Raw genomic sequence first — 54,504 nt, forward strand, 5'->3', positions numbered from 1 at the left:
GGGCAAAGATGTGGTCCGCCTCGTGCAGCGCGGCCACGCCCGCGTCGGTGAGCACCAGGTTGCGGCCCTCGGAGCGCAGCAGGCTCACGCCCAAGGCCTTTTCCAGCTCGCGCACCTGGGCGCTGATGGTCTGCACGGCCATGTCCAGCCGCTCGGCGGCGCGCGCGATGCCGCCCTCCTTGGCCACCACCCAGAAGTAGAAAAGATGGCGGTAGTTGAAGCTCTGGCTCATGGGGTTTCCTGGGAGAAATCGCAAAGGTTCGTAAAAACCGAACCAATGGTATCAATATGACAGGTTTTTAAGAATCTCTCGCGTCCCTACAGTGCGGGCTGTTGTCGGGTGGGGCGCCCGGCAGACGAACCAATTCCCTTCGGAGCAAAGATTCATGGAAACAATAGGAACCTGGTGGATGTGGGCGGGATTCGCCGTCTTCGTGGTCGTCGCCATCGGCGTCGACCTTCTGGTGATGGAGCGCCAGGGGGCGCACAAGGTCACGATGAAAGAGGCGCTGCGCTGGAGCCTGCTGTGGTTCTCGCTGGCCTTCGTGTTCGTGGCCATCCTGTGGTGGTACCTCGACAGCAGCCAGGGGCGGGAGGTGGCCAACACGGTGTCGATGCAGTTCATCACCGGCTACCTGGTGGAAAAGAGCTTGTCGATCGACAACATCTTCGTCTTCCTGATGCTGTTCAGCTACTTCGCCGTGCCGCCGCAGTACCAAAAGCGCGCGCTCATCATCGGCATCATCGGCGCCATCGTGCTGCGCACGCTGCTGATCCTGGCGGGCGCCTGGCTGCTGGCCACCTTCCACTGGCTGCTGTACGTGTTCGGCGCGTTCCTCGTCGTCACCGGTGCCAAGATGTGGTTCGCTGCAGGCCAGGAGCCTGACATCGCGACCAACCCGGTGCTCAAGTTCCTGAAGAAGCGCATCCGCATCACCGACCAGTTCGACGGCGAGAAGCTCTCCACGCTGGTCAACGGCGTGAAGCACTACACCCCGCTGTTCGTGGTGCTGGTGCTCATCGGCACCACCGACATCATCTTCGCGGTCGACAGCATCCCTGCCATCTTCGCGATCACCAACGACCCGTTCATCGTGCTCACGGCCAACATCTTCGCCATCCTGGGCCTGCGTGCGCTGTACTTCTTGCTGGCCGACCTGGCGGACCGCTTCCACCTGCTGGCCTATGGACTGGCGCTGGTGCTGATCTTCATCGGTGGCAAGATGCTGCTCATCGACCTGGTCAAGATCCCGATCGGCTACGCCCTACTGGTGACGGCCGGCCTGATCGCAGGCTCCATCTTCCTGTCGCTGCGCAGCTCGGGTGGCAGCACCCAGCAGCCTGCGCCAGCCCTGCCACCCAAGGACTGACCGCAAGGAAGCACACACCATGGAACTGCTGGACTCTGTACTGTTGTTTCTCCTGGGCGGCCTCGTCGCCGCCACCGTCATCGCCCACCGGGCGGGCAACGAGAAGCGCGATGTGCGCCTGCTGATGGGGCTGTCGGCCCTGTGCGGCGCGGGCACGGCAGCGGCCTTCGCCTGGAACTGACCGCGCGATGATGTCCATGCTGTGCTCCCTGCGCCGCTGGCTGCGCGGCCTGGAACCGCGGGCCCGCACCCACCTGGACCGCAGCTGGCTGGCCAGCCTGCGGCCCTGGCTGGAGCAGCGCGCGCTGTTCCGCTTTCAGCGCGAGCCGCTGGCGCGCGGTGTGGCAGCGGGCATGTTCTGCGGGCTCATCCCCGGGCCCCTGCAGATCCCGGGCACGCTGGTGGTGTGCGCCGGGATTCGCGGCAACGTGGTGGCCGGGTCTGTGGCCACCTTCTATACCAACCCGTTCACCACCGTGCCGCTGTATGCGCTGGCGTTCTACCTGGGGTCGCTGGTGATGCCCGGCACGCAAACCCTGCCGCCGTGGAGCAGCGTCGCACCGGGCGGCGATTTCTCGGTGCAGGCGATGGCGGCGTGGATCCAGGCCCTGGGCACGCCGCTGCTCGTCGGCCTGCCCACACTGGGACTGCTGCTCGCGGCGCTGGGTTATGCCGCGGTGCAACTGATGTGGCTGGCCCCTGCTTTGCAGCGCAAGCGCCGGCTGGCACGCTGCCGATCAGCCGCTGCGTAACGGGCGAATCGGCGCTGCCCACTTTCCGAAGCGCGAGGCTCCGCAGATCCTAAAGTCCACAGGCTGCGAAACCGGCGCGCCGCCATCGCCAGTGCCACCGCGGAACCGGCTTCGCCGGGCCGCTGGAGGCGTCCCCTTGAGGGGGAAGCGGCGCAGCCGCTCAGGGGGCTCAATCAGTGGGGTTAGTCAAGCTTTACGCCGACCTTGGTGATGACCCGGCCCCACTTCTCCCGCTCGGCACGCGCAAAGCTGCCCATCTGCGCCGCGGTACCAGGCATCGGCTCCACGCCCAGGGCCTGCAGCCGCGCCTTGGTGCGCGTGTCGGCCAGCGCGGCCTGCAAGGCCTTGCTGAAGTTCGCCACCACCTCGGGCGGCGTGCCGGTGGGGGCGACCACACCTTGCCAGGCATAGCCCTCGAAACCCTGCAGTCCCTGCTCTGCGATGGTGGCCACGTCGGGCATGGTGCCCACGCGCTGCGGGCTGGCCACGCCGATGGCCCGGACCTTGCCGGTCGCGAGGAAGGGGTACACCGTGGCGCTGTCGATCCACATCGCGGGCACCTGGCCGCCGATCACGTCCTGGATGGCCGGGGCGGCGCCGCGGTAGGGCACGTGCGTGAGCTTGAGGCCGCTTTGTTCGCGGAACAATTCACCCACCAGGTGGTGCGGGCTGCCCGGCCCGGCGGACGCCCAGTTCACGCCGTCGGGCAGGCCCTTGGCCCAGGCCATGAACTCCTTCAAGTTCTTGGCGGGCACGTTGTTGGACACCACGAGGAACATGGGGAAGCGCACCAGCAGCCCCACGGGCTGGAAGTCCTTCTCGGCGTTGTAGCTGAGCTTGCTGAACAGGAACGGGTTGGCCGCCAGCGTGGCGAAGTCGGCCGAGAAGATGAGGTTGCCGTAGTCCTTGTGGCGCGCACTGTATTCGGCCGCGATGTTGGTGCCCGCGCCGGGTTTGTTGTTGATGATGATGGGGCGGCCCAGCGTGGCCGACATCGACTCGGCAATCGTGCGCGCCACGATGTCGGAGCCGCCGCCGGCCGCATAGCCCACCACCCATTCGAGCGGCTTGGTGTCTTGGGCCGTGGCGGGCAGGGCCAGCGTGGTGAGTGCCAGGGCACCGAGGGTGGCGAGGAAGTGTTTGCGCAGCATGGTTTTGTCTCCGGGTTGTTGTGGTGCGGTCGGGTCAGAGGCCGCAGTGCACCGTCTTTGCGATGCTGCTGCGGCCGGGGGAAACGGTGCGGATGTGTCGCTGTACGGGGCGGGCCGGCGTTCAGGCCATGGCGTGCGTAGGCAGGACCGGTGTGATGGCCTGGTGGTCTGCCTCGGTGGGTGTTGCGGTGGGCGTTGCGGTGGCCGTGGCCGTCTTCAGGCCTGCCGCGCCGCGTGCCAGCCGCAGCGCGTCGCACAGCGTGGCGTGGTCGCCGATGTGGTTGGCCAGCAGCAGCACCAGGCGTGCGTTCATGGCGTGGCTCTCGGGGGTGGACAGGCCCTGGTGGGCATTGATCAGCGCTTCGTAGAAATCGTCGCAGGCCTGCAGGTGGGGCTGGGTGTTGAGCATGGTCGGGGGCTCCGTGGTGTCAGGCGTGGGCTGCCGTGGCGCGGGCCAGGGCAGCGCGCACGGCGGCTTCAGTGGGTGCACGCCAGCGCGCGCACACGTGCTGGTCGGGGCGCACCAGGTAGGCTGTGTGGGGCAGGGCGTCCAGGCGCTGCGCGGCCAGGCCCTCGCTGTCCTGCACCTCCACGCCGATCTGCAGCACCTGCACCTGCGGTACTTCGAGCGCCCAGCCAGGCGCCGCGCCAAAGACGATGAGCGTGAACTGCGGCCCCAGCGCGCGCAGCAGCCAGGTGGGCTGGCCCTGCCGCGTCAACGGCGCGTCCAGCAGCACGGCGCCCGGCACCTGCGGGCCCGCGAAGGCGTCGGTGTCGGGCGTGTTCAAGGGCGACGCATGCAGCGTGGCCGGCACCGACAGGCGCCCGCTGTTGACGATGCGCCGTGCAAACGCATGGTCGCGGGCCAGGTGCAGTGCGGCGTCGCGGAACACCCGGCTGATCTCGCTCTTGGGCGTGATGAAGTCGGTGGCACGCGTGGAGTTGGCGATGTTCTCGTCGGCCGCGTATTCGCGCTCGAGGCCGTAGGTGGCCACCAGCGCGGCGCTGGCCCGGCCCTGCAGCACCCAGTCGAGCTTCCAGGCCAGGTTCTCCGCGTCCTGCACGCCGCTGTTGGCGCCGCGTGCGCCGAAGGGCGAGACACCGTGCGCGCTGTCGCCCACAAAAATCACGCGGTCGTGCACGAAGCGGTCCATGCGCAGGCAGGCAAAGGTGTAGACGCTGGCCCAGTCCAGCTCGAACTGCGCGTGGGGACCCAGCAGCGCCTGCACGCGGGGCAGGATGTTCTCGGGCTTCTTTTCTTCCTCGGGGTCGGCGTCCCACCCCAACTGGAAGTCGATGCGCCACACGTTGTCGGGCTGGCGGTGCAGCAGCACGCTCTGGCCGGGGTGGAACGGCGGGTCGAACCAGAACCAGCGCTCGGTCGGAAACTCCGCACCGCCTGCGAGCTTCACGTCGGCGATGAGAAAGCGGTCCTTGAAGATGCGGCCCTTGGCTTCCAGGCCCAGGGCCTGCCGCAGGGGCGAACGCGAGCCGTCGCACGCGGCCACCCACTGCGCGCCGATGCGGTAGTCGCCCTCGGGCGTGTCGACGGTCAGCAGCGCGCCGTCGCCGTGCTGCGCCACGGCGGTGACCCGGTTGTGCCAGCGGATGTCGATGCCCGGCAGCTGCAGCGCCCGCTCCACCAGGTAGGCCTCAGCGTAGTACTGCTGCAGGTTGATGAAGGCCGGGCGCTCGTGGCCGGCCTCGGGCAGCAGGTTGAACTCGTACAGCTGCTCGTCCTGCAGGAAGACCTTGCCCACGTTCCACGACACGCCCTTGTCCACCATGCGCTGGCCCACGCCCAGGCGGTCCCAGATCTCCAGCGTGCGCTTGGCAAAGCAGATGGCGCGCGAGCCGGTGGACAGCTTGTGGTCGTTGTCCAGCACCACCACGCGCTGCCCGCGCTGCGCCAAGTCGATGGCGAGCGACAGGCCCACGGGGCCCGCACCCACGATGACCACGGGGTGCTGCGCGGGCGTGGCGCTGTCCTGGTCGGGCGAGCGCACGTAGCCGAATTCGAGGGCCTGCACCTCGGCGCCGCTGGCGTGGAAGGCCTCGGGAGGGATGTCTCTGGGGTTCATGGCGTCATGACCTTTGTGTCTTGGATCGAACCGGGCGCTGCTCTGGGAACGGACCTGTGCAACTGGCGCAGCCCCCCAGCGAGCGACGCCAAGCCAGGGCTGGCCCGCAGCGAGGGCGTCGTCCCCCGTCCCACAGCGCGCAGCGGTGCGAGAGAAGGGGGAAGGCGCGCAGCGCCTCAGGGTGTTGTTCTCTATTCAACCTTCCAGGGACTTCCACATCTGCACATCCCGCTCGGCCGTCCAGATGCGCGGGTCCGGGTACTGCGTGGCTTCGTCGTACGCGCGGGTCACGTCGAACGGCATGCAGTGGTTGAAGATCACCCAGTGGCCGTACTTTGGTTGCAGTTTCGCGAACGTGGCCTCGTACACCTTGCGCAGGTCTTCGCCCTGGGCGGCGCTGGCTTTCACGCTCTCGTACAGGTCGCTGATGAAGGCGCGCGTGCCGGCCAGCCCGGCCTGCACCTGCTCGGGCGTCTGCAGCGCGGCGCCGCGGCCCGGCACGAGCTTTTCGGGCTTCAGGGCCGCGATGTTGTCGAGCGTCTGCGGCCAGTCCTGGAAGTACGCGTCGCCCGCATACGGGGTGGCGTCGAACTCCACCAGGTCGCCGCTGAAGAGGATCTTTTCCTGCGGCAGCCAGGCCACGGTGTCGCCCTTGGTGTGGCCGCGGCCCAGCTGCAAGATCTGCACCTCCAGCGTGCCCAGCCACAGCGTCATCTTCTTGTTGAAGGTCATCGTGGGCCAGGTCAGGCCGTCCGGCACGCTCTCCACGTTCTGGAACAGGCGCGGGAAGCGGCCGATCTCGCTGTCCTTGTCGAACTGGCCGCGCTCGACGATCAAATCGCGCGTGTCCTCGCTGGCAATGATGTGCTCCGCCCCATAGGCACTCGCGCCCAGCACGCGCACCGCGTGGTAGTGGGACAGCAGCACGTACTTGATGGGTTTGTCGGTCACCTCGCGGATGCGGCGGATCACGTCCTGCGCCATCACGGGCGTGGCCTGGGTGTCGATCACCATCACGGCGTCGTCGCCAATGATGATGCCGGTGTTGGGGTCGCCCTCGGCCGTATAGGCGTACGCATGGTCGGAAAGCTTGTCGAAGCTCACCTTCTTGACGTCCAGGTCGGCGGCGGAGGCAAAGGTCTTGGTGGTCATGGTGTGAAATTCGTTATGGGTGAATGCGTTTATCTAAACGGAATGTTTTGATGTTAGGCAATAAATTCGCCAATGTCTAACGCATTTGCTTGGGTGAAAACCCTGAGATCCAGACACCAGCGCTTGCCGTGGACAATCGCAGCCATGCCTTCCGCCCCCATCGACCCGCCCCGCCCCGACGACGAAGACGACACCAGCCCGCGCACGCCGCGTGGCATACAGAGCGTGGAAGTGGGTGGGCAACTGCTCAAGGTGCTGGCCCGCACCGGCCGCCGCATGGCGCTCAAGGACCTGGCCCGCGCCGCCGAGATGACGCCCGCCAAGGCGCACCCGTACCTGGTGAGCTTCGGCAAGCTGGGCCTCATCGAGCAGGACGCCGTGAGCGGCCACTACGGCCTGGGCCCGCTGGCCATGCAGCTGGGCCTGATCAGCCTGCAGCAGGTAGACCCGGTGCGCCTGGCGATCGCCGAGCTGCCCGCGCTGGCCCAGCGCATCGGCTACACCGTGTCGGCCTCGGTCTGGGGCGACAACGGCCCCACCATCATCCGCGTGGAAGAAGGCCCCACCGCGGTGTACGTGGCCATGCGCCACGGCACCACCGCGTCGGTGCGCCACACGGCCACGGGCAAGGTGTTCGCGGCTTTCGGCCCGCGCGAGCGTGCCGCTGCTGCGTTGGCGGCCGAGGGGTTTGCAGGGGCGCTGGACGAACCGGCGTTTGCCGCCGAGCTGGAGTTGGTGCGCACGCACCAGGTGGCGCAGGTGACCGATCAGTTGCTGCCCGGCATCAGCGCGCTGGCAACGCCGGTGTTCGACGGGTTCGGCCAGTTGGTGCTGTGCCTGGCGGTGATCGGACCCAGTGCCACGCTGCAGACGGGGCCAAGCAGCGCGGCGGCGCAGCATTTGCGCGAGGCGGCGCGGAGTTTGTCGCAGAGGCTGGGGGCTGCTGTAACTGGCTAAAAAATATTATTCTCTTTGAATTTAAATTGCCACATCAACCGAGCGGAGGACTGGCGTAAGAAGGCAGTCATTGGCGGATGGCCGTAACTGTGTAAATGTTGGCGGAATGGGCAGTGCATTCTGTTTGACCTGTGCCTAAACTCTGGCCCTCAAATCTCGAGGGTAAGCATGGTGCCACCAAAGAAGAATCCCAGTAAGGTTTCAAAAACAATCAAAGTCAATTTATCGCTCCAGACCGTTGAGGCGATGGAGGGCTTGAAAAGGGTCTTTGTTTTTGACTGCGTGACTGGAGACGAAAGTCATCCGACCGACCGTGGGACTTTTAAAATATACGAGAAAAGCAAAATTTATAGAAGCCGCACTTACAACGTGCAAATGAACTACGCCATGTTCTTTACCAGTGATAAGAAAGCATTTCATCAATACCACGGTGCAGTGCCGCTATCCGTGGTTCGCGCAGCAAGGGGCAAGTTGGGTGAATGGTTTGGCTCGCATGGGTGCGTAAGATTGTCAGAAAACGATGCCAGGTCTCTGTTTGACTGGGCTCCAAAAGGCACCATGGTGCATGTTTTCTAATGAAAAAAGCCTTTGTCTATTCAGCTTTGCTTTTTTTTGGCTTTGCCTTTGGGGCGGGTTCCATGGTCTTCTATTCTGCAATGTGGCCGGGCGGATATCCCGGGGTTGGCGACATGGAAGTTTTGAATTTCGAAAGATCTCCCGGGCTGGTGTACTACTTCAAAAGTGATCGCATTTCACTGGTGGCGCACCGAGCCAACAACGATGATCCCTTTTATCTGCATGTAGTTGCCAATGGTAAGTCCAAACATTGCCTCGGCAGCCCGGATCTGGGCGGCTTCATTGAGCAAATGTCCTCCCTCAAGCCCAAAAAATTGGTCGAGGCCAAGGACATGACGACCCTATTCCCTATATTCCTGGGTCGAATAGAAATGCTGGACGGCACAGTCAATATCAGCAACGAGCCCGTCTTGTTCTTTTCGTCAAAAGATGGCGAGCGGATCGCCGCTCAGTACATGGACGTGAGAGGCGAAGTGGAAACGTCCAAAGACCTGTTCAAAGCACTGGAGGCGGGGTGCTCGAAGCTGGCCATGCATTGATGAATCCAGCTTGGACTCTGAAGCCTGTCGATCCGGGCGGCGCCTAAGACTTGTACTTGATGCTGCACCCATACGGCTGCGTCGTCGCCGCTGAAATGGGTTTGCCCGCCAGCGCCTCCGACAGCCCCACCTTCACATAGTTGGTGGCCTTCTCGATGTCGGCCGGGCGGGCCGAGGGGATGCTGTCAATGCCGCCCGCGTACACCAGCACGCCCTGCGGGTTGACGATGTACATGTGCGGTGTGGTGCGTGCGCCGTAGCTCTTGCCCACGGTGCCTTCCTCGTCCATGAGCACCGCGGTGGGCTGGGCCTTGCGTTCGGTGAGCCAGGCCGTGAGCCGGGCCGGCTCCAGGTAGTCGCTGCTGGCCTTCTCGGTGGAGTTGACCGCCAGCCACACCACGTTCTTACCCGTGGCGTCCTTTTGCGTGGCGGGCATGTTGCCGCTGTCGTAGTGCTTGCGCACGAAGGGGCAGCCCGGGTTGGTCCACTCCAGCACCACATGCTTGCCCTTGAAGTCCGACAGCTTCACGGTCTTGCCGGTGGCGTCCTTGAGCGTGAAGTCGGGGGCGGGCTGGCCCACGGTGGTGGCGGCCTGCGCGGCGCCGGTGGCGAACAGCGCGGCGGCAGAGGCAATCAGCGTACGGCGAAGCAACTTCATGGCGGAATCTCCTTCGGTAGATGGCTAAGGTGAACAACGACAACACGACGAACGACGCGCCGCACGGAACCCAGCGCAGCCTCGTGGCCGCGCTCTTCATTGCCTTTACAGCTGAGCGATGGTGGCGCGCACCTCCTGCACGCTCAGCACTTCGGTCAGCACCACGGGCGGCTTGCCGGCCCGGTAGAACACGTACACCGGCACGCCGTTGCGCCCCAGCTGGGCCAGCGCGGCGGTGATGGCCGGGTCGCGGCGCGTCCAGTCGGCGCGCAGCAGGGCCACGTCCTTGGCGGCCAGGTCGGCCAGCAAGTTGCTATCGGCCAGCGTCGTCTTCTTGTTGTACTGGCAGGTCACGCACCAGGCCGCGGTGAAGTCCACGAACACGGGGCGGCCGCTGGCCACGATCTGCTCGGCCGCGCCCGGCGCCCAGGCCTGCCACTGGGGCCCGCCAGCGCTGGTGGACTGCGAAGTGGGAGCGGCCGACACGTTGGTGATGTGCGGCCCGAACGACCAGGCCAGCAGCGCGAACGCGGCGACCGACACCGTGGCCATCCAGCGGCGTGCGCGGCCCGCCAGCGACAGCGACCAGGCCACCAGGCCCACGCCCACCAGCAGGATCAGCAGCGCGCCCGCGCCGTCGATGCCGCTTTGCTGCCCCAGCACCCACACCAACCACACCACGGTGGCAAACATGGGGAAGGCCATGAACTTGCGGAAGGTGTCCATCCATGCGCCGGGGCGGGGCAGGGCGCGCGCCACGGCGGGGATGAAGCTCGCGGCCAGATACGGCAGCGCCAGGCCCAGGCCCAGCACCGCGAACACCGCGAGCGCCTGGGGCACCGGCAGCGTGGCCGTGAGACCCATCGACGCACCCATGAACGGCGCGGTGCAGGGCGATGCCACGGCCACGGCCAGCACGCCCGTCAGAAAGCTGTCGGCCACCGGGTGGCGCGCCTGCAGGCTGGCCACGGACGACGGCAGAAAGTGGCCGAACTCGAACACTCCTGCCAGGTTCAGCCCGATCACCGTGAACAGCGCGGCCAGTCCCGCCACCACGGCCGGCGACTGCAGCTGAAAGCCCCAGCCCACGGCCTCGCCGGCAGCGCGCAGGCCCAGCATGAGCGCGCCCAGCAGCAGGAACGACAGCACCACGCCGGCCGTGTAGGCCAGACCGCTCAGGCGGTGCGCGCGGCGGTCCTGCGCGTGCTGGGTAAAGCCCACGACCTTGATCGCCAGCACCGGAAACACGCAGGGCATGAGGTTCAGGATGAGCCCGCCCAGCAAGGCCCCCAGCAGCGCGGCCGACAGGGTGAGGGTGGAGGCGCCGGAGCCCGCCAGCGGCGCTCCTCCCGCGCCGCCTGCGGCCTGGGCTGCCTGCGCCGCATTGGCCTTGAGCGCGGCGTCCAGCGCGGGTGAGACGCTGGCCACCGCCGCGCCCTGCGGCCAGGTGCCCAGCACCTTGAGTTCTGCGCGGTAGCCGGTGCGGGTGTCGGGGCCCGTGCCGTGGGCGGCTGCGCCTTGCTCCGCAGCCCGTTCGGCCAGCACGACGGGCATCAGGCTGGGGCTGCTGCTGCGCTGGGCGGCCAGCGGAATTTTTGCCGTCCACACGCTGCCGTTCCAGGCCTGCGGCCACTGCGCTGCGTTCTCGATGACTTCGCTGGTTTCCGGGAACAAATCCAGGGTCTTGCCGCGCAGCGCCACCGGCAGGCCGTGCACGCTGACCTGCAGCGCGTTGCCGTCGGCGATCTGCGCCTGGCTGTCCGGCACGATGCCGTTGGTGCCCGCCAGCACCGGCTGGGGCTGCGCCTTGGCCGCCGCCTCGAACGCGGCGCCGTTGAGCGCCGTGGTGCTGCGCAGGGGCAATTGCAGGGTGAACTCGCCCTCTTCGGGAATGCACTCCTTGCGGCACACCAGCCAGGAGGCGCGCAGCTGGATGATGGCGTCCTTGGCGAGCGGGCCGGCGGCAAAGGTGCTGGCCACCGTGACGGGCACGGGCAGCAGCACCGTGCCTTCATAACCGTAGTTGGCCAGCGTGCCGATGGGGATCTTCCTGGGCAGCGGCCAGGCGATCTCGCCCGCGTCCAGCCCGGCGGGCAGCGTCCAGGCCAGGTCGGTGGGCAGGCCGGAATCGCCCGGGTTCTTCCAGTAGGTGTGCCACTCGGGCTGGTGGGTGATCTGCAGCCCCAGCCACAGCGGCTGCCCCGGCGCCACGCCCTGGGGCGCATGGGCCATCAGCTCGGCCCGGACGTACGGCGTGGTGACCACGCTGGTCCCCTGGCCTGTCGTTTTGGGGCTGAATTGGGCGTTGGCGCTTGTCCAGAAAGCGCTGGCAGCTATCAAAAGCAGAGTAACTGCAAGGCGGTTGAGCAGGCGTGAAGGCATGGTTGCAGTGTGGGAGCGGGCGCGGCGCCGTTGGTTCCGGCCCGCTCCGTCGATTCCGGTGGTCCGCCATTGTGCGCGGGGCAGCCCGGCCGTTGAAAATCGGCGCGCCACGGCCCCGATGTGCTGGGGGGATGTAATCCCCGGTCATCCCCCTTCCAACCGGCGCTGGGCCACCGCCAGTGCACCCGTGGATCTGGCTGCGCCGGTCCACCGGGTGCGTCCCCTTGGGGGGAAGCCGCGCAGCGGTTCAGCGGACTACCGAGCCTCGAGGCTCAGATCCGCCCGCGGCGTCCACTTGTCGGGCTGGTTGCCCGACTTGGGCGCCGCCACGAAGAGCCGCTCGGCCGGCAGCTTCTGCGCCACCAGATAGCTGCGGATCGCCTGGCCGCGGTCGTGGGCCAGGTCGGCCGCCATGGCCTCGGTGGCGCTCTGGTTGGCCAGCAGCAGGGCTTCCATCTCGGGCACGGTGAGCTCCTTGGCCAGGCCGACCAGGTTGCGCGGCTTGGCCATGTCGGCGCGGCGGTACACCTCCTTGAGCAGGGCGGGGTATTCGGCGGCCGACACCGGGCTGCTGTCGGCAGGGTTGGCGCGGCGCTTTTCGGCCAGCACCTGTTGCTGCAGGCGCTCGCGCTGCAGGCCTTCGCGCTCGTCCTTCAGGCTGGCCATGCCGGTCACGGTGATCTTGAGCGCTGGCCGGTCGACCAGGGCCTTCACCACCTTGTCCAGGTTCTGCTTCGCATCCGCCGAGAGCGCAGCGCTGCCGGGCGCAAAAGCCACGTGGCTCATCTCGCTGCCGCCGCCGAAGGCATTGGCCAGCAGGCTGAAGGGCGCGGTCAGCGCCTTGCCGATGAGGTTGACGATGACCCGGCCGATGACCGGCCCCAGGCGGAACTGCGGGTCGTTCAGCGAGCCGCTGATGGGCAGGTCCAGGTCGATCACGCCGTCGCGGTCGGCCAGCAGCGCCACGGCCAGCTTCACCGGCAGGCTGTTGGGGGCGCCCTGCACCGGCTCGCCAAAGGTCAGCTGGTTGAGCACCAGCCGGTTGCTGGCCGTGAGCTGGCCGCTGGGCAGCACCTTGTAGTTCACGTCCATGCTGAGCTTGCCGCGCTCGATGCCGTGGCCGGCGTACTTCACGGCGTAGGGCGTGAGCGGCGGCAGCTCCAGGTCGCGCACCTTGCCCACGATGTCGAGCGCCAGCGGCTTGGCCAGCGGGTTGAGCTTGCCGGTGATCTCCAGCGACGCCGAGCCTTCCGCCCGGCCGCGCAGTTCGAGGTCCGCCAGCACGGGCTCGCCGCCGGGCGTCTCGGACGAGAAGGCGCTCAGCTTGCCGGTCAGCTCCGACAGGTCGGCGGAGTAGTTGGGCTTGATGAAAAAGTCCGAGAACAGCACCTTGCCGTTGACCAGGCTCACCGGCCCGAACTGCACCACAGGTGCCAGCGGGTCGGCCTTGGCGACGGCAGCGCTGGCGGGTGTGCTGGCGGCGGCTGCCGACGCGGCGGCAGGCCCGCTGGCCGAGGCTGCGGCGGTGGCCGCATTCGCTGCACTGGCCGCGTTGGCTGCCTGCGCCTCGGCGGGCGTCTTGGCGATGTCGGTCAGGTTGATGCGGCCCGCCTCGTTCACCGTGATGCGCGCGAAGAAGTCCACCAGGCTGGTTTCCTTGACCTCCACGCGCGGCGCGGTGCCTGGCGCGGTGGCCACGGACAGGCCGCGCAGGTTCAGGCTCTTCCAGGCCAGCAGCTCCTCGCCCACCTGGGCTTCGGTCTTGGGCGTGGAGGCGGCGGTGCTGTTGGCCGTGAGCTCATCGATGGCGGCATCGCCCGCCAGGCGCAGGCTGGGGCCCTTGTCGCCCAGTGCCAGTGCAACCTGGCCCTTGAAGCCCACATCGGCCCGCAGCAGCTCCACCGACAGCTGGCTGGCCAGGTAGCCATCCAGCGCATGCAGCGGCACCCGCGCCAGGTCGAGCTTGCCCTGTGCTGCCAGCGGCTGCAGGGCCAGCGTGCCCTGGTAGTCGATCTTGCCGGCCTCGGGTTTGCCGTTGCCTTTGCGGGGTGCGGCAGCGCGTGCGGACAGTTGGAACGCCTCGGGCTTGCTGCCGTCGCTGGCCAGGTTCTTGGCGGTGATGTTCAGTGCCGACAGGTCCAGCGCCACAGGGCGGGCCTGGGCGTTGTCGGCGAACGTGACGGTGCCGCCTTCCACCGCGAGGTCGGCCACGCGCAGCTTCCAGGGCGCAGGGGTGGAGGTGCTGGCGCTGGTGGCGTTCGTGGTGGCGGTACTCGTGCTGGTGCTGCCACTGCTACTGCCACTGCTGTCGACGGCCGGTGTCGGCGCGGGGCTGGCGGCCTTCGTCCAGCGCTCGAACATCCACCGCCCGTCCGTGCCGCGCTCCACCGCCGCCAGGGGTTGGGACAGGGTCAGCCTGGCCAGCGTGGCCGTGCGCGCATCCAGCGGCACCTGCACGCCTTCGACCGCCAGCTTGGTCAGGCCCGCCACCGTGGTGCGGCCCTGCTTCACGGCCAGTTGCTCCAGCGCCAGCGGGCCGGCGGTCAGCGTCACGCCCGTGGCACCGGCCTGCGCCGCCTTGGCGCCGGGCGCCTCCCACGCCACGCCCAGGTCGCCGGTGATCAGGCCTGCCACGGTGGGCTCCAGCACCTGCGCCAGGTAAGGCGCGGCCAGTTGCAGCGACAGCGCCTGCGCCGACGCGTTCACCTGCGCCTTCTGGTCGGTGGCCTCGCCGGTGAACTGCAAGCCGCCGTCCTGCAGCTTGAGCCCGCCCTTGAAGCTGAAGGGCTTGACGAGCGGGAGCGACAGGTCCGCCATGTCGAGCGTGAAGTCCGTGGCCTGCAGCGTGGCGGCGGGCCGGGTGCCTTGGTCCGACCACCGCACGGTGCCGCCGCGCACCGCGGCGCGGTCCACGCGCACGGCCCAGGCGGGTCGTGCGGCGGCTGGCTTGCTGACAGCCTTGCTGGCACCAGCGCGAGGCGCAGAGGCCGCCTGGCTTGCACTGGGGGATGGCGCAGAAGCTGCGGCGCTGGCGGTGGTCTCGGATGCCGACGCCGTCGATGCCGACGGCTCTGCTGCCGATGTGGGGCCGGTGGTCGTCGATGCTGTCTGCGCGCTGGTGGCTGCCGGGCTCGGCGCCAGCTGCGCCCAATTGATCCGGCCCGACGCATCGCGCGCCGCCGTCACCACGGGTGCGGTCAGCTCCACCTGGCTCAGGTGCACCACCTGCTCCAGCGGGCGCACATCGGCCATGTCCACCTTCAGTCGCTCGTACGACAGCAGGTCGCCGCCCTGGCGGTCGGTCAGCCGCACATCGCGCGCCTGCACGGTGCCGGTCAGCTTCACGGACATGCGCGGCGCCTGCTCGAAGGCCACCTTCACGTCCACATCCAGCGTGGCGTCCTGCACCTTGACCGGCAGGCTGGCGGGCAGGTAGCCCAGGTAGGGGGGCAACCGCAGGCCGTCCAGGCGAATGCTCGCATCACCCCGGCCCGTCTGCGCAAACGGCGTGCCCGCTGCCGACGAGTCGAAGCGGCTGCCGTTGAGTGCAAAGGAGAGGTGGGGCTCGACCTTGACCTCGTGCTGCGTGGACAGAGTGCTGATGAACGGCACCTTCAGCGCCAGGTCCCGCACCTCGTGCGTCTTGCCCACGCTCTGGTCGTTGAAGTCGATGCTGCCGCCCGTCAACGCCAGGTTGTAGAGCGCCAGCCGCGCCGGGCCGCTGTCGGGCTCGCTTGTGGGCGCTGTGACCTTGGCGATGATGTCGTCCACGTCGTACCGGCCGTCGCTCAGGTGCGTGACACGCAGCACCGGGTTCTCGACGGTGAAGGCGTCCACCACCGGCGCGAAGCGCAGCAGCGACTGCAGCTCGCCATCCACATACACGCGGCCGATGGTGAGCTGCGGCGGCGCGCCAGCAGCGCCCGCCACGGCGATATCGCGCAGCGCGAGTTCCAGCGTCCAGGGTTTGAAATCGATGGCGCCCACGGTGACCGCACGGCCCAGTTGCGCGGTGGCCGCACGCTCCAGCGGGCCCTTGAGCAGCGGCGGCACGGCCAGCCAGGCCACCGCCCACACGCCGATCAACCCCGCCAGCGTGCAGGCCGCAGGGCGGAACCAGCGGTGCTGGCGGATGGAAGCGAGAGAGGCGGGGCGCAGGGCAGGCGGCATGGCGGCAGATTCAGGGGGCGCCGCGGCCCAGGCAGAGGCCTGGAAGGCAAGACAGACAACAGGCAATACAGCCGCGCGCGTGGGTCGCTATTGTCCCTGTTGTGCAAAAGCCTGGGTAAGCCATTGCAACGAAGGCGCGGGCCCGGTTCACGATTGTTGACGTTGGGCCTTCTCGCGCTTCGAAGCCCTCTGCACCGCGCAGCGGGGGCAACGGGTGCTGTGCTTCTGGAGCAGCCTCACCGGGCGTGCTTCTGGCGTGGCCTCACTGGGCGAAGCCCAGCACCACCCTGCGGGTGGTGGCGCTCTTCTTCTCGATCTTGGTGACCACGATGGCGCCGATCTCTGCCGTGTTGGCCACGTGCGTGCCGCCGCAGGGCTGCAGGTCGATCAGCGGTGTGCCGCCGTCACCGCCGTCACCCCCGATGCGGATGGTGCGGATGCGCCCCGTGCCGCGCGGGGGCTGCACGCTCATGCTCTTGACCAGCGTGGGGTTGGCGTCCAGCTCCTCGTCGCTGATCGAGGCCACGGTCAGCGGGTGCGCGGCAGCCACGAGCGTCGCGATGGCGGCGGTCAGTTGGTCCTTGTCCAGCGGGTCGGTCATCGCAAAGTCCAGCCGCGCATAGTCAGGCGTGATCGAGCAGCCGTTGACCAACTGCGGCACCACATGGCACAGCAGGTGCGACGTGGTGTGCAGCCGCATCATGCGGTGCCGGCGCTCCCAGTCGATGCGGGCGGTGACCGCAGTGCCAGCCGCCAGCTTCGCCAGGCGGTCTTCCTGCCCGGGGGCTGGAACATGCACGATGTCGCTGGTGGGCTTGCCCTCGGCGTCCTTGCCCTTGCGGGTGTCGGCAATCGCGATCTCGGTGCCATCCGCCAGCACCAGCACGCCGCTGTCCCCGGCCTGGCCGCCGCCCAGGGGGTAGAACACGGTCTGGTCCAGCACGATGCCAGCATCGGTGATGGCGGTGATGTGGGCGCTGCATTCGCGCAGGTAGGCGTCTTGTCGGAAGAGGTCGTGGGTCATGCGTGCAATGGTAGCGCCGGGGCCCCGCCACGGCCCCCGCGCGGCTACCATGGCGGGCATGACTGCCGCTGCCGCTCCCCTATCCGCCATGCCGCCACTGCCCTCGCGTTTCTGGGCCGACCTTTCGACACGCGACTTCGCGCAGCTGAAAGCCTCCGGCCAGGCCGCGCACACCGTGGCCGTGCTGCCCGTGGCCGCCATCGAGCAGCACGGGCCGCACCTGCCGCTGTCGGTGGATGCCACCCTGCTGCAGGGCGTGATCGACGCCGCGCTGCCGCAGCTGCCCGCCGACCTGCCGGTGCTGTTTTTGCCGCCGCAGAACGTGGGCCTGAGTCCGGAGCACATCCGCTTTCCCGGGACTCTCACGCTGTCACCCGCTACCGTGATCGCGCTGTGGACGGAGATCGGCGAATGCGTGGCGCGCGCCGGCATCCGGAAGCTGCTGCTCTTCAACGGCCACGGCGGCCAGGTCAGCGTGATGGACATCGTGGCGCGCGAGCTGCGCACCCGCTGCGACCTCATCGTCTACAGCGCCAGCTGGTTCAGCCTGCCGCTGCCCGATGCTGTGGCCGGGCAGTTCAGCGCGCAGGAGCACCGCTTCGGCATCCATGCGGGCGAGATCGAGACGTCGATGATGCTGCACCTGGCGCCCGACACGGTGCACATGGAGCACGCGCGGGACTTCCGCTCCACCTCGCAGGACCGGTCGGAACAGTACGCCATTCTGGGCAACGGCAAGAGCGCCAAGCTGGGCTGGCAGATGCAGGACTACCACCCCGCCGGCGCGGTGGGCAATGCTGCGGCCGCCTCTGCGGACAAGGGACAGGCCGTGGTGGCGGCTGCGGCGCAGCAGCTCGTGGCGCTGCTGCAGGAGCTGGCACAGCTGCCCCTGCAGACGGTGCGCCCGGACACGGAGTGATGCGCCCTCGCGGCCAACGATCAGAGCCCTCAGCCCGAGCCCACATCCTTTCATGACCACCATCCGGCCCGCGAGCTTCCCTGAAGACCTCGCCGCAGTCACCGCCATCTTTCGCGAGTACGTTATGAGCCCGAAGGTCGACCTGGGGTTTCAGGACTACGAACAGGAATTTGCACAGTTGCCCGGCAAGTACGCGCGGCCCGACGGGTGCATCCTGCTGGCTACCATCGAAGGCCAGGTCGTTGGGTGCGCAGCGCTTCGCAGGGTGGACGAGGTCACGTGTGAACTCAAGCGTGTATACATACGACCCGTGGCGCGTGGCCAGGACCTGGGCCGCAGGATGGTGCAGCACATGCTGCACCAGGCCACGTCAGTCGGCTATCGGCGCATGTGCCTGGACGTGCTGCCTGAGTTCGTGGCAGCGCAGAGGCTGTATCAATCCTTGGGTTTTATGCCAGCAGAACCCGTGAGTTTCAACCCTGTGCCGGGAACGAGGTTTCTGGCGCTGGAGTTGGCATCGCCCACAACGTAGAGCCGCTTGTGCCGGCCCCCCGCGGGGCGGCTGCGGGCGAACCTGTCTACTTCTAGACCAACTCCCGCAGCACCATCGTCACCACCCGCTCCTGTCCGCTGGCACCGCGCAGGCGCAGCACGACGGACGTGCCCGGCTCGCCCGCCAGCTGGGTGCGCAGCCAGATCGCATTGGTGGCTGCGAGTTCACGCCCCTGCACGGCCAGCAGTGATTCGCCCCGGCGCACGCCCGCTTGCTCGGCCGGGCTGCCGCCCACCACGTCCAGCACATCGAACCGCTCGCCCGTCCACCGTGCCACCAGGCCGCTGCGGGGTCCGGCAAAGGGTTCGGCCAGTGCGGCCTGCGGCTCCAGATACAGCGCACCGCCCGCCGCATCGATGGTGACGGCGAAGCGCCGCCACAGCTCTCCACCCAGGTTGCCCATCCAGGCATCGCTGCCGAACAGCCCGCCCGTGGCCAAAGACAGGTGCACCGGCACGCGCGACAGTTGCCAGGGCCCGATGTCGAACGTGGAAGGCGCGCCACATCCGCGCAGGTGGTGCCGCCCACGCTCACGCCGGTGAGCATGCGCACCGAGGGCTGCAGCGCGGCGCGCAGGCACAGCCGCTCCACCACCGGGCGGAACAGCGTCACGGCCCCGGCATCGCCTGTGTCGACCGAGAACCAGCCTGCATGCCCGGCTGCGGTGGCCTGCACCAGCATCTTGCCGCCCGGCAGCACCCGCAGCGGGAGCCCCGCGGCCGCGGGCGATGGGGCAAGACGGCCGGGTGCTGCCAGCGTGACCTGCGCTCCGCCGTAGTCCAGGCGTACCGCGAAAGCGCGCCAGAACGTGGCGCCCAGGATGCCGTCGTAGTCGAATTCGACCGGCATGGGCACCACGAACGCGATCTCGCGCTTGAGGTGCAGCGCGTCTCCCACGGCAAGGTCATCCACCACAGTCCAGGGAACGGGCTCGTCGGAGGCTTCGGCGCCCGAGCTGGGCACCCGCTCGGTGGACAGGGGCAAGCCCAGCAGCTGTGCGGTGCGGGGCGTGAGCACGTTGTGGTCCGCGCCCGTGTCGAGCAAGAACCGCAGGGGCTGCCCGTTGACGCGCACGGCCAGCGACACATGGGTTTGTCGGCGCTCCAGGGGCACGGTGAAGGGGCCGGGCGGCGGCACCACCTCCGCCTCTGCGCCCAGGCCCAGCGATCCGCCGCAGCCGTTCAAGCCCGCCAGCGGAAAAGAAGACACCGCCAGGGCACGGCCCAGGACTTCGCGACGGCGCATGGCAACTCCCGTTGTTTGAGAGTTGCTATTAAACAGTAAAAAATTATTGTTTTACAGAAATTTATTGCAAGTCAGCGCAATGCTCAGGCGTGCGTGATCCAGTCCAGGTGCGGGCCTTCATTCAAATGCGGCAGGGTGTTGAACGTCTGCATCATCAGCCGCTTGGGCGCGATCGAGAACTCCGTCACTGCGCTGTTGCGGATGCGCATGTTGAGCGCAATGGTCACTTCCGGCGCCGTGCCCAGCACCTCGCCCACCGCAGCAGAAATGGGCCCGCCGCTGCTCACGATCAGCACGTTCTGGCCCGTATGGTGGTGGCGCACATGGTCCAGCGTGGCGCGGATGCCCGCCGAGAACTCGTTCCAGCTGGGCATGCCCTGCGGGCTGATGACACCGGCCATCCACTGCGCCAGCGCGTCGCACAGGATGCGAAAGTGCTGTCGGTACTTCTCGGGCGTATCGGCGGGGCCCAGGGGCTGGGGGTGGATGGCGGCGATGAGCGCATGGCTGTCGTACTCATTGAGGGCCGGCAGCTGCAGCGCCTCGGGTGCGGTCTGCAGGCCTTCGGCAATGCCCTCCAGCGTCTGCGTGTGGCGGCGCAGCGTGCCGGTGATGACGGCGTCGAACACCAGGCCGCGCGCACGCCAGTACTCGCCCAGGCGCACCGCCTGCTCGCGCCCGCGCGGGCTCAACTGGTCGTAGTCATCGGCGCCAAACGAGGCCTGGCCATGGCGCACGAGGTAGAGGGTTCCCATGCGGCGGATTGTGGCCAGGATGACAGCAGTGGTTTGTTACCTAAGCGACAAGGCTGTCGGTGCGATGGCTGTTTGGCGTCTTGCGCATATTCGGTGGGCTACCGGCATCTCAACACCAGCCATCCCGTTGCTGGTTATCGAGAAAAGCGTCTTGCACAGGATGCTGGAAAAGCATTGATGGCATCCGATGGCGGGACGCCGAAGTCCTCCAATGGCAATCGCTTGAATGCCGGCCAGTCGGACGCCGCAATGTTGAGTTCGCCGCTGCCACAGAAAGCCCGCAGTCGGGGTGGGCTCAGGTCGCAGCGGATGTCTGAGAAGATGCATCGTTGGCCTGCTGACACGCCAAGCGCGGGCACAGCGTGCTCCGCGACGATCACGAAGCTCAGGTCCTGGTTGGCTTGCAGGGGCGTGGGCTGTGTCTGTTTCCACAGGAAGATGGCGGCGCTTGGAATGACAAGCACGCACGCCATCCACACCATTGCGGAAGTCTGCAGGCGGCGAGGGCCGTCGCCGCGGGTCATCAGTCCGCAACCGGTCAGGATGAAGGCCACAAAGAGACATCCAATGAAAGCCAGCAATTGCATCGTATTGCAGCCGCCGTCGCAGTCGCCGGAGCGAAAAGCACTCAGGATGAAGTAGCCGCTGACCAGGCTGGCAATGGCCGCGGCAATGAGGAGCCGGGCGAGGCTGCGAACGGAGACGCGCATCAGGCAAAAGGCCAAAAAACGACTGACCTGGAATTCTCCAGGTCTGAGTAGACAGAAGGTATGCGGGCAATGCCGATGGTGAAACGGGTGAAGGTTTGCCAGGATGGCGTCAATCGGTCCATGTTCCACAGGTCGATATGGTCGCCGGTAGGTTGTCTCTCACCTGCGCGAAGCCAATAGTCCTGAAAGAAGACGATGCCTTTCCTGGCTGCAAGGTTCTTTTGAAACCCTTTTCCCGAGAACTGCAGAGGCTCCGGGCAGCCTGGGAAAGGCCTTGTTTTCAGCCAGTTTGCCAACTCCTGAGCCCTCAAGACCATCCCGTTGGCTCTGGGCCCGAATTGGCAGCGTGGGCCTTTGAAGGTCGCAAAATTGACACCTGATCTTTCAAGGGCCATGCCAACGCGAATAGCGCATTGGTTATCGTAGGCCTTGGTTCGGGTCGTGGGGTTGACGCAGGGATCCTTGCTGGGATAGTGGCTCCAAAGCGCATCGAATGAGACGGGGGTGAGGGGGTTGGCTCTGGATGTCTTGGGGTCTGACATAGCTGGGAAGTGCTCAGTGAAAGGTCGCGGTGCTGTGTCCAGGAATTGCAGCACCGACCCACTGAAATGAGCTCCCCAATTGCAGGCATTCAGCGCTTTTTAATGGCGAAGAACTTCCCCGAACATGGGCGCATCCACATTGCCCCCCGTCAACGCCAGCCCCACGACCTTCCCCGTCAATGCACCGCGCTCCTGCAGCGCCGCCGCCAGGGCTGCAGCACCAGCGCCTTCCGCCACGTTATGGGTGTCGGTAAAGATCGCGCGCATGGCTGCGGCCACCTCGGCGTCGCTCACCTGCACGATGTGGTCGATGTGCGGCGCGATGATGGACAAGGCCTCGGCGTCGGCCACGCGGCAGGCCATGCCGTCGGCCAGGTGCGTGGTCACGGGCGCCTCGACCACGCGGCCGGCGGCCAGCGAGTCGGCGTAGGTGGTGGCGTGGCTGCTGACCACGCCCACCACGCGCACGCCGTGGCCCAGCGCCAGCTTGGCGGCAATGGCCGAGCAGGCACCCGAGCCCTGGCCGATGGGCACGTAGGCCACGTCCATCTGCGGCACGGCGCGCAGGAATTCCCACCAGTAGGTGCTCACGCCGCGCAGCAGGTCGGGGTGGAAGCTGGGCACCATGTGTGCGCCGCGCTCGGCGGCCAGCTGGATCGCGAATTCGCGCGCTTCCTGAAAATCCGCGCCGTGCTCGATGAGCGTGACGCCCAGGGCGCGCATGGCGGCGTTCTTCTCGACCGAGTTGCCCTGTGGCACGACGATGGTGCAGGCCACGCCATGGCTGCGCGCGGCCCAGCCCATGCTCTGGCCGTGGTTGCCGCGCGTGGCGCTGATCACTTCGCGGGGCATGGCACCACGCTGTGCGAGCTGGTCGAAGTAGGTGAGGCCGCCGCGGATCTTGAAGGCGCCGACGGGTGTGTGGTTCTCGTGCTTGAGCCAGCAGTCGGTGCCCAGGCGTTCACTCAACAGGCCCCAGCGGTACTGCGGCGTGGGCGGGAAGTCGCGGTACACCACCTGTGCGGCGGCTTCGATGTCGGCCAGGGTGGGCAGCAGCGCGGTGGCGGGGTCGAGGCGGGCGTTCATGCGGCGGCTTTCTTTTCGGTGAGGAGTCGGAGTGCGAGCAGGCCGAGCACCGTGCCCATGAAGTAGCGCTGTGCCCGCATCCACGCGGCGTTGCGATTGAGGAACACGGCCACGCGCGCGGCGCACAGGATGAGCAGTGCGTTGACGACCGCGCTGGTGGCGATCTGCACGCTGCCGAGCGTCAGGCTCTGCAGCAGCAGCTGCCCGCGCTCGGGGTGCAAAAACTGCGGGAAGAACGACAGGTAGAACATGGCGACCTTGGGGTTCAAGAGGTTGGTCATGAAGCCCATGAGGAACAGCGTGCGGGGGCCGTCGTGCGGCAGGTTGCGGGCCTCGAAGGGCGCGGCGCCGCCGGGCTTGACGGCCTGCCAGGCCATCCACAGCAGGTAGGCGGCGCCGGCGTAGCGGATGGCGTCGAAGGCCAGCGGCACGGCGGCCAGCAGCGCGGTCAGGCCCAGTGCTGCCGCCAGCAGGTGCACCAGAAAACCCAGCACCACACCGCCCAGCGAGACCAGCCCTGCACGCGGCCCCTGCGTGAGGCTGCGCGAGACGCAATAGACCATGTTGGGCCCGGGCGTGAGCACCAGCACCAGCGCGGCCAGTGCAAAGATCAGCAGTTCCTGTGCAGAAAAGAGCATCGTGGTTACTCCGGTGTGAATGACGATACGGCGACCGGTCCGCGTGGCGTGGCCAGTTGCGCCGTGAGGCGGGGGGCGCCACCTGCGGCGATCGCTACCTGCGCTGCCACGCCGATCGCGTCGCACGCCGCCTGCAGCGTGGCCGCCTGCGGGTGCTGCAGCGCCAGCGATTGCAACTGCACGCCGCTGGCGGGCAGGCTCTCGCACGGGTGCACGGGGCCCCACTGGATGAGCGTGGGCAGGCAGCCGTCCATCAGGCGCAGGCCGTCTTCGCGCACGGTGATCTGCCACTGCAGCAGGCCGTGTGCGGTGGGGCGGCTGGCGGCGATGATCTCGCCGCGGTCCAGGTCCTGCGCGGCCAGGGCGGCGCACCGGTCCTCGACGTCAGGCATCGCGGCCACCCAGTGGATGAGTTGCGGCCCGTGTTCGGCCACCTGCTGCTGCAGCGTGGCATCGTCCATGTCGAACCACCGCCTGGCGCTTTCCGGTCTTGCGCTGGCAGCTCCTGGATTGATAGCAATCACCTCCAGGTAGGCGCGCGGGTGCGCCGGGCTGGAGACATTGAGGATGCGGTTGTGCGTGCCCATCAGCGGGTGCTCGCCACCCGCCGTGGGGGTGATGCCCAGCGTGCGTTCGCACCAGGCCACGCCCGACGCCAGGTCCGCGGCCAGCACGACCAGGTGGTCCACGCACGCGGCCGGGGTGGTGCCCGGTGCCGTGCCTGCGGGGGCGGTCACAGCAGCACCTCGCCCGACACGCAGGTGACCGAGCTGCCGCCGACCCAGATGGTGTCGCCGTCCTGCTCCACGAACACGCGCCCCGCGCGGGCCAGGCACGTGCCCTGGCTGGCCACGTACTGCGCGGGGGCCAGGCCCGCGCCGATGAGCCACTGGGCCAGCGCGGCGTTGAGGCTGCCGGTCACCGGGTCTTCGGCCAGGCCGTTGTTGCCGGGGAAGAACGCGCGCACTTCGAAGGCGATGCCCTCGGCGTCGGTGCTGCCGATCACACCCACCTTGCCGCGCGGGCCGACCACGCCCACATCGAGCTTGCCCAGGATGCTCGCATCCGGCTTGAGCGCCAGCACCTGCTCGCTGCTGCGCAGCATCACGCCGCGCCAGTTGGGGCCGTTGTCGCACCAGGCGTGGTGCAGGATGTCGCTTCGCGCCACGCCCAGGCCTCGGGCGATCAGGGCCACGTCGTCTTCCGCCAGCGGGCCGCTCTTGATGAGCGCAGGCGCTGCGAACGCCAGGCGCTCGCCGTCCTGCCGCAGCGTGACCAGGCCCACGCCGCATTCCTGCACCACGGTGCCCGCCACCTGCGGCTGGCCGCCGGCCTGCAGCCAGGCGTGGCAACTGCCCAGCGTGGGGTGGCCGGCAAACGGCAGCTCGCGCCCCGGGCAGAAGATGCGCACGCGGTAGTCCGCACCGGCCGCCCGGCCTTCGGGCGTGGGCGGCAGCAAAAAGGTGGCTTCCGACAGGTTGGTCCAGTTGGTGAACTCCTGCATGGCCTCGGTGGTCAGGCCGGTGCCATCGAGCACCACGGCCAGGGGGTTGCCGCGGTAGGGCTGGTCGGTGAAGACGTCGACTTGCTTGAAAGGGCGCTGGTGCATGGTGCTCAAAGTCCTGGTGTCGATGGGTGATGAAAAAAATGGAAGAGGGGCAGAGGACGGAAACGCCGGGGGCGCGACCGGCACTCTCGCGGCGTTGCTGCTGTGGGTTCGGTCGGCCCTTGGGGCCGGGTGGATCAACCGCTGGGGAGCGGGGCGATGGACAGTGAATTCACAGCAGCACGGTCCCTTCGATGCAGGTGACGGCCTGGCCGCCGACCCAGATCTGCCCGGCATCGTCCTGTCGAATGTTCACGCGCCCGGCGCGCCCCAGGCATTCGCCCTGGGCCACGAGGTAGCTTCGCGGTGCCAGGCCGTCCGCGATCAGCCACTCCGCCAGGCTGGCGTTCAGCGTGCCGGTGACCGGGTCCTCCGGGTTGCCCATGGGCGCGGCAAAGGCGCGCACCACGGCGCCGGGCTGGCGCGTGTCGCTGGCCTGCGGGCCGACGTGGATCACGCCCACGTCCTGGCCCAGGTCCTTGAGGCGCGCATGGTCGGGTGTGAGGCCGAGCACCGTCTGGGCGCTGTCGAGCAGCAGGCCCAGCCACACCGGGCCGTTGTCCAGCATCTGCGCGCCGCGGATCTGCTGCGGGCGCACGCCCAGGGCGCTGGCAACCAGCGGCACCAGTGCCGGGCTGGGCGCGCTGCGCGTCAAGGGCGGCGCGGCAAAGGCCAGCGTGCTGCCGCTGTGCTCCACGCGCACCAGGCCCAGTGCCGATTCCTGCATCACCATGCCTGCCACGCGCGGTGCGTGGCCGGCCTGCAGCCAGGCGTGGCAGGTGCCCAGCGTGGGGTGGCCGGCAAACGGCAGTTCGCCATTGGGGCTGAAGATGCGCACCCGGTAGTCCGCGCCCGCCGCACGCCCCGCCTCGGTGGGGGGCAGCAGGAAGGTCGTCTCCGACAGGTTGGTCCAGGCGGCGAAGCGGCGCATGTCGCTGTCGCTCAGGTCCAGCGCATCCAGCACCACCGCGACGGGGTTGCCATAGCCGGGCTGGTCGCTGAACACGTCGATCTGCTTGAAAGGACGCTGGTGCATGGGGTGTGCGCTCAGGACAGGGGTTGGTCGAGAACGCCGAGGGCGCCGGTGCGGCTGCTCACAGCCTGGTACCAGCGCTCCAGGTGCGGCCGCGCAGGACGCTCCTGCGGCAGGCCCCACCAGCGATGGATCTCGCAGCCCACGGGGATGTCGGCCATGGTGAAGCGATCGCCGGCCATGAAGGGCTGGCGCGCCAGGTGGGCGTCCAGCATCGCCATGAGCGGCTCGGTCACGGCCACCGATGCGGCAATGAGCGCGTCATTGCGCTGCGCGGCGGGTGTGCGCACCCACTGCAGGAAGGCATCGCGCCCGGCGGGGTTCAGCGTGGTCTGCTGCCAGTCCATCCACTGCTCGGCCACGAAGCGCGCGGGCAGGTCTTCGGGGTACAGGTTGCCCAGCGAATGCCGGGCGCACAGGTAGCGCACGATGGTGTTGGACTCCCACAGCACCGCGCCCGTGTCCTCGTCCTCGACCAGCGGCACCAGGCCGTTCGGGTTCAAGGCCAGATAGCGGGGCTCGCGCACGATGCCGAACTGTCCGCCCGCATCGGTGCGCTGCACCGACGGCAGGGCCAGCTCCTGCACGGCCCACACCACCTTGCGCACGTTGATGGACGACATGCGTCCCCAGAGCCGCAGCATGTGTCAGCCCTTGGCCTGCGCCGCCAGCTGGTCTTTGATCGCACCTGCCAGCGCCGCGATGCCGGTGGCGATCTGCTCCACGCTGGAGGTCACGAACGACAGGCGCAGCGTGCGCTGGTCGGCGTTGTCGGCATAGAAGGCAGCGCCGGGCACGAAGGCCACGTTGCGCTCCACAGCCTTGGGCAGCAACTCCACCGCGCTCATGCTGTGGGGCAGGCGCACCCACAGGAACATGCCGCCGTCCGGGCGGTTCCAGTGCACGTCCAGGCCCTGCATCTCCTTCGTCAGCGCAGCCAGCATGGCTTCGCACTGCTGCTTGTACAGCGCGCGGATGGTGGGCACGTGGCGGTCCAGGAAGTTGCCCTTCATCACCTCGGCCACCAGGCGCTGGTTGTAGCCGGGGGTGTGCAGGTCGGCTGCCTGCTTGGCCTGCAGCAGCTTGGGGTACACCGCCTTGGGGGCCACGACGAAGCCCAGGCGCAGGCCGGGGGCCAGCACCTTGGAGAACGAGCCCATGTAGATGCAGCCATCGGGGTTGCGGGCCGTGAGCGGTGCGGGCGGCGGGTTGTCGAACCACAGGTCGCCGTAGGGGTTGTCTTCGACCAGGGGCAGGTTCAGCTCGGCCGCGGCCTTCACCAGTTCGGCGCGGCGCGCATCGCTCATGGTGCGGCCGGTGGGGTTCTGGAAGTTGGGCAGCACATACAGGAAGCGGGCCTTGTCGGCACCGGCGCCCACCTTGGCCTTGAGGTCGTCGACCAGCACGCCTTCATCGTCGCTGGCCACGGACACCACGGTGGGCTCCATGGGCGTGAAGGCCTGCAGGGCGCCCAGGTAGGTGGGTGTTTCGACCAGCACGCGGCTGCCTTCGTCGATGAGCACCTTGGCGATCAAATCCAGCGCCTGCTGCGAGCCGGTGGTGATCAGCACCTGGTCGGCATCCACGTCCCAGGGCAGGAAGTCGGCGATGGCCTGGCGCAGCGGGGCATAACCTTCGCTGGCGGCGTACTGCAGCGCGGCGGGGCCGTCGTTGGCCAGCACGGCGGCCGAGGCTTCGGCAAAGGCCGAGACCGGGAAGGTCTTGGGCGAGGGCAGGCCGCCCGCCAGGCTGATGATGCCGGGCTTCTCGGTGACCTTGAGGATCTCGCGGATGACCGAAGGGTTCATGCGCTCGGCGCGGCGCGCCAGGGTCCAGGTGCCGGTGGTGGGAAGGTCGTTCAGTTTCACTGTTGTTCTCCTTCGGGCAGCCTCGCAGCGGCCGCCCAGGTTGCTAGGTCGTCTTCAAAAAATCAGTCAGTCCACGATGAACAGCGTGGCCCCGTTCGGCGCGGTGGAACGGTGTGGTTCCGCATTGTCCGCCACCTGGTAGCTCATGCCGGGGGTCAGCGTGAAGGTGCGGCCGTCTTCCAGCTCGGTGTGCAATTCTCCGCTCAGGCACAGCAGCACGTGGCCCTTCACGCACCAGTGGTCCGACACATAGCCCGGCGTGTACTCGACCATGCGCACGCGCAGGTCGCCGAGCTGCTGGGTGCGCCAGAACGCCTGGCCGGCCTGCGCGCTCTTTTCCTCGCGGGGCAGGGCCGACCAGTCGGTGGTGGCGAACGGGATGTTGTGCATCTGCATCTTCTGGACTCCTTCAAACGCGCCGCGGCCTGGATCGCGGCGCACAGGGGGTGCTGGCGGTCATGCGGCGGCTCCCTGGTGGACGGGCATCTTCTTGCCCACAAAAACGGTGGCGATCACGGCCAGTGCGAAGCAGGCGGTCATCAGGTCCAGCCGCTCGCCCAGCAGCGGCACGGCGAACAGCAGGCTCAAAAAGGGCTGCACCAGCTGGATCTGGCTGACCCGCACGGCGCCCAGCGCCAGCGCGCGGTACCAGGCAAAGAAGCCGATCCACATCGAGAACAGCGCCACGTAGGCGAACCCCGTCCAGGCCATTGTGCTGACCGCGCCAGGCACGGCGGGTGCGAACCACCAGGCCACCGGCAGCGTGAGCGGCAGGCTCAAGGCCAGCACCCAGCAGATCACCTGCTCGGCGCCCAGGTTGGGCGTGAGGCGCGCACCGCCGATGTAGCCGAAGGCGCCCGTGGTCATCGCGATGATGAGGTAGATGTTGGCCGCGCCCAGGTAGAAGCCGCCCGCACGCCAGGCCATGAAGCCCAGCACCAGGCCGCTGCCCACCACCGCGCACACCCAGAAGCCCGCCGAGGGCCGCTGGCGGTACCACAGCGCGCCCAGCACCGCCGTGGACAAGGGCAGCAGCGCCGTGACCACCGCGCCGTGCGTGCTGGGCACGTGGCGCAGCGCCAGCGCCAGGAACAGCGGGAACCCGACGATCACGCCGAACGCGGTCACGCCCAGCAGCGGCCACTCTGCGCGCCGCGGCACCTTCAGTTGCCCCCGGCCGCGTTGCCACGCGAGATACGCCACGGACAGCAGCCCCGCCACCGCAGCACGGCCGAAGGTGACGAACCATGGCGACAGCTGCGGTGCGTCCACCGGGCCCACGGCCAGGCGCGTCATCGGCAGCGTGGCCGCGAACAAAGTCACGCCCACCAGGCCCCAGACCAATGCTTCGCGTTCCTGGGCGTGGTTCATAGGGTGAGCATCCACACGGCGGTGATCACCAGCACCAGGGCCAGGGCGCGGTTGAACCAGAGCAGGCGGGTGCCCTGGGCCAGCCACTGGCGCAGCAGCGAGCCGACCAGGGCGTACACGAAATTGCTGGCGAAGGCGAACAGCATCATCACCACGCAGATGATCGCCAGGCGCTCGCCCGGGTTGGCGGCCGGCTGCCCGGCCGCGTTGACCACCCAGCCCGCGCTGAGCGTGAGCGCCAGCATCCAGGCCTTGATGTTCACGAACTGCAGGCCCACGCCCTGCCAGAAGGTCACGTTCAGGCGGGCACTGTCCACTTCGGCCAGTTGGCCGGCACGGCTGAGCTTGTAGGCGAGCCACAGCATGTAGGCCACGCCCAGCAGCGTCACGCCCCAGCGCAGGGCGGGCACGCCGGTGATCAGTGCACCCAGGCCCAGGCCGCTGGCCAGCATGAGCAGCGTCCATCCCGTGGGCACCGCAAAGCAAAAGCGCAGCGCGCGCCGCAGGCCCAGGTTGGCCGCGAGGGCCGTAGACAGCGTGGTGTTGGGCCCCGGCGAGAAGCTCATCGCGGTGCAGAACAGCAGCAGGGCAGTCAGTTCGGGGGCGCTCATGGTGCGGGAGGGGCGGTGTTCCGGGTGGGGAAACTTGTCAACGATCAGGCTTCAATGTAATCTTGTGCGTCAGTACACAACCAATACAGTTCAGCAACGCAGTTCGCAATCTGTATTGGCCGCGATAACAGTACACAAGCGCCCTGCAAGCCCACCGCAGGAACTGCGCATGCACACCGCAAGGACCCCGCCATGCTGATGAAAACCACTACCCAGTCGCTGACCGAGCAGCTGTCGGCGCGCTTTGGCGAACGCATCCGCAACCGGCTGCTGGCACCGGGCGCGCGCCTGCCGTCGGTGCGGCAGTGTGCGCAGCAGCACGGCGTGAGCCCGTCGACCGTGGTCGCGGCGTACGACCAACTGCTCGCGCAGGGCCTGGTGGAGGCGCGCAAGAACCGCGGGTTCTTCGTGCGCGAAATGGCCACGGGCCTGGCCGAGCGCGCGCCCGAGGACGAGGCCGACACCCCCGAGGCCGAGCGCGGCATGGGCAACTGGAGCACCGCCCACTGGTTTGCGGCCCGCAGCGCCGGGCGCGGCGCTGCGCGCGGGGCGCCGCCGGTCAATGCCACGGCGCTGATCCGCGGCATGTTCCACAAGATCAGCGACAAGCCCCAGCCCGGCATGGGCGTGTTCCCGCCCGACTGGCTCGAATCGACCTTCATGCCCGCGGCCGTGCGCAAGGTGACCAGCACCCGCGCGCTGAACGACTTTTCGCTGCAGTACGGCGAGCCGCTGGGCGACACGGGGCTGCGCAGGGTGCTGTCCAAGAAGCTCGCCACGCTGAACGTGCATGCCGCGCCCGAGAACATCATCACCACCGTGGGCGCCACGCACGCGCTCGACATCGTGAGCCGCACGCTGCTGCGTCCGGGCGACCCGGTGATGGTGGAGGAGCCCGGCTGGGCCGTGGAGTTTGCGCGGCTGGCGGCCCTGGGCATGCACATCCTGCCCGTGCCGCGCCGCGCCGACGGGCCCGACCTGGAGGTCATGGCCCGGTACTGCGAGGTGCACCAGCCCAAGCTGTATGTGAGCGTGAGCGTGTTCCACAACCCTACCGGCTACTGCCTGTCGCCGGGCAGCGCGCACCGCATCCTGCAGCTGGCCAACCAGCACAACTTCCACATCGTCGAGGACGACACCTACAGCCACATCGCACCCGAGCACGCCACGCGCCTCACCGCGCTCGACGGCCTGCAGCGCACCATCTACGTGAGCGGCTTCGCCAAGATCCTCGCGCCCAACTGGCGCATCGGCTTTCTGGCCGCGCCGTCGTCACTCATCGAGCAACTGCTGGACACCAAGCTGCTGGCCACGCTGACCACGCCCGCGCTGTTGGAAAAAGCCCTGGCGCTGTGCATCGAACAAGGCCAGCTGCGCCGCCACGCCGAGCGCATCCGCACCCGCCTGGACGCCGCCCGTGCACGCAGCGTGAAGCTGGCGCTCGGCGCAGGCTGCACCTTCGCTGCCGAGCCCGTGGGGCTGTTCGGCTGGGTGGAGACCGGCGTGGACACCGATGCGCTCGCGCAGCGCATGCTGGACGAGGGCTACCTGCTGGCGCCCGGCGCGCTGTTCCATGCCGAGCGCAAGCCGAGCACGCTCATGCGCATCAATTTTGCGACCACGCAGGAGGCGGCTTTCTGGAAGACGTTTGCGCGCGTGCGCGATGAGCAGGGGCGCTGAGCCGGTAGAGAGGGCTGGCGCGAGGCCCCATCGCACCACCAACGAGATATGGAGCCGGAACCCGAAACCCGGAACCCAGCCTGCGTGTGCATGGGCGCTGCCACGGCCAGTACCACCGAGAATGCGGCTTTGCCGAGCACCGGTGGCGTCACCTTCGGGGGATGGCGCGAAGCGGCGCAGAGGGGAAAGTTATTTCCTCTCGACTTCCAGGTCTGCCAGCACCCGCAGCAGCGCGCGGTTGACTTCTTCCAGGTCCATCTCATAGGTCTCGCACAGCTGGCGGATGGCGCTCGCGTCGTCCGTCTCCAGCGCGCAGGCCATCTGCAGGCCGGAGGCGTACGGCCCGGTGTGCAGCACGGTGGCGTCGTAGATGCGTTCGGACAGCGGCAGGCGGCGCAGGATGGTGCCCAGCGGCTCGCCCATCAGGTCGTCGATCTGCGACAGCAGGCCGCACAGATAGATCTCGCGGCGCAGGTCGTTCTCGATGCCGGCGTCCAGCAGGTGGGCGGTGAGCTCGGCGCGCATCACCATGGATTCGCGCACCGGGTTCATGTTGGGGTCGGTGCTGGCGTGCGGCAGCTGGTCGGACAGCCAGCGCTTGATGGAGCCGTAGCCCATCATCACCAGACCCCGGCGCAGCGAGTCGATGCCCGTGCGCAGGCCGAGCGCGGCCGAGTTGGTGTAGACCATGAAGCGGTAGGCCAGCAGCGGGTCCTCGCCCATGATGGCTTCGAAGGTCTCGAGCGACTGCTCCGCGTCGATGGCCTTCATGAGCTTGAAGATCACTGCGTGCGACGGCTGCTGCGGGTGGTGGCGCAGGCTGTAGAGCACGTCTTCGGCGGGCCAGCCGGCCAGCGCCATGGCGTTGTGCTCGTCCAGGCAGCGCTCCATCAGCGCGCGGCTGGCGATGCCTTCGTACATCTGCCCGGCCAGGATGGGCGGGCCGGAGCGCGCGCCCGCGGCGCCGGGGCGGCCGGGGGCGGGTGGCTTCAGGGCTGCCACCGCGTCTTCGGGCCGCAGGCTCAGCAGGCTGTTGTCAAAGCACTGGGCCACATCGGGCTCGGGCAGCTTGCCCAGCTCGCCGCGCCACACCAGCCGCAGGCCGCGCTGGTGCGCTGCCTTCACGCGGGTGTAGATGGCCGAGTCGGCGAGCCATTCGCCGCGCACCTCGATCCACGGAGCGCCGCGCGGCGCGTGTTCGAGCATGTCGCACAGCAACTGGCGGTTCTGGGGCGACAGCAGGATAGGCGGGGAGCTGGCGGACCACAGCTCCTGCAGCGTGCGCAGCAAATGCGCGGCGTCGACCACCACCGATGCATCGTTGTGGGCATAGAGCTGGATGCCCGCGAGCTTGCGGGCCCGGCTCCACAGGGGGCGGTAGCCCAGAATCAGGCTGCCAAGGACAGATTGGACCATGTGCTCTCAGGCGTTGTCTCGTGGGGTCCGTTCCCCGGCTGGGGGCGCAGTGAGCCGTGGGCAGACCCGCGTTAGCTGATGAAGTTGAACAGGGACAGTTTCTGAACCTGCGCGTAGGACTTGAGGGCGGCCTCGTAGCCCACCTGCTGGTTCTGGAAGTCCGAGATCCCCTGGATCATATCGAGATCCTCCGCCCGCGACCGGTCGCCTTCGAGCTGCACGGAGCGTTTCTCCTGGTCGCCGGTGATGCGGTCCGCGCGGTTGAGCAGCTCGCCCGCATAGCCGCGCATGTTGTGGATGCGTTCGAGGCCGATGTCCATGTTGCCCAGCGCCTGGCCCACGGCCTGCGCCGCCGCATTGCTGTCCGGCGCGTTGCGGATGTCGCGGATCGCGGCGTCCATGGTGCTGAACATGCTGGGGCTGGGCTGCAGCGTGATGGTGTCGCCGTTGGCCGGCGTGCCCTTGATGTCGAAGGTCAACCCGGGGATGCCGGCGACCGTGACGTTCATGGGCTTGTCCGACGGGAAATCGGGCACCGTCACCGGGGCCGACACGGCACCCGTGGTGGTGTTGGTGATGGTGTAGGTGGCCGTGGTGGTGCCGGCCGTGGCGCCGGGCCCGACCGCGCTGAAGGCGATCGAGTAGTTGTCGCCCGTCACCAGGCTCGCGTCCACGGGCTTGATGGCCGTGGTGTTGAGGAAGCGGCTGCTCGGGATGGTGCTCACGCCGGCCGTGTACACGCCGTCGCGCTGCGGGTCGAACATGAAGGCGGCTTCGCCGTCGAGTGTGCCGGGGATGGTCACGCCGGAGCTGGCAGCCTGGCCGGGCAGGCCGTTGAAGTTGTAGTCGGGCGAGCTGCTCAGGGGTCCGAGGAACGGCGCCAGCGCGCTGCCCAGTGCGCCGAGCAGCGGGATGCCGTTGGTGTCCTTGCGGTTGGCCACCTCCACCAGCTGCTCGCGCAGTCCCTGCAGCTGGTTGGCGATGGTGGCGCGGTCGTTCGGGGTCAGGGCGGCGCTGCCGGCGTTCACCACCAGTTCGCGGAAGTTCTGCACCAGGTCGACCGCATCGCCCAGCGCGGACTCGGCCTGCGCGACGGCGTTGCGCTGGGTTTCCAGCGCGCGCTGCTCGGTCTGGATGCGGGCCAGGCGGTTGATGGCGCGTTCGGCCTGCGCGGCCGACACGGGGTCGTCGCTCGCGCGCACCACGCGTTTGCCGGAGGTGAGGTTCTCCTGCAGGTTGGACAGGTTGGTCTGCCGCGTGCCCAGGTTGCGCAGGGCGTTGTCGTACATGTTGGCGGTGCCAATGCGGTAGATGCTGCTGCTCATGGGAGGCTCCTAGCTCTGTGCGGTGCGGGCATCAGCGGCCCAGGCCCTGGATCAGCGAGTCGAAGATGTTCTGCGCGATCTGGATCATTTTGGACGATGCCTGGTAGGCCTGCTGGTACTGGATCAGGCGGGCGGCCTCTTCGTCCAGGTTCACGCCCGAGATCGCAGTGCGGTCGCGCTCCAGGTTGGAGGCGATGGTGGTGGACAGCTCCGCCGCGAACAGCGAGCTCTGCGTGCGGGTGCCCACCTGCGCGATGGCGCCGGCGTAGCCGTCGGAGAGTGTGGATTCGTCGAACATCTTCACGTCGCGCAGGCCCATCAGCGCGCTGGCGTTGCCCGAGTTGCGGGTGAAGGTGTCGCCGTACTGCGGGTCCGACGCATTGCCGATGACCACCGTGTCGCCCGTGTTGGGCGTGCCCTGCAGCTTGATCTCCCAGCCGTTGATGCTGATGGGTGCGCCCGGGGTGTAGGGCTGCGCGGTGGCCACGGTGGTGGGCGGCGCGGTGCCGCGGTTGAGCACGTCGTACGTGGTGGGCGGGCCGGCGGTGAACTGCAGCTGGATGCCGCCCAGGATGGGGGGCACGGCTGCAGGGTTGGCGTTGGGCGGCAGCACCAGCCCGGGCGGGTTGGGCAGACCGGTGGCCTTGAGGCCCGCCAGCTGCATGGTGCCGCCGTTGGACGTGCCCATGGCGGCGTTGACCGGGTTGGCCACGGCCAGGTCGCGCGGCGAATACACCAGCGCCTGGATGTTGCTGGCGGCCGTGCTGAACGGCTTGAACAGCATGCGCTCGCCCGGGTTGCCCGGCGTGGTCAGGTTGAAGTTGAGCCCGTCGATCTGCAGCGTGGCCAGGTTGGCGGCGCTGGTGAATGCGGTGGACTTGCCGTCCGACAGACGCACCACCTGGCCAGCGGTGCCGGTGGTGAAGCGGATCTCGTAGTCCGATGCGGCGAACTGCGTGGGGCCGGTGAAGGAGACGGTGCCCACGCCCGCGCCGTTGGTGTGGCCGGGCATGCTGGCGGGCAGCGAGAAAAGGTCCTTGCCCAGCGCGCCGTCGAGCGTGAGGCCCAGGTTGTGCTGGTCGTTCATCGTCGTGCCGATGGCCATCGCCATGCGGCCCAGCAGGTTGCGGCCTTCCGCCAGGTCGGTGTTGTTGAAGCGCAGCAGGCCCGACATGGAGCCGCCGCCCAGCACGTTCTCGTCCATCTCGATGGCGGGCGAGCCGGGGCGGTTGAAGAACAGCTTGATCTGACCGCTGCCCGGGAAGGCGGTGGCGTCGTCCACCGAGAGGCTGGTGGCGGTGGTGCCCAGCACCAGCGGCTGGCTGCCGGCCACGAACAGGCCCACGGTGCCGTCGTCGGCCGGGATCTGCGTGGTCTGGATGTACTGGTTGATGTCGCGGATGACCTGGTCGCGCTGGTCCAGCAGGTCGTTGGGTGTCTGGCCGTTGCCCTTGGCGCGGGCGATCTGCTCGTTGATGCTGGCCATTTGCTTGGCCAGGCTGTTCACCGCGGTGACGCTGCTGCCCAGCTGCTCGCTGACTGTGTACTGAATCTCGTTGAGCCGGTCGGCGGCCGAGCGCATGCGTGCGGCGGTCTCGTCCATGCGGGTGAGGACCACCGTGCGGGCGGTGATGTCGGTGGGGGCGCTCACCACGTCGGAGAACGCGTTCATCATGTCGTTGATGGCCGCGCCCAGGCCGGCGGTGCCGCCGCTGAAGACCTCCTGCAGCTGGCGCAGGCGCTCGGCGCGCACGATGTCGGCCGATTGCACCGAGCCGGCCGTGGCCGACTGGCGCGTGAGCAGCTCGCTCTGGTTGCGCAGGATGGTCTGCACGTCCACGCCCTGGCCGATGTAGCCGCCACCGGTGAACTGGCCCTGCACCGTCTGCAGCACCACGGTCTGGCGCGAATAGCCGGGCGTGTTGACGTTGGCGATGTTGTGGCCTGCGGTCTGCAGGGCGACCTGGTTGGCCAGCAGTGCGCGGGCGCCGACGTTGAGCAGGCTCATGGCTTACCTCGCGTTCTCATGCCTGGGCACGTTGAGTGCGCAGCGCGCTGTTGATGGCGCCGCTGAGCTTCTTGGCGTAGTCCGGGTCCGTCGCGTACCCGGCCTTTTGCAGCTCGGCGGCGTAGGCCACGGCCGAGCCGGTCTTGGCCGTGGCCTGGGCCTTTTCGTAGCGGGGGTTGTCGTTGATCAGTCGTGCGTAGTCGCGGAACGAATCCTCGTACGAGTCGTAGGCGCGGAACTTGGCCGTCACCTTCTGGGGCTTGCCGTTGATGAATTCGGTGGTCGTGATCTCGGCGACCTTGCCCGTCCAGCCCTTGCCGGCCTTGATGCCGAACAGGTTGAACGAGTTGGAGCCGTCCTTGTGGCGGATCTCGCTCTTGCCCCAGCCGGTTTCATGGCCGGCCTGGCCGAGCATGAAGCTCGCCGGTATGCCGCTGTCCTGGGCCACGCGCTCCGCCGTGCCCGAGAGGTGCTGCACGAAGCCTTCGCGGCCCTTGGGCGCCTGCATGGTGGCCTCTGCGGGCGCGCTGCCCGAAGCCGCGCCCGCGCCGGGCAGGGAGCGCTGCAGGCTCAGCGTGGACGGCACGGAGAAGGTGGTGTCGGCCCCGCCCATCTGGCGCGACAGCTGGCGCGCGATGGCTTCGGACAGGCCGCCCTGCATGCCGGCCATGTTCACCGACAGCTGCTGGTCCAGCATGTCCTGGCCGAGGTTGGCCTGCTCGCCTTCCATCAGGCCGGACTTCATCGTCGCGTCGCGCATGCTCTTGATCAGCTCGCGCATGAACAGCGATTCGAACTGCTTGGCCACCTCGCGCGTGGTCTGCGCGTTGTTGGCCGTGCCCGCGTCGTATTTGAGCGAGTTCAGCGAGCGGATGTCCACCGCCAGCGCGTTCGACGTGCTGGTGGTGCTACCGGAGGAGGGCAGGGTCATGGCCATGGTCAAGCTCCTTGGCGCGGTGTCTCTTGCCCGTTGCGCGTCGCACAGGCACGGCCCAGGCCAGCGACCGCCGCAGAACTGGCTTTGCCAGGCTGCTGGCGGTGTCCCCCTGGGGGGAAGACGCGAAGCGGCTCAGGGGGGGTCATATGACTTCCAGTTCGGCGTTCAGGGCGCCGGCGGCCTTGATGGCCTGCAGGATGGCCAGCAGGTCGCCGGGCGTGGCGCCCAGCGTGTTCAGCGCCTTGACCACGTCTGCCAACTGGGGCGACGGGGGCATCTGGATGATGTTGCCCGGCTCCTGGTTGATGCGGATGTCGCTTTGCTGCGCCACCACGGTCTGCCCTTGCGAGAGCGGGTTGGGCTGGCTGATGACGGGCGTGGAGCTGATGGTGATCGACAGGTTGCCGTGCGCGATGGCGCAGGGGCCCAGGGTGACCGCCTGGTTGAGCACCACGGAGCCGGTGCGGGCATTGATGACCACCTTGGCGGCCGGTGTCATGGCTTCGAGCTGCAGCTCTTCGAGGTCGGCGATGAAGCCGACGCGGGCGCCCGGGTCGATGGGGGCGCGCACCTGCACCGTGCGGCCGTCCAGCGCCGTGGCCAGGCCGTTGCCCAGCTTGGTGTTGATGGCCTGCGCCACGCGGCGGGCCACCTGGAAGTCGGAGGCGTTGAGCCCCAGGTTGATGGTGGCACCCTCGTTCAGCGGCGTGGGCACCGCCCGCTCGACCTGCGCGCCCTGCGGCACGCGGCCGGCGCTCAGGTGGTTGATCTGGACCTTGCTGCCGCCGGCGGAGGCGCCTGCGCCACCGACGACCACGTTGCCCTGGGCCAGCGCGTAGATCTCGCCGTCGGCACCGCGCAGGGGCGTGACGATCAGCGTGCCGCCCTTGAGCGACTTGGCGTTGCCCATGGAAGACACGTTGATGTCGATCATCTGCCCGGGCTGCGCAAACGCGGGCAGCTGCGCCGTGACGATCACCGCCGCCACGTTCTTGAGCTGCAGTTGATTGGCCGAGCCGGGCGGCAGACTGATGCCCATCTGCTGCAGGTAGTTCGACATCGCCTGCGTGGTGTAGGGCATCTGCGTGGTCTGGTCGCCGGTGCCGTCCAGGCCCACGATCAGGCCGTAGCCCGTCAACTGGTTGCTGCGCACGCCTTGCACCGCGGCCACTTCCTTGATGCGCAGCGCATGGGCGGGCAGCGCCACACCAGCAGCCACAAAGGCCAGCAGCAGCCACAGCGCGCGCGCAGAGCGTGGCAGGAGGGAATGGGACAAGGCTTTCATGGCATCGATTGTGGTCGGCCCCGCCAGGAACTAAAACCCAAAAAGAAGCAGGTTCACCGGCTTATTGCGTGCGTTCCCGGATGGGTGGGGAACGGCCAGCGGCGCGCGGAAATCCAGGCAGGCGCCGGTGCCGCACGAGGGAGGTGGATATGAATAAAAATAGCCTCTGCCGCTTGATGGATAAGCGCCAGTAGCTATGAATTGTGTAGCAATGATGGAGTGGGAGCGCTACAGCGCCCAGACGTACGAAGTCTCCATGCCCCCGGTATTGGAGCCCGGGCGCGTCCAGAAACAACGCTCGTAAAAACTGGCGCGCCCCAGGCGAGGGCCGCCGCGCAAGGGCCGCCCCGCCGCGCTGGCGGCGTCCCCCTCCCGGAGCGCGCAGCGCGTAGAGAGAGGGGGAAGGCGCGCAGCGCCTCAGGGGGTGAAACTCTAGAACGGCGTGATGGTATTGAAGATCCGGTTCATCCACCCCATGGCCTGGGCTTCGTTCTGCGCCCCGCGGCCGCGCGACTCGACGCGCACGTTGGCCACCTGGGTCGAGTTCACGATGCTGCCGGGCTGCAGGGCGCGCGGATCGATGGTGCCGGAGAAGCGCAGCACATCCACGTTCTGGTTCACGCCGATCTGCTTTTCGCCCGTCACGACCAGGTGGCCGTTGGGCAGCACGTCCACCACGGTGGCGGTGATCGAGCCGGTGAAGGTGTTGGCGCTTTCCGTGCCGCCCTTTCCGGAGAAGGTGTTCTCCGAGCCCGCGCCCAGCGTGGTCACGTCGCTGAGCGACTTCTTCACGAAGGGCAGGTTGGTGATGCCGGCCTTGGCTTCGGAGGTGCGGTCCACCGTGGACGACGACTTCTGGCTGGCCGTCACGTTCTCCACGATCATGATCGTCACGTTGTCGCCCACCAGGCGCGCGCGGCGGTCTTCGAACGCAGGCCGGTAGCTGGCGTTGTGGAACAGGCTGCCGGTCACCGGCGCTGGTGTGCGCTGCACTGCGGCGATGGGCGGCGGCGTGGTGGGCAGGATGTCCACAGGCGGGGGCGGCGACATGGTGGCGCAGCCGGTGAGCACCAGCGCACCGAGGGCGGCGGGCAGGGCGAGAAGGCGGTTGAACTGCAGCATGGCAAAGGCTCCTGTCGTCATCTTCATCTTCATCGTCACAGCTGTGCGAGCTTGGCCAGCATCTGGTCGGAGGTCTGGATGGCCTTGGAATTCATTTCGTAGGCGCGCTGGGTCTGGATCATGGTCACCAGTTCTTCCACCACGTTCACGTTGGAGGCTTCCAGAAAGCCCTGCTTCAGGATGCCCAGGCCGTTGGTGCCGGGCGTGCCCTGCTGGGGCTGGCCCGAGGCGGCGGATTCCTTGAACAGGTTCTGGCCGATGGGCTCCAGGCCTGCCGGGTTGATGAATGCGGCCATCGCCAGGTTGCCCAGGGGCTGGGGCTGGGTGTTGCCCTGCACGGTGGCGGACACCACGCCGTCGGCGCTGATGGTGATGCTGGTGGCGTTGGCGGGCACGGTGATGCCGTTGGCCACGGGCAGGCCGCTGGAGGTGACCATGCGGCCCTGCGCATCGACCTGGAACGAGCCGTCGCGGGTGTAGCCGATGGTGCCGTCGGGCATGGTCACTTCGAAGAAGCCGTTGCCGTTGATGGCCACGTCCAGGTTGTTCTTCGACTCCTGCAGGCTGCCCTGCACGAAGTTGCGGCTGGTGGCCACCGTGCGCACGCCCAGGCCCAGGTGCAGGCCGGTGGGCAGCTGGTTCTGCTCGGTGGTGGCGGCGCCCACCTGGCGCAGGTTCTGGTAGATCAGGTCTTCGAACACCGCGTTGTTGCGCTTGTAGCCGGTGGTGGAGACGTTGGCCAGGTTGTGCGAGATGACGTCGAGCTGGGTCTGCTGGGCAGACATGCCGGTCTTGGCGATCCAGAGGGAGTTGATCATGGTGCTTCCTTATGGCGTGGCGGCGGTCAGAGCCGCTTCAGCCGTTCATGCTCAGCAACTGGCTGGCGGTCTTGTCGTTGGCCTCGGCGGTCTGCAAGAGGCGCATCTGCTGCTCGAACTGGCGCGATGCGGCAATCATTCCGACCATGCTCTCCACCGGGTTCACGTTGGAGCCTTCGAGCGCGCCGGACAGCATGCGGGCATTGGCGTCGTTGGGCAGGGGGTCGCCCGACGCGGCGCGAAACAGCCCGTCGTCGCCGCGCTTGAGCGGGTCTTCCTCCGTGGGCGTGGCCAGCTTCAGGCGGCCGATGTTCTGCGCGGCCTGGCCTGCGATCTTGGCGGTGATGGTGCCGTCGCTGCCCAGCGAGACATCGGCCCCGGGTGGCACGTCGATGGGCGCGCCGCCGTCGGACAGCACGGGCAGCCCGGTGGGCGTGAGCAGCTGGCCCGTGGCCGAGACTTCGAAGCTGCCCGCGCGGGTGTAGGCCTCGGTGCCGTCCAGACCCTGCACCGCGAACCAGGCGTTGCCGGCGGCCATGGCATCGAGGTTGCGGCCCGTGCGCTGCACCGGGCCGGGGGTGTTCACGTAGCCCGAGGTGGCTTCGAGCGCGAAGACGCGGGTCTTGGAGCCGTCGCCCTGCATGGGCACCGAGCGGAAGGTGGACATCTCCGCGCGAAAACCCTGCGTGGACGCGTTGGCCAGGTTGTTGGACAGCACGGCCTGCCGGTGGGCGGCCGCGTTGGCGCCTGTCATCGAGGTGTAGATGATGCGGTCCATAGGTGCTTTCCGAAGTCCAGTGCAGGGTCAGTGGCGGGTGATCAGGTCGATCAGGTCGATCAGCGCAAATTCACCAGGGTGGACATCACCTGGTCTTGCGTCTTGATCGTCTGTGCGTTGGCCTGGTAGGCCCGCTGCGCGGTCATCATGTTCACGAGCTCTGCGGTCAGGTCGACGTTGGAGTCTTCCAGGGCCCCCGAGCGCAGCGAGCCGAAGTTGCCGTCGGTCGCGGTGCCCGCCACCGGCTGGCCGGATTCGAACGTGGCCACCCAGTTGTTGCCGCCCACCGAGGCCAGGCCCTGCGTGTTGCGGAAGCTCGACAGGGCGACCTGGCCTTCGGCACGGGTCACGCCGTTGGAGTAACGGGTCATGATCATCCCGTTGTTCTCGATATTGATGCCGGTGAGCTCGCCCGTGGTGTAGCCGTCCTGGCTGAGGTTGGACACCGCGAACTTGTTGCCGCTCTGGGACACCTTGTCGAGGCCCACGTCCACGGTGAAGGTGGGGAGGTTGTTGGGGTTCGGTGGCGTGGGGTTGACGGTCAGCGGCAGCGAGAAGCCGGTGGCGGGCGGCGTGGCGGCAGGGCCGGTGATGGCGCCGTTGTTGTCGAACGTGATCTGGCCGATCGGCGTGGCCACCACCGGCGGCACGGCCGTGGGGTCGTCGAGCGCGTCGTACACGTCCCAGGTGTTGTCGGTCGCGGTCTTCTGGAAGTACAGGTTGACCGGCTTGGGCACGCCCTGGCTGTCGAACACGTTGATCGACGTGCCGTAGGTGGCGCGCGGCGTGGCCGGAACGGGCGGCGTGGCGGCCGGGTCGCCGGCAGCGTCGGTGGCGGTGGCCGGCAGGTTGAACGCGGCGGTGATCTTGGTGGTCTGCTTGGCCGGGATCGGCTCGGCCGTGGGGAAGACCATCGGGATCGGGTCGGTGCCCGACCGCAGGCCCGTGGTCGGGTCCACCGGGTAGCCCATCACCTTGGCGTTGTCGTTGGTGATCATGTTGCCTTCCTTGTCCAGCTTGAAGTTGCCGGAGCGGGTGTAGGCAGGCGTGCCATCGGGCATGGTCAGCGTGAAGAAGCCGTTGCCGTTGATGGCTACATCGAGGCTGTTGCCGGTGATCGTGAGGTTGCCCTGCGTGAACTGTTGCGACACCGCGGCGACTTCCACACCGATGCCGGCGTTGGTGCCACCGGCCGAGCCGATCGCCGACGCGACCATCTCGGCGAACTCGGCCCGCGAGGCCTTGAAGCCCACGGTGTTGGAGTTGGCGATGTTGTGCCCGATGACATCGAGGTTTTTGCTGGCGGCGTTCAAGCCCGACAGGCCTTGCTGGAAACTCATGGTGTTCTCCTATGGACGCGAAGAAAAAGAGGGGGGACGGGCCGGCGTTACACCAGGGCCTTGATCTGGCTGTAGCTGATGGACTTGCCGTTGGCCAGGGTCAGCATGAGCTGGCCGTCCTCGGCGCCCGCAGCCGTGACCTTGGACAGCGCCAGCGGCGTGCTCGACAGCTTGGCCGAGCCATTGACGGCGCTGACGCGGAACTGCAGCGCGTCGGTTGCGCCGGTGTACTTGCTGGCGTCCCACTCGAAGGTGTGGCGGCCTGCGCCCTTGGCGCCCAGGTCGATCGTGTCCACCACCTGGCCACCGGCGGTGGTGACCTCGATCTTCACGTTCGTGGCGGCCGAGGGCAGCTCGAAGCCGCCCTTGCCGACCTTGTCGGCCACGGCGATGGTCGAGCCCTCGGTCATCACGTTGCGGCCGATGAGCGTGGTGCCCTGCATGACCTGCAGCGAGTTGAACTGCTCGGACATGCTCTGCATGGTCTGGTTGAGCTGCTGGATGCCGGTGACGGTGTTGATCTGCGCGATCTGCGACGTCATCTGGGCGTTGTCCAGCGGGTTCATCGGGTCCTGGTTGTTCAGCTGCGCGACGAGCAGCTTGAGGAACCGGTCCTGCGCGGCCGCCGGGTCGGTGGCGGCGTTCGCCTTGGTGCCGCCGGTCGCGTCGGTGACCGTGGGTGCGCTGGTGGTGGAGTTGAGGATCATGGTGGCGTCCTAGGGTTACTGGCCCATCTGCAGGGTCTTGAGGAGCAGCGACTTGGCCGTGTTCATGACCTCGACGTTGTTCTGGTAGGAGCGGGAGGCGGAGATCATGTTGACCATCTCCTCCACGGCGTTGACGTTCGAGTGCGTGACGTAGCCCTGCTCGTCGGCGGACGGGTGGCTCGGGTCGTGCACCTTGCGGCCAGGGGTGTTGCTTTCGTTGATGCCCGTCACGCGCACGCCGGCCGAGCTGTCCGCGCCCATGGGCTCGGTCTGGAACATCACCTGGCGGGCCTTGTAGGCCTTGCCGTCGGGGCCGGCCACCGCATCGACGTTGGCCAGGTTGCTGGCCACCACGTTGAGCCGCTGCGACTGCGCACTGACGGCGCTGCCCGACACATTGAAGATGGAGAACATGGACATGGGGTGACTCGCTTTCTGCGCTCGGTGCGGGGGGGGCGTCTGCTTATTGGCCCTGGATGGCGCTGAGCATGGTTTTGGCGTTGCCGTTGATGAACCGCAGCGTGGCTTCGTAGCGCACGGCGTTGTCGACGAAGTTGGCGCGTTCGCGGTCCAGGTCGACCGTGTTGTTGTCCAGCGCGGGCTGGGTCTGCACCGCATAGCCCAGCGTGCCTTTGGCGCCCAGCTCGCCGCTCATGCGGCTGGTGGGCAGGGGCATGTGGCGCGCGTCGGTGGTGCCGGCGGTACCCACGGAACCCGCGGTGAGCCGGGTGGTGAAGCCCGAGCCGGTGCCCGTGCTGCTCTCGCCCGTGGCTTCTTTCAGCGCTTCGCTGAACTTGAAGTCGCGCGCCACGTAGCCGGGGGTGTCCGAATTCGCAATGTTGCTGGCGATGGCACGCTGGCGCTCGGAACGCAGGATCAGTGCGTTGCCGTGGAAGTCCAGCCGGTTGGTCATCTTGTCGAGCATGTTTGCCTCGGGCCCTGGAGTGCAAAGACGCCGGTCCAGGGGGTTTTCCGGCGTGGCTCGATTGTGGAGAGCGTGGGCTTTTTCTAAAGCGCGAAGAACGCGGAAATGGGCGCGCAGTTTCGGGTTTTGCACCGGCCGGGCCTGCCTATAGTTCCAGTCGTGAAATAGTCTTTGCCGCCTTCTGCGGGAAGACCCGTGAAGACTCGCGAAGACCCCCCGCGATGCCCAGGAGGCCCCCATGCCATCGACACCGTCCCCCCGCTTCCCCTCCCTTTCATTCGCCGCCCTGCACCCGGTGCCGGCACGGCCTGCGCGCTCCGCCCTGCGGGGCGCCGTGGCCGCTGCGGTGCTGCTGGGCGCGGCGCTGTGCTCCGTGGGCTCGGCCCGCGCCCAGGCGGCGGCAGATCCTGCGGCGGACCTGGGGCCGCTGACCCAGCGCTGGCTGGACGATGCCCTCACGCGCAACCAGCCCGCCGGCTTGCCGCTGCGCATGGAAGTGAGCGTGGGCTCGCTGGATTCCCGGCTGCGGCTGGCGCCCTGTGCGCGGGTCGAGCCCTATCTGCCGGTGGGCTCGCGCCTGTGGGGGCGCACGCGCCTGGGGCTGCGGTGCGTGGAAGGCCAGACGGCCTGGAACGTGTATCTTCCGGTTACAGTCAAGGCCTTCGGTCCCGCGTGGGTGCTGACCAGCGCCGTGGCGCCGGGCGCCGTCCTGACCGCTGCCGACGCGACCGAGGCGGAAGTGGACTGGGCGGCGGAGACCGCCCCGGTCATGGCCAACCCGGACCTGTGGGTGGGGCAGATTGCGGCGCGCCAGCTGGTGCCCGGGCAGGCGCTGCGCCAGAGCATGGTGCGTGCCCCCAACCTGTTTCGCGCAGGCGCCCAGGTGAAGGTGGTGGCCCAGGGGCCGGGTTATGCGGTCACGTCCGCGGGCCAGGCGATGTCGGCGGGGTCGGTGGGGCAGATTGTCCGTATCCGCATGGACAATGGCCGAATAGTCAGTGGCACCGTGAGCGAAAACGGGACAATCGATGTCACTCTTTGATGACCGGACCGCGATAAATCGCTAAAGTCCCCGCCAAATGGGTCGAAAACATTGCTACTGTGCCCCACATCGAACGGGGTGGTGGAGAGAGCGATGAAGATTGGTCAAAAACCGGAACTCCCGGGCGGGTTGCCGCAGACAGGGCTTGCCAAGCAAGCCAAGCCGCCGGCAACCGCTGCGGAAGGAGCCACGAAAGACGCACTGACGGCGTCGGCCGTCGGCGTGCCTGTCACGGTGTCGACCGCGGCCCGTGCCCTCGACCAGACGGCCCGCACCACGGCCGATTTCGATGCCAGCAAGGTGAAGGCCGTGCGCACGGCGATCGAAAAAGGCACGTTCTCGGTGGATGCCGAAGCCATTGCCGACAAGATGCTCTCCAACGCCCAGGAGATCCTGTCCCGCTCGCGCGGTTGAACCCCACCACGAACGCCGGGGTTCAACGAGCGCACTGAACATCACTTGGCATACCAGCACGGTTCATCGCACAATGCGCCATGTCGCTGGAAGAATCCCTCTCGGCTGTTGAACAGCTGATCGAAAAAGTCTCCGCCGCGCTCCTGGCGGCAGATCCCCAAACCCTGGAAAAGCACAGCATCGCCCTGCGGGACGCAGCGGCGCAGTTCACCTATGCGCTGGAGCAGTCCGCGCAGCGCGGCCTGCCCCTGCCTGCACAATTGAAAAAACGGGTGGACGCCATCAGCGACAGGCTGGCCAACCACCGCGACGGCCTCGCGCGCCTGTCCGCCAACGCCGACCGCCAGGTCGCCAGCATGATCCCCCAGGCCGGCACCCCCGCCACCTACGGCGACGGCCGCGCCGCCCAGCCCGGCAAGGCTGGCGTGGCACGCATCTACAAATCCGCGGGTTGAGTCGAGCCGTAACTCAAACAAGATAGCTGCCCGCGCTTGCTGCGCCTGCGTTTGAACGGAAAATTCGGCTGAATCCAACGCCAGCCGAGCGCCAGCAGCTATTTTATCGATAGCAAACCGGTGTCCAGTACGTGGGAGTTCGGCGTTGCGCAATGCCCGTAGATGCGGTCGCAGCCCAAATACCAGTGCCACCGTGGATCTGGCTCCGCCAGTCCAGGGGTAGCGTCCCCCTCAGGGGGGAAGCGGCGCAGCCGCTCAGGGGGGAGCGGCTAGTGCGCCCTCATCTTCGCCCGCAGCCGGGCGATGGACTGGCTGTGCAGCTGGCACACCCGTGACTCGGTCACGCCCAGCACGGCCGCGATCTCCTTGAGATTCATGTCGTGCTCGTAGTACATGCCCATGATGTGCTGCTCGCGCTCGGGCAGGCTCTTGATGGCGTTGACCAGGGACACCTTGAGCCGCTGGTCGCGCAGCATCTCCATGGGGTCGGCGTCGCCGTCCGCCACGTGGCGGTCGAGGAAACCGTCGTCGTCCTCGTTGTGGGTCATGTCCTCCAGGTACACCAGCTGGGTGCCCCGGACCTTGCCCAGCAGGGTCTGGTACTCGGGCAGTTCCATGCCCATTTCGTCGGCGATCTCGGATTCGAGCGGGCTGCGGCCGAGCTTTTGCTCCAGGCGGTGCACCGCGTGCTCGATGTCTTTCTGGCTCTTGCGCGAGCTGCGGCTCATCCAGTCGCCCTCGCGCAGCTCGTCGAGCATGGCGCCGCGGATGCGCTGGGTGGCAAAGGTCTCGAACTGCACGCCCTGCGCCACCTCGTAGCGCGACAGCGCCTCCGCCAGGCCCATCATGCCGACCTGGATCAGGTCGTCCAGCTCCACATTGGGGGGCAGCTTGGCGATCATGTGGTGCGCGATCCTGCGAACCAGCGGAACATGCTGGCGGATCATCGCGTCACGATCGAGCTGGCCTTTGGCGGTGTACATCTGATCAGTGGCTCCGAGCAAAGAAATGCGCAGGCATGCCTGTCGGATTGTGGTGCGGGAGCGCGGTCATCGATTCACTGATAGTGCCCGCATTTTCCAGCAGTTGCAAGGCCAGGCGCTGCAGGTCCTGCGGGCTTTGCGTGGCGATGGTCGTGGTGCGCACGGGGCCGCACAGGTGCTGTTCGGCGCACTCCTGCAGGGTCTGCAGGGCGCCCTGGGTCTTTCTGCGCTCGGCGGCGGTGTTGCCGTGCAGCAGGCCGGCCACCATGCAGGGCAGGCCGGTGTGCACCGCAATCTGCTTGAGGCTCTTGTAGCTCTTGAGCACGCCCGCGGCATCGTTGCCCATCACGACGAGCGGAATGGTCGCCGTGTGCGTGAGCAATGGGCCGAGCGTGGACGCGGGCGCGTGCAGCACCATCAGGCCATACGTCCTGAAGTACGGCAGCAGGCCGTGCAGCGGCGCGGTCTCGTTGGCCTGGGCGCGGCGGGCCGCGAGCTGCAGGCCCTTGGCGGCCGGTATCACGGCCAGCGACGAGGCCGCGGCGCCCATGTTCAGGTGCGCGCCGTCGTTCCACGGCGCCTGTTGCAGCAGGTGCAGCAAGCCGGGGCTGTCGTCGGTCTCGTGCGCGGTGCCGTCCAGCACCACGACCTGGTGGCCCAGGCGCTGCAGGATGGCGCAGACCTGCCACAGGGCTTCGAGGCCCGTGCCGGCGTTGTCCTGGCTGGCGACCGCCACCACGCGCAGTTCGGACTGCGGCGTGAAGCTGTGCAGGCTTGCGCCCTGGTGGAATCCGATATCAAGCATCGACCAGCCCTCGCTCGTTGATGCCGTCTGGCGAGTGCGAGAAGAAGAAGTTCAGGTCGCTGGCCTTGGGGTCGAACGCCGACTTCACCGGTGCGCGCATCGAGGTGTTGATGAGCTTGTGGGCATCGGCGCGCTCCCAGTCCTCGGGCACGCGCTGGCCGTTGGTCACGCCGCGCAGCACCATCTGGTGGCGGATGAGCGCGTCGATCGCGGGGCCGAGTTTGACGGCTTCGTCCACCTTGGACAGGATGGCCTGCTGCGAGCCGTCGGTCTTGAAGGCGGTGAGCACGTCGTCCAGCGTGTCGCCATGGCAGCCGGCGTTGAGCACCAGCAGGCGGTTGACGTGCGGCAGGTCCAGCACGTCGAGCATGTCGCGCTTGCGCGGGTCGCGCGGGGCGACGCCGGTGGTGTCGATGAGCACCATCTTCTTGCCCGACAGCAGGCCCAGCAGGTCCTGCAGCGCGGCGCGGTCGTGGGCCAGGTGGGCCACGATGCCCAGCATGCGGCCGTAGGTGCGCAGCTGTTCGTGGGCGCCCACGCGGTAGGTGTCCAGCGTGATCAGGCCGACGCTGCCGGGGCCGTGGATGCGGGCGCACATGGCCGCGAGCTTGGCGGTGGTGGTGGTCTTGCCCACGCCGGTGGAGCCCACCAGCGCGAAGATGCCGCCCTGCTCGTACAGCGGGGTCTCGGCCAGGTCGGTCTTGAGGTTGCGCTCCAGCACTTCCATCAGCCAGCGCACCGATTCGGCGGCCGACAGCTCTTCGGGCATGCGCTCCAGCACGGCGCGGGCCAGCGAGGGCGAGTAGCCGGCGCGGATCATCTTGAGCATCAGGTTGGACTGGATGGGGTTCTGGCGCGCCTGCCCCAGCCACGCCAGCGTGTTGAAGCGGTCTTCGATCAGCTCCTTCATCGCGTGCAGCTCGGTCATCACGCTTTGCTGGTTGGCGGCGGACTGCACGGCGTGGCTCACGGCGGGCTCGGGGCGGCGGCGGGGCTGCTCGGGCGGCAGGTCCATGGGGATGCTGCGTAGCGGGTTGTGGCGCGCCACGGCCGGTGCGCTGCTGATGCGCTCGCGCTCGGGCGCTTCGTCACGGCTGCGCTCGGACAGGGTGGGCGGGTCCGACGGGCCGTTCAGCGCTTCGTGGCGGCGGCGCAGCATGCGTTCGCGCACATAGTCCTGGAAGGACAGCGTGCTCATCGCGAGCTGCTCGGTGTCTTCTTCGACGGGGTTGCGGTTCATGGCCGACAGCGCGGACAGGGTGGCCTGGCTGTGGCTTGCGCCCTGGCTGGCGCGCTGCGGTGCGCTGCGGGGGGGCGTGGGCGCCAGCAGGGGCGGGTTGGAGGACGGCGACGCGCCGCCGCCCGCACCGCTGCCATCCAGGGCCGAGAGCGTGTCCTCGGCCGTGGCCACCACCTCGACGCCATTGGCCGTGGGGCGGTTGGACAGGATCAGGGTGCCGTCACCAAAGGCCATGCGTGCTTTGGCCAGAGCTTCCCGGGACGTGGGGGCGGTAAAGCGTTTGATGTTCATGCTGATGCACCTCTAAGGATCGGCCCAATGCGGATGGTGTGGGTCTCGGGGATTTCACTGTGCGCCAGCACCTGCAGGCGGGGCGCGACGCGGCGCACCAGGCGGGAGATGGCATTGCGGATCTGGTCGGGCACCAGCAGGCAGGCTGGCAGCCCCATTTCTTCCTGCTTGAGGGCCACTTCGGCGGCCTTCTGGGTCAGGATGTCGGCGACGCCGGGGTCCAGGGCCGGGCCGGCGGCATTGCCCAGGGCCTGCACCAGGAGGCGCTCCAGGCCCGGCTCGATGGCGATGACGTTGAGCTCGCGCGTCGGGCCGTAGATCTGCTGGACGATGGCGGGCGACAGTGCAATGCGCACGCGGCGGGCCAGCTCGACGGGGTCGCTGATGCCGCCGGCGAACTCGGCCAGCGTTTCGATGATGGTGCGGATATCGCGGATGTGCACAGATTCCTCCAGCAGCAGCTGGAGGACTTTCTGGAACGTTGCGATAGAGACCATTTTGGGGACCACTTCTTCGATGAGCTTGGGGGCCAGCTTGGCCACGTGTTCCACCAGTTGCTGCGTTTCCGTGCGACTGAGGAGCTTGGCGGCTTGCACTTGCATCAAGTGTGACAAATGGGTGGCCATCACGGTTTCGGAATCAACGACCGTAAAACCTGCCATTTGTGCGGCTTCCTTCTGGCGGTCGTCGATCCAGTGCGCGGGCAGGCCGAACGCGGGGTCGGTCGTGGGCGTGCCGATCAGGGGCGTGGTGATGCCGCCGGGGTTGATGGCCAGGAACATGCCGGGGAAGGCTTCGCCTTCGCCCACCACCACGCCGCGCAGGGTGATGCGGTAGCCGCTGGGCTTGAGTTCCAGGTTGTCGCGCACGTGCACGGCCGGCGGCAGGAAGCCGACCTCCTGCGCGAACTTGCGGCGCACGCCCTTGATGCGGGTGAGCAAATCGCCTTGGCGGCTCTTGTCCACCAGGCTGATCAGGCGGTAGCCCAGCTCCAGGCCGAGCAGGTCCACGGGCTGCAGGTCGTCCCAGGTGGCTTCGCCATCGGCCACGGGGGCGGGCGGGGCCTCGACCTCGGGCGGCACCTTCTGGCGCTCGTACAGCAGCCAGGCGCCGTAGGCCATCATGCCCCCCATGGTCAGGAACACCAGGTGCGGCATGCCGGGGATCATGCCCAGCAGCAGCAAGATGGCGGCCGTCACGCCCACCACGCGGGGCGACATGAACAGCTGCGCCACGATCTGGCGGCCCATGTCCTGGTCCTTGCCCACGCGCGAGATCACCATCGCGGCGGCCACCGAGATCAGCAGCCCGGGGATCTGCGCCACCAGCGCATCGCCCACGGCCAGCAGGATGTAGCTGTCGGCCGCCTGCCCGGCCGACAGGCCGTGCTGGAGCATGCCGATGGCAAAGCCGCCGACGATGTTGATCAGCAAGATCAGGATGCCGGCGACGGCGTCTCCGCGCACGAACTTGGATGCACCGTCCATGGAGCCGAAGAAGTTCGCTTCTTCCGCGACCTCGGCGCGCCGGCGCTTGGCTTCCTTTTCGTCGATCATCCCGGCGTTCAGGTCGGCGTCCACCGCCATCTGCTTGCCCGGCATGGCGTCGAGCGCAAAGCGGGCAGACACTTCGGCAATGCGCTCCGCGCCCTTGGTGATCACCACGAAGTTGATCACCACCAGGATGGCGAACACGATCAGGCCCACGGCGAAATTGCCGCCGATCAGAAAGTGCCCGAAGGCCTCGATCACCGCACCGGCCGCGCCGGGGCCGGTGTGGCCTTCCAGCAGCACGACCCGGGTGGAGGCCACGTTGAGCGACAGGCGCATCAGCGTCGTCAGCAGCAAGACGGCGGGGAATGCCGCGAAATCCAGCGGGCGCAGCATGTACGCCGCCACCATCATCACCATCAGGGCGACGGCGATGTTCAGCGTGAAGAATGCGTCCAGCAGCCACGGCGGGATCGGGAGCACCATCAGCGCCAGGATGGCGACCACCAGCAGCGGCGCCGACATGCCTTGAAGGGCGCTCGAGTGGTTGCCCGCCCAGAGCCGGACAGACTTTACAGAGGTATTCATACGGCGGTGCCTTGCACGGTGGTGCGGTTCAGCGGATCAAGCTCTGGCGGGACGAAGGGCTCGTCCAGGCTGTCGGGCATGCGGCCTTCGCCGCGCAGCGCGGCCTTGAGGCGGTACACGTAGGCCAGCACCTGCGCCACGGCGGTGTACAGCGTGGCGGGGATGGCCTGGTCGAGCTCGGCGTGGGCATACAGCGCGCGGGCCAGCATGGGCGACTGCAGCACGGGCACGTTGTGCTCCTTGGCCACGTCGCGGATCCGCAGGGCGATGAGGTCGGTGCCGCGCGCGATCACCTGGGGGGCGGCCATGGTCTTTTCGTCGTACTTGAGCGCCACGGCGTAGTGGGTGGGGTTCATGACCACGAAGTCGGCCTTGGGCACGGCGCCGACGCTGGCGCGTTCGGCGATCTCGCGCTGCTTCTGGCGGATGTGGCCCTTGATATGGGGGTTGCCGTCCGACTCCTTGTGCTCCTGCTTGATTTCCTCGTGCGACATCTTCAGGCGCGCCTTGAAGAAGTAGGCCTGCAGCGGAACGTCCACCAGCGCCGCCAGGAACACGACCAGCAGCAGCAGGCTCATGCCGGAGGTCAGCCAGTCGGCCAGCTGGCGGATGGCCATGGGCGAGGGCTGCAGCACCAGCATGGCGACCGTGTCGATGCTGTTGCCCATGAACTTCCAGGCCACGTAGCTCAGGATCACGGTCATCAGCACCATCTTGGCCACGTTGGCCATCTGCTGCTTGGAAAAGAGGTTGGCCACGCCCGAGATTGGGTTCAGGCGGTTGAACTGGGGCGAGATGGGCTTGCTGCTCATGATCCAGCCGCCCGCGCCGATGGCGCTGATCAGGGCCGCGCCGCTGGTGAGGATGGCGAACACCGCGCTGGCGATGATGCCGATGATCACCATGTCCGACAGCCGCTTGAGCATGGTGCCGGGCGCCATCACGATGGCGGAGTTGAACGCCAGCTGGCGGCTCATGGCCAGCTGCATGTGCTCCATCAGCGCCGGGGCCAGGAGCAGCATGCAACCGGCGCCGGCACCCAGGATCGCCAGGTGCGAGAGGTCGCGCGAGCGCGCACCCTGGCCGTCTTCGCGCGCTTTTTGCAGTTTGCGCTCTGACGCGGGTAGGTTTTTCTCTTGGCTGGATTCCATGATGGCATGACGGCTGGTGCCATGCCATTGTCGTGAGCGACCCGGAAATCTAAAGGTGGATAAGGGGGCGTCGATGCCCGCTTATCCGTGCCGCGAGGCCTTTGCAGGCCTGCCAAGCGCCAGCGCGACCAGCTACAGGCGCGCCCTCCGAAACCCGCGCGTCCGAAGCCAGCGCACCCGTGCAACTGGCTTTGCCAGGCCACTGGGTGCGCCCCCCTCAGAGGGACGCCGCCGAAGGCGGCTCAGGGGGAGGTCAGAACCCGAGGCTGGCGAGCAGGTCGTCCACCTGCGACTGGTCGGTGACCACGTCCGGCGTGTTTTCGGGGTCGACCACCGGGCCCTGCAGGTGCGCGGGCTTGGCCTCGACGGCGGGCACCTGGGCATTGGGCGGCGCCGTCTGGATGAGCAGCTGCACCAGCTGCTCTTCGATGTTGGCCGCCAGGTTCACCACGCGCGCGATCACCTGGCCGGTGAGGTCGTGGAAGTCCTGGGCCATCATGATTTCGGTGAGGTGGGTGTCCGCTTCCTTGGTCACCCGCTCCACGTCGGTCAGGAAGTTCATGATCTCGCCCTTGGCCACGGCGGCCACGGGGTCCTTGACCAGGGACGTCACCACCCGGCGCGTTTCCGCCGCGATGTAGTCGTGCTGGGCCTTGGCCTGCTCCACGCGGTTGAGCACCTTTTCCGCCGCTTCGCCGGTCAGGCGGGCGATGTAGGACAGGCGGCTTTGCGCGTCGGGCAGCTCGCCCATGGAGCCGCGCAGCTTGTCGGCGTAGCCCAGTTCGTTGAGCGAGTCGTGCAGTTGCCGGGTCAGCAGGCCGATCTTCTGATGGACTTCGGCGGGCTGTTGGCTGTGGTCCGGTGTGGCGTCCATGATGTCATAGCCCCATCTTCTTGAGAATCAAGGTCACCTTTTCTTCCAGCGTGGCCTTGGTAAAGGGCTTGACGATGTAGCCTGCTGCGCCACCCTGGGCTGCGGCCACGATGTCTTCCTTGCGGGCTTCGGCGGTGACCATGAGGACGGGCAAGTGCTTGAGCTTGTCGTCCTTCTTGATCTCCGCCAGCAACTGGAACCCGTTCATGTTGGGCATGTTGATGTCGGTGACCACGAAGTCGAACTTGCTGTTGCGCAGCTTGTTCAGCGCGGCAACGCCATCCTCGGCTTCATCGGCATCGGCAAAACCGCTTTCCTTGAGCAGGTTGCGCACGATGCGCCGCATGGTGGAGAAGTCGTCAACAATCAAAAAACGAAGGGCTGTGGTCACGTGGGACCCTTTCGGTCGGAAGTATCTGTAAGTATTGTCATGGGCGGCAGCGTTGGTGACAAGTCGTAACCGTCATCTGCCTGGGGGGGGATTTTCCCGCTTTTCATTCAACAGTTCTGTGGAAGTGATTTCGGGGATCCCTTTACCCATGAGACGTTCTTCGGCTTCGCGGGTCAGCACCGTGATGGTGATGCGCCGGTTGGCGGGAGCGCGCGGGTTTTTTGGCTCCAGCAGATCGCTGGCCGCCAGGCCCACCACACGTCCCAGTTTAGCGTCTGGCATGCCGGCCGAGACCAATTCGCGCCGCGACGCGTTGGCCCGGTCGGCCGACAGCTCCCAGTTGCTGTAACCGCGGTCGCTGTTGCCATACGGCACGGCATCGGTGTGGCCGGCCAGGCTGATGCGGTTTTCGACGCTGTTCAGGGCGGCGCCGATTTCGCGCAGAATTTCGCGCATGTAGGGTTTCACCAACGCACTGCCGCTGTCGAACATGGGGCGGTTCTGGTCGTCGATGATCTGGATCTGCAGGCCGTCGGGGGTGATGTCGATGCGGATCTGCGACTTGTATTCGTTCAGGCGCGGGTTTTCGGTGATGAGCGCGTCGATCTTGGCCTCCAGGGCCTTGATGCGGTCCAGGTCCTGCTTGGCGCGCTCGGCCCGGGCGGCGTCGATGCTCATGCGGCGCTGTTT

At 67.7% G+C, this 54,504-nt stretch carries 55 protein-coding genes and 1 pseudogene (2 of these 56 cut by a window edge); 12 read left to right on the plus strand and 44 right to left on the minus strand.

All coding sequences use genetic code 11. From position 1 onward, the window contains the following. Window positions 1–232: the beginning of a LysR family transcriptional regulator gene (locus tag ACSQ3D_RS24350; protein ID WP_056172723.1), read on the minus strand. It extends 674 nt beyond the left edge of the window; 232 of the gene's 906 nt are visible here — the first part of the coding sequence; the start codon lies at window positions 230–232; its stop codon lies beyond the left edge, outside the window. A 154-nt stretch (window positions 233–386) separates the two neighbouring features. Here ACSQ3D_RS24350 and ACSQ3D_RS24355 point away from each other — a divergent pair, with 154 nt between their 5' ends. Genes ACSQ3D_RS24355 through ACSQ3D_RS24365 form a run of 3 tightly spaced genes read left to right on the plus strand, consistent with a single transcriptional unit; the run spans window position 387 to window position 2,122 of the window. Continuing rightward, the gene (locus tag ACSQ3D_RS24355; RefSeq protein WP_436128575.1) at window positions 387–1,370 is read left to right on the plus strand and encodes a TerC family protein; all 984 of its coding nucleotides are present in this window, start codon (window positions 387–389) and stop codon (window positions 1,368–1,370) included. Window positions 1,371–1,389: 19 nt separating this feature from the next. Beyond that, window positions 1,390–1,551, plus strand: coding sequence for a hypothetical protein (locus ACSQ3D_RS24360; protein ID WP_200912460.1), 162 nt, complete (start codon window positions 1,390–1,392; stop codon window positions 1,549–1,551). A 7-nt stretch (window positions 1,552–1,558) separates the two neighbouring features. Further along, window positions 1,559–2,122, plus strand: coding sequence for a DUF2062 domain-containing protein (locus ACSQ3D_RS24365; RefSeq protein WP_056420176.1), 564 nt, complete (start codon window positions 1,559–1,561; stop codon window positions 2,120–2,122). A 182-nt stretch (window positions 2,123–2,304) separates the two neighbouring features. Here ACSQ3D_RS24365 and ACSQ3D_RS24370 read toward each other — a convergent pair whose 3' ends face one another. The 4 genes from ACSQ3D_RS24370 to ACSQ3D_RS24385 form a co-directional block, all read right to left on the minus strand. Further along, window positions 2,305–3,273, minus strand: a complete 969-nt coding sequence (locus tag ACSQ3D_RS24370; RefSeq protein WP_436128576.1) for a Bug family tripartite tricarboxylate transporter substrate binding protein — start codon at window positions 3,271–3,273, stop codon at window positions 2,305–2,307. A gap of 121 nt (window positions 3,274–3,394) precedes the next feature. After that, window positions 3,395–3,682 carry a DUF2783 domain-containing protein gene (locus ACSQ3D_RS24375; protein WP_436128577.1) on the minus strand — a complete coding sequence of 96 codons (288 nt, stop codon included), beginning with the start codon at window positions 3,680–3,682 and terminating at the stop codon, window positions 3,395–3,397. 19 nt (window positions 3,683–3,701) lie between these two features. After that, window positions 3,702–5,354 carry an FAD-dependent oxidoreductase gene (locus tag ACSQ3D_RS24380; protein ID WP_436128578.1) on the minus strand — a complete coding sequence of 551 codons (1,653 nt, stop codon included), beginning with the start codon at window positions 5,352–5,354 and terminating at the stop codon, window positions 3,702–3,704. 195 nt (window positions 5,355–5,549) lie between these two features. Continuing rightward, window positions 5,550–6,506: an MBL fold metallo-hydrolase gene (locus ACSQ3D_RS24385; protein WP_436128579.1), complete on the minus strand. Its 957-nt coding sequence runs from the start codon at window positions 6,504–6,506 to the stop codon at window positions 5,550–5,552. Between the two features lie 144 nt (window positions 6,507–6,650). Here ACSQ3D_RS24385 and ACSQ3D_RS24390 point away from each other — a divergent pair, with 144 nt between their 5' ends. The 3 genes from ACSQ3D_RS24390 to ACSQ3D_RS24400 all read left to right on the plus strand — a co-directional run bounded on the left by ACSQ3D_RS24390 (window position 6,651) and on the right by ACSQ3D_RS24400 (window position 8,578). Further along, complete coding sequence (locus ACSQ3D_RS24390) at window positions 6,651–7,463, plus strand: IclR family transcriptional regulator (protein ID WP_436128580.1); 813 nt, start codon at window positions 6,651–6,653, stop codon at window positions 7,461–7,463. A 168-nt stretch (window positions 7,464–7,631) separates the two neighbouring features. After that, a complete protein-coding gene (locus ACSQ3D_RS24395) occupies window positions 7,632–8,039 on the plus strand; it encodes a L,D-transpeptidase (RefSeq protein ID WP_396504977.1) in 408 nt (135 codons plus the stop codon). Beyond that, window positions 8,039–8,578: a hypothetical protein gene (locus tag ACSQ3D_RS24400; RefSeq protein WP_082486041.1), complete on the plus strand. Its 540-nt coding sequence runs from the start codon at window positions 8,039–8,041 to the stop codon at window positions 8,576–8,578. The genes ACSQ3D_RS24395 and ACSQ3D_RS24400 overlap by 1 nt, the downstream gene beginning before the upstream one ends. A 43-nt stretch (window positions 8,579–8,621) precedes the next feature. Here the strand turns inward: ACSQ3D_RS24400 and ACSQ3D_RS24405 are convergent, their stop codons facing one another. The 4 genes from ACSQ3D_RS24405 to ACSQ3D_RS24420 form a co-directional block, all read right to left on the minus strand. Continuing rightward, window positions 8,622–9,236 (minus strand): thioredoxin family protein, encoded by a 615-nt coding sequence (locus tag ACSQ3D_RS24405; protein WP_056420160.1) that lies wholly within the window; start codon window positions 9,234–9,236, stop codon window positions 8,622–8,624. Window positions 9,237–9,341: 105 nt separating this feature from the next. Further along, window positions 9,342–11,618 carry a protein-disulfide reductase DsbD family protein gene (locus ACSQ3D_RS24410; RefSeq protein ID WP_436128581.1) on the minus strand — a complete coding sequence of 759 codons (2,277 nt, stop codon included), beginning with the start codon at window positions 11,616–11,618 and terminating at the stop codon, window positions 9,342–9,344. A 255-nt stretch (window positions 11,619–11,873) separates the two neighbouring features. Beyond that, window positions 11,874–15,788, minus strand: a complete 3,915-nt coding sequence (locus ACSQ3D_RS24415; protein WP_436128582.1) for a DUF748 domain-containing protein — start codon at window positions 15,786–15,788, stop codon at window positions 11,874–11,876. Between the two features lie 262 nt (window positions 15,789–16,050). After that, window positions 16,051–16,812 (minus strand): alanyl-tRNA editing protein, encoded by a 762-nt coding sequence (locus tag ACSQ3D_RS24420; protein ID WP_396504981.1) that lies wholly within the window; start codon window positions 16,810–16,812, stop codon window positions 16,051–16,053. Window positions 16,813–16,870: 58 nt separating this feature from the next. Between ACSQ3D_RS24420 and ACSQ3D_RS24425 the strand changes: the two genes are divergently transcribed. Beyond that, entirely contained in the window at window positions 16,871–17,731 is an 861-nt protein-coding gene (locus tag ACSQ3D_RS24425; protein WP_436128583.1) for a creatininase family protein, read from the plus strand. Between the two features lie 52 nt (window positions 17,732–17,783). Next, window positions 17,784–18,263, plus strand: a complete 480-nt coding sequence (locus ACSQ3D_RS24430) for a GNAT family N-acetyltransferase (RefSeq protein WP_436128584.1) — start codon at window positions 17,784–17,786, stop codon at window positions 18,261–18,263. A 52-nt stretch (window positions 18,264–18,315) separates the two neighbouring features. Here ACSQ3D_RS24430 and ACSQ3D_RS24435 read toward each other — a convergent pair whose 3' ends face one another. The 15 genes and pseudogenes from ACSQ3D_RS24435 to ACSQ3D_RS24505 all read right to left on the minus strand — a co-directional run bounded on the left by ACSQ3D_RS24435 (window position 18,316) and on the right by ACSQ3D_RS24505 (window position 29,749). Further along, window positions 18,316–18,864 (minus strand): hypothetical protein, encoded by a 549-nt coding sequence (locus ACSQ3D_RS24435; protein WP_436128613.1) that lies wholly within the window; start codon window positions 18,862–18,864, stop codon window positions 18,316–18,318. Window positions 18,865–19,100: 236 nt separating this feature from the next. After that, window positions 19,101–19,529 (minus strand): annotated as a pseudogene (locus tag ACSQ3D_RS24440) (retropepsin-like aspartic protease); the annotation flags it as partial. An 83-nt stretch (window positions 19,530–19,612) separates the two neighbouring features. Continuing rightward, the gene (locus ACSQ3D_RS24445) at window positions 19,613–20,284 is read right to left on the minus strand and encodes a histidine phosphatase family protein (protein WP_436128585.1); all 672 of its coding nucleotides are present in this window, start codon (window positions 20,282–20,284) and stop codon (window positions 19,613–19,615) included. A gap of 134 nt (window positions 20,285–20,418) precedes the next feature. Beyond that, window positions 20,419–20,994 carry a hypothetical protein gene (locus ACSQ3D_RS24450; RefSeq protein WP_436128586.1) on the minus strand — a complete coding sequence of 192 codons (576 nt, stop codon included), beginning with the start codon at window positions 20,992–20,994 and terminating at the stop codon, window positions 20,419–20,421. Beyond that, window positions 20,994–21,536, minus strand: a complete 543-nt coding sequence (locus tag ACSQ3D_RS24455) for a type VI secretion system amidase effector protein Tae4 (protein WP_436128587.1) — start codon at window positions 21,534–21,536, stop codon at window positions 20,994–20,996. The genes ACSQ3D_RS24450 and ACSQ3D_RS24455 overlap by 1 nt, the downstream gene beginning before the upstream one ends. Before the next feature lie 99 nt (window positions 21,537–21,635). After that, the gene (locus ACSQ3D_RS24460) at window positions 21,636–22,622 is read right to left on the minus strand and encodes a threonine dehydratase (RefSeq protein ID WP_056420133.1); all 987 of its coding nucleotides are present in this window, start codon (window positions 22,620–22,622) and stop codon (window positions 21,636–21,638) included. Beyond that, window positions 22,619–23,260, minus strand: coding sequence for a LysE family translocator (locus ACSQ3D_RS24465; protein WP_436128588.1), 642 nt, complete (start codon window positions 23,258–23,260; stop codon window positions 22,619–22,621). The genes ACSQ3D_RS24460 and ACSQ3D_RS24465 overlap by 4 nt, the downstream gene beginning before the upstream one ends. Window positions 23,261–23,265: 5 nt before the next feature. Beyond that, complete coding sequence (locus tag ACSQ3D_RS24470; RefSeq protein WP_436128589.1) at window positions 23,266–23,997, minus strand: VOC family protein; 732 nt, start codon at window positions 23,995–23,997, stop codon at window positions 23,266–23,268. After that, a complete protein-coding gene (locus ACSQ3D_RS24475; RefSeq protein ID WP_436128590.1) occupies window positions 23,994–24,869 on the minus strand; it encodes a PhzF family phenazine biosynthesis protein in 876 nt (291 codons plus the stop codon). Before ACSQ3D_RS24475 ends, ACSQ3D_RS24470 begins: the two co-directional genes overlap by 4 nt. Before the next feature lie 169 nt (window positions 24,870–25,038). Beyond that, window positions 25,039–25,902: a PhzF family phenazine biosynthesis protein gene (locus ACSQ3D_RS24480; RefSeq protein WP_056420128.1), complete on the minus strand. Its 864-nt coding sequence runs from the start codon at window positions 25,900–25,902 to the stop codon at window positions 25,039–25,041. 11 nt (window positions 25,903–25,913) lie between these two features. After that, the gene (locus tag ACSQ3D_RS24485) at window positions 25,914–26,543 is read right to left on the minus strand and encodes a glutathione S-transferase (protein ID WP_436128591.1); all 630 of its coding nucleotides are present in this window, start codon (window positions 26,541–26,543) and stop codon (window positions 25,914–25,916) included. A gap of 3 nt (window positions 26,544–26,546) precedes the next feature. Beyond that, window positions 26,547–27,767, minus strand: a complete 1,221-nt coding sequence (locus ACSQ3D_RS24490; protein WP_436128592.1) for a PLP-dependent aminotransferase family protein — start codon at window positions 27,765–27,767, stop codon at window positions 26,547–26,549. A 66-nt stretch (window positions 27,768–27,833) separates the two neighbouring features. After that, window positions 27,834–28,163: a DHCW motif cupin fold protein gene (locus ACSQ3D_RS24495; RefSeq protein WP_056420580.1), complete on the minus strand. Its 330-nt coding sequence runs from the start codon at window positions 28,161–28,163 to the stop codon at window positions 27,834–27,836. 60 nt (window positions 28,164–28,223) lie between these two features. Further along, window positions 28,224–29,138, minus strand: a complete 915-nt coding sequence (locus tag ACSQ3D_RS24500) for a DMT family transporter (protein ID WP_436128593.1) — start codon at window positions 29,136–29,138, stop codon at window positions 28,224–28,226. Further along, window positions 29,135–29,749, minus strand: coding sequence for a LysE family translocator (locus tag ACSQ3D_RS24505; RefSeq protein WP_056420118.1), 615 nt, complete (start codon window positions 29,747–29,749; stop codon window positions 29,135–29,137). The genes ACSQ3D_RS24500 and ACSQ3D_RS24505 overlap by 4 nt, the downstream gene beginning before the upstream one ends. Before the next feature lie 192 nt (window positions 29,750–29,941). On the opposite strand from ACSQ3D_RS24505, the gene ACSQ3D_RS24510 reads away from it, so the two are divergent. Further along, window positions 29,942–31,429, plus strand: coding sequence for a PLP-dependent aminotransferase family protein (locus ACSQ3D_RS24510; protein WP_056420115.1), 1,488 nt, complete (start codon window positions 29,942–29,944; stop codon window positions 31,427–31,429). A 189-nt stretch (window positions 31,430–31,618) separates the two neighbouring features. On the opposite strand, the gene ACSQ3D_RS24515 is transcribed toward ACSQ3D_RS24510, so the two are convergent. The 12 genes from ACSQ3D_RS24515 to flgB all read right to left on the minus strand — a co-directional run bounded on the left by ACSQ3D_RS24515 (window position 31,619) and on the right by flgB (window position 44,090). Beyond that, window positions 31,619–32,845, minus strand: a complete 1,227-nt coding sequence (locus tag ACSQ3D_RS24515) for an HDOD domain-containing protein (protein ID WP_436128594.1) — start codon at window positions 32,843–32,845, stop codon at window positions 31,619–31,621. A gap of 71 nt (window positions 32,846–32,916) precedes the next feature. Continuing rightward, window positions 32,917–34,170 carry a flagellar hook-associated protein FlgL gene (gene flgL / locus ACSQ3D_RS24520; protein ID WP_056420110.1) on the minus strand — a complete coding sequence of 418 codons (1,254 nt, stop codon included), beginning with the start codon at window positions 34,168–34,170 and terminating at the stop codon, window positions 32,917–32,919. A gap of 31 nt (window positions 34,171–34,201) precedes the next feature. After that, window positions 34,202–36,178, minus strand: coding sequence for a flagellar hook-associated protein FlgK (gene flgK / locus ACSQ3D_RS24525; RefSeq protein ID WP_056420108.1), 1,977 nt, complete (start codon window positions 36,176–36,178; stop codon window positions 34,202–34,204). A gap of 16 nt (window positions 36,179–36,194) precedes the next feature. After that, window positions 36,195–37,115 carry a flagellar assembly peptidoglycan hydrolase FlgJ gene (gene flgJ / locus ACSQ3D_RS24530; protein ID WP_396504997.1) on the minus strand — a complete coding sequence of 307 codons (921 nt, stop codon included), beginning with the start codon at window positions 37,113–37,115 and terminating at the stop codon, window positions 36,195–36,197. A gap of 142 nt (window positions 37,116–37,257) precedes the next feature. Beyond that, window positions 37,258–38,400 (minus strand): flagellar basal body P-ring protein FlgI, encoded by a 1,143-nt coding sequence (locus ACSQ3D_RS24535; RefSeq protein WP_056420103.1) that lies wholly within the window; start codon window positions 38,398–38,400, stop codon window positions 37,258–37,260. Between the two features lie 432 nt (window positions 38,401–38,832). Further along, on the minus strand, window positions 38,833–39,549 hold the full coding sequence (locus tag ACSQ3D_RS24540; protein WP_396505020.1) for a flagellar basal body L-ring protein FlgH: 717 nt from the start codon (window positions 39,547–39,549) through the stop codon (window positions 38,833–38,835). An 8-nt stretch (window positions 39,550–39,557) separates the two neighbouring features. Continuing rightward, entirely contained in the window at window positions 39,558–40,340 is a 783-nt protein-coding gene (flgG, locus tag ACSQ3D_RS24545; protein ID WP_056420097.1) for a flagellar basal-body rod protein FlgG, read from the minus strand. A gap of 37 nt (window positions 40,341–40,377) precedes the next feature. After that, entirely contained in the window at window positions 40,378–41,118 is a 741-nt protein-coding gene (gene flgF, locus ACSQ3D_RS24550) for a flagellar basal-body rod protein FlgF (RefSeq protein WP_436128595.1), read from the minus strand. A 59-nt stretch (window positions 41,119–41,177) separates the two neighbouring features. Continuing rightward, window positions 41,178–42,458 (minus strand): flagellar hook protein FlgE, encoded by a 1,281-nt coding sequence (gene flgE, locus ACSQ3D_RS24555; protein WP_056420091.1) that lies wholly within the window; start codon window positions 42,456–42,458, stop codon window positions 41,178–41,180. Window positions 42,459–42,505: 47 nt separating this feature from the next. Continuing rightward, window positions 42,506–43,165: a flagellar hook assembly protein FlgD gene (locus ACSQ3D_RS24560; protein ID WP_056420088.1), complete on the minus strand. Its 660-nt coding sequence runs from the start codon at window positions 43,163–43,165 to the stop codon at window positions 42,506–42,508. Between the two features lie 15 nt (window positions 43,166–43,180). Further along, window positions 43,181–43,585 carry a flagellar basal body rod protein FlgC gene (flgC, locus tag ACSQ3D_RS24565; protein ID WP_056420084.1) on the minus strand — a complete coding sequence of 135 codons (405 nt, stop codon included), beginning with the start codon at window positions 43,583–43,585 and terminating at the stop codon, window positions 43,181–43,183. A 43-nt stretch (window positions 43,586–43,628) separates the two neighbouring features. Next, a complete protein-coding gene (gene flgB, locus ACSQ3D_RS24570; RefSeq protein WP_056420080.1) occupies window positions 43,629–44,090 on the minus strand; it encodes a flagellar basal body rod protein FlgB in 462 nt (153 codons plus the stop codon). Between the two features lie 238 nt (window positions 44,091–44,328). Here flgB and flgA point away from each other — a divergent pair, with 238 nt between their 5' ends. The 3 genes from flgA (at window position 44,329) to ACSQ3D_RS24585 (ending at window position 46,001) form a co-directional block, all read left to right on the plus strand. Then, a complete protein-coding gene (flgA, locus tag ACSQ3D_RS24575; RefSeq protein WP_436128596.1) occupies window positions 44,329–45,132 on the plus strand; it encodes a flagellar basal body P-ring formation chaperone FlgA in 804 nt (267 codons plus the stop codon). A gap of 93 nt (window positions 45,133–45,225) precedes the next feature. Then, window positions 45,226–45,546 carry a flagellar biosynthesis anti-sigma factor FlgM gene (gene flgM / locus ACSQ3D_RS24580; protein ID WP_056420074.1) on the plus strand — a complete coding sequence of 107 codons (321 nt, stop codon included), beginning with the start codon at window positions 45,226–45,228 and terminating at the stop codon, window positions 45,544–45,546. A gap of 80 nt (window positions 45,547–45,626) precedes the next feature. Further along, window positions 45,627–46,001, plus strand: coding sequence for a hypothetical protein (locus ACSQ3D_RS24585; RefSeq protein WP_056420071.1), 375 nt, complete (start codon window positions 45,627–45,629; stop codon window positions 45,999–46,001). Between the two features lie 269 nt (window positions 46,002–46,270). On the opposite strand, the gene ACSQ3D_RS24590 is transcribed toward ACSQ3D_RS24585, so the two are convergent. The 8 genes from ACSQ3D_RS24590 to motB all read right to left on the minus strand — a co-directional run. Next, window positions 46,271–46,984, minus strand: coding sequence for an RNA polymerase sigma factor FliA (locus ACSQ3D_RS24590; RefSeq protein ID WP_056420068.1), 714 nt, complete (start codon window positions 46,982–46,984; stop codon window positions 46,271–46,273). 4 nt (window positions 46,985–46,988) lie between these two features. Beyond that, window positions 46,989–47,789, minus strand: coding sequence for a hypothetical protein (locus ACSQ3D_RS24595; RefSeq protein WP_396505000.1), 801 nt, complete (start codon window positions 47,787–47,789; stop codon window positions 46,989–46,991). Beyond that, window positions 47,782–49,320: a flagellar biosynthesis protein FlhF gene (gene flhF, locus ACSQ3D_RS24600; protein ID WP_056423170.1), complete on the minus strand. Its 1,539-nt coding sequence runs from the start codon at window positions 49,318–49,320 to the stop codon at window positions 47,782–47,784. The genes ACSQ3D_RS24595 and flhF overlap by 8 nt, the downstream gene beginning before the upstream one ends. Beyond that, the gene (gene flhA / locus ACSQ3D_RS24605; protein ID WP_056420060.1) at window positions 49,317–51,398 is read right to left on the minus strand and encodes a flagellar biosynthesis protein FlhA; all 2,082 of its coding nucleotides are present in this window, start codon (window positions 51,396–51,398) and stop codon (window positions 49,317–49,319) included. Before flhA ends, flhF begins: the two co-directional genes overlap by 4 nt. Continuing rightward, entirely contained in the window at window positions 51,395–52,549 is a 1,155-nt protein-coding gene (locus ACSQ3D_RS24610; RefSeq protein WP_056420057.1) for an EscU/YscU/HrcU family type III secretion system export apparatus switch protein, read from the minus strand. Before ACSQ3D_RS24610 ends, flhA begins: the two co-directional genes overlap by 4 nt. Before the next feature lie 253 nt (window positions 52,550–52,802). Continuing rightward, entirely contained in the window at window positions 52,803–53,423 is a 621-nt protein-coding gene (locus ACSQ3D_RS24615) for a protein phosphatase CheZ (RefSeq protein ID WP_056420054.1), read from the minus strand. A gap of 4 nt (window positions 53,424–53,427) precedes the next feature. Next, window positions 53,428–53,814: a chemotaxis response regulator CheY gene (cheY, locus tag ACSQ3D_RS24620; protein ID WP_010466076.1), complete on the minus strand. Its 387-nt coding sequence runs from the start codon at window positions 53,812–53,814 to the stop codon at window positions 53,428–53,430. A gap of 72 nt (window positions 53,815–53,886) precedes the next feature. Beyond that, window positions 53,887–54,504 carry the 3' portion of a flagellar motor protein MotB gene (gene motB, locus ACSQ3D_RS24625; RefSeq protein WP_056420052.1) on the minus strand. Its footprint extends 315 nt past the window's final position, so 618 of the gene's 933 nt are visible here — the last part of the coding sequence; its start codon lies off the right edge, out of view — the gene reads right to left on this strand; its stop codon occupies window positions 53,887–53,889.

Origin of the sequence: Acidovorax sp. LjRoot117 (genome assembly GCF_964252695.1) — a bacterium.
In the GTDB taxonomy this organism is placed as follows: domain Bacteria; phylum Pseudomonadota; class Gammaproteobacteria; order Burkholderiales; family Burkholderiaceae_C; genus Acidovorax.

Coding starts and splice junctions, on each gene's coding strand:
- ACSQ3D_RS24450 (WP_436128586.1), bottom strand. CDS start 20,994: ATGCGCGTCTCCGTTCGCAGCCTCGCCCGGCTCCTCATTGCCGCGGCC.
- ACSQ3D_RS24460 (WP_056420133.1), bottom strand. CDS start 22,622: ATGAACGCCCGCCTCGACCCCGCCACCGCGCTGCTGCCCACCCTGGCC.
- ACSQ3D_RS24360 (WP_200912460.1), top strand. CDS start 1,390: ATGGAACTGCTGGACTCTGTACTGTTGTTTCTCCTGGGCGGCCTCGTC.
- flgG (WP_056420097.1), bottom strand. CDS start 40,340: ATGATCAACTCCCTCTGGATCGCCAAGACCGGCATGTCTGCCCAGCAG.
- ACSQ3D_RS24590 (WP_056420068.1), bottom strand. CDS start 46,984: ATGTACACCGCCAAAGGCCAGCTCGATCGTGACGCGATGATCCGCCAG.
- ACSQ3D_RS24560 (WP_056420088.1), bottom strand. CDS start 43,165: ATGATCCTCAACTCCACCACCAGCGCACCCACGGTCACCGACGCGACC.
- flgJ (WP_396504997.1), bottom strand. CDS start 37,115: ATGGCCATGACCCTGCCCTCCTCCGGTAGCACCACCAGCACGTCGAAC.
- ACSQ3D_RS24385 (WP_436128579.1), bottom strand. CDS start 6,506: ATGACCACCAAGACCTTTGCCTCCGCCGCCGACCTGGACGTCAAGAAG.
- ACSQ3D_RS24595 (WP_396505000.1), bottom strand. CDS start 47,789: ATGCTTGATATCGGATTCCACCAGGGCGCAAGCCTGCACAGCTTCACG.
- ACSQ3D_RS24380 (WP_436128578.1), bottom strand. CDS start 5,354: ATGAACCCCAGAGACATCCCTCCCGAGGCCTTCCACGCCAGCGGCGCC.
- ACSQ3D_RS24420 (WP_396504981.1), bottom strand. CDS start 16,812: ATGACCCACGACCTCTTCCGACAAGACGCCTACCTGCGCGAATGCAGC.
- flgA (WP_436128596.1), top strand. CDS start 44,329: ATGCCATCGACACCGTCCCCCCGCTTCCCCTCCCTTTCATTCGCCGCC.
- ACSQ3D_RS24375 (WP_436128577.1), bottom strand. CDS start 3,682: ATGCTCAACACCCAGCCCCACCTGCAGGCCTGCGACGATTTCTACGAA.
- ACSQ3D_RS24355 (WP_436128575.1), top strand. CDS start 387: ATGGAAACAATAGGAACCTGGTGGATGTGGGCGGGATTCGCCGTCTTC.
- flgF (WP_436128595.1), bottom strand. CDS start 41,118: ATGGACCGCATCATCTACACCTCGATGACAGGCGCCAACGCGGCCGCC.
- ACSQ3D_RS24400 (WP_082486041.1), top strand. CDS start 8,039: ATGAAAAAAGCCTTTGTCTATTCAGCTTTGCTTTTTTTTGGCTTTGCC.
- ACSQ3D_RS24425 (WP_436128583.1), top strand. CDS start 16,871: ATGACTGCCGCTGCCGCTCCCCTATCCGCCATGCCGCCACTGCCCTCG.
- ACSQ3D_RS24535 (WP_056420103.1), bottom strand. CDS start 38,400: ATGAAAGCCTTGTCCCATTCCCTCCTGCCACGCTCTGCGCGCGCGCTG.
- ACSQ3D_RS24475 (WP_436128590.1), bottom strand. CDS start 24,869: ATGCACCAGCGCCCTTTCAAGCAAGTCGACGTCTTCACCGACCAGCCC.
- flgE (WP_056420091.1), bottom strand. CDS start 42,458: ATGAGTTTCCAGCAAGGCCTGTCGGGCTTGAACGCCGCCAGCAAAAAC.
- flhA (WP_056420060.1), bottom strand. CDS start 51,398: ATGAATACCTCTGTAAAGTCTGTCCGGCTCTGGGCGGGCAACCACTCG.
- flgM (WP_056420074.1), top strand. CDS start 45,226: ATGAAGATTGGTCAAAAACCGGAACTCCCGGGCGGGTTGCCGCAGACA.
- ACSQ3D_RS24495 (WP_056420580.1), bottom strand. CDS start 28,163: ATGCAGATGCACAACATCCCGTTCGCCACCACCGACTGGTCGGCCCTG.
- ACSQ3D_RS24370 (WP_436128576.1), bottom strand. CDS start 3,273: ATGCTGCGCAAACACTTCCTCGCCACCCTCGGTGCCCTGGCACTCACC.
- ACSQ3D_RS24390 (WP_436128580.1), top strand. CDS start 6,651: ATGCCTTCCGCCCCCATCGACCCGCCCCGCCCCGACGACGAAGACGAC.
- ACSQ3D_RS24430 (WP_436128584.1), top strand. CDS start 17,784: ATGACCACCATCCGGCCCGCGAGCTTCCCTGAAGACCTCGCCGCAGTC.
- flgB (WP_056420080.1), bottom strand. CDS start 44,090: ATGCTCGACAAGATGACCAACCGGCTGGACTTCCACGGCAACGCACTG.
- ACSQ3D_RS24445 (WP_436128585.1), bottom strand. CDS start 20,284: ATGGGAACCCTCTACCTCGTGCGCCATGGCCAGGCCTCGTTTGGCGCC.
- ACSQ3D_RS24500 (WP_436128593.1), bottom strand. CDS start 29,138: ATGAACCACGCCCAGGAACGCGAAGCATTGGTCTGGGGCCTGGTGGGC.
- ACSQ3D_RS24480 (WP_056420128.1), bottom strand. CDS start 25,902: ATGCACCAGCGTCCTTTCAAGCAGATCGACGTGTTCAGCGACCAGCCC.
- ACSQ3D_RS24410 (WP_436128581.1), bottom strand. CDS start 11,618: ATGCCTTCACGCCTGCTCAACCGCCTTGCAGTTACTCTGCTTTTGATA.
- ACSQ3D_RS24465 (WP_436128588.1), bottom strand. CDS start 23,260: ATGCTCTTTTCTGCACAGGAACTGCTGATCTTTGCACTGGCCGCGCTG.
- ACSQ3D_RS24455 (WP_436128587.1), bottom strand. CDS start 21,536: ATGTCAGACCCCAAGACATCCAGAGCCAACCCCCTCACCCCCGTCTCA.
- ACSQ3D_RS24585 (WP_056420071.1), top strand. CDS start 45,627: ATGTCGCTGGAAGAATCCCTCTCGGCTGTTGAACAGCTGATCGAAAAA.
- ACSQ3D_RS24610 (WP_056420057.1), bottom strand. CDS start 52,549: ATGGAATCCAGCCAAGAGAAAAACCTACCCGCGTCAGAGCGCAAACTG.
- ACSQ3D_RS24395 (WP_396504977.1), top strand. CDS start 7,632: ATGGTGCCACCAAAGAAGAATCCCAGTAAGGTTTCAAAAACAATCAAA.
- ACSQ3D_RS24415 (WP_436128582.1), bottom strand. CDS start 15,788: ATGCCGCCTGCCCTGCGCCCCGCCTCTCTCGCTTCCATCCGCCAGCAC.
- flgC (WP_056420084.1), bottom strand. CDS start 43,585: ATGTCCATGTTCTCCATCTTCAATGTGTCGGGCAGCGCCGTCAGTGCG.
- ACSQ3D_RS24515 (WP_436128594.1), bottom strand. CDS start 32,845: ATGGTCCAATCTGTCCTTGGCAGCCTGATTCTGGGCTACCGCCCCCTG.
- ACSQ3D_RS24540 (WP_396505020.1), bottom strand. CDS start 39,549: ATGAAGATGACGACAGGAGCCTTTGCCATGCTGCAGTTCAACCGCCTT.
- ACSQ3D_RS24510 (WP_056420115.1), top strand. CDS start 29,942: ATGCTGATGAAAACCACTACCCAGTCGCTGACCGAGCAGCTGTCGGCG.
- ACSQ3D_RS24405 (WP_056420160.1), bottom strand. CDS start 9,236: ATGAAGTTGCTTCGCCGTACGCTGATTGCCTCTGCCGCCGCGCTGTTC.
- ACSQ3D_RS24505 (WP_056420118.1), bottom strand. CDS start 29,749: ATGAGCGCCCCCGAACTGACTGCCCTGCTGCTGTTCTGCACCGCGATG.
- flgL (WP_056420110.1), bottom strand. CDS start 34,170: ATGAGCAGCAGCATCTACCGCATTGGCACCGCCAACATGTACGACAAC.
- flgK (WP_056420108.1), bottom strand. CDS start 36,178: ATGAGCCTGCTCAACGTCGGCGCCCGCGCACTGCTGGCCAACCAGGTC.
- flhF (WP_056423170.1), bottom strand. CDS start 49,320: ATGAACATCAAACGCTTTACCGCCCCCACGTCCCGGGAAGCTCTGGCC.
- ACSQ3D_RS24615 (WP_056420054.1), bottom strand. CDS start 53,423: ATGGACGCCACACCGGACCACAGCCAACAGCCCGCCGAAGTCCATCAG.
- ACSQ3D_RS24485 (WP_436128591.1), bottom strand. CDS start 26,543: ATGCTGCGGCTCTGGGGACGCATGTCGTCCATCAACGTGCGCAAGGTG.
- ACSQ3D_RS24365 (WP_056420176.1), top strand. CDS start 1,559: ATGATGTCCATGCTGTGCTCCCTGCGCCGCTGGCTGCGCGGCCTGGAA.